The sequence below is a fragment of the Alcanivorax sp. HI0044 genome, from assembly GCF_001634945.1.
Window position 1 is genome coordinate 1 of sequence record NZ_LWEZ01001581.1, and the last position, 45,968, is coordinate 45,968.

At 56.1% G+C, this 45,968-nt stretch carries 45 protein-coding genes, 1 tRNA gene and 1 pseudogene; 27 read left to right on the forward strand and 20 right to left on the reverse strand.

Going from position 1 to position 45,968, the window contains the following annotated elements; translation table 11 throughout:
• Nucleotides 1-325: 325 nt before the first annotated feature.
• From infC to A3730_RS23840, 8 genes are all read left to right on the forward strand, one after another.
• Nucleotides 326-871 (forward strand): translation initiation factor IF-3, encoded by a 546-nt coding sequence (gene infC / locus A3730_RS23805; RefSeq protein WP_369817633.1) that lies wholly within the window; start codon nt 326-328, stop codon nt 869-871.
• Between the two features lie 38 nt (nt 872-909).
• The gene (gene rpmI, locus A3730_RS23810; RefSeq protein WP_007149690.1) at nt 910-1,104 is read left to right on the forward strand and encodes a 50S ribosomal protein L35; all 195 of its coding nucleotides are present in this window, start codon (nt 910-912) and stop codon (nt 1,102-1,104) included.
• Nucleotides 1,105-1,129: 25 nt separating this feature from the next.
• A complete protein-coding gene (gene rplT, locus A3730_RS23815) occupies nt 1,130-1,489 on the forward strand; it encodes a 50S ribosomal protein L20 (protein WP_007151143.1) in 360 nt (119 codons plus the stop codon).
• A 157-nt stretch (nt 1,490-1,646) separates the two neighbouring features.
• Nucleotides 1,647-2,666: a phenylalanine--tRNA ligase subunit alpha gene (pheS, locus tag A3730_RS23820; protein ID WP_063521063.1), complete on the forward strand. Its 1,020-nt coding sequence runs from the start codon at nt 1,647-1,649 to the stop codon at nt 2,664-2,666.
• Between the two features lie 33 nt (nt 2,667-2,699).
• Nucleotides 2,700-5,090, forward strand: coding sequence for a phenylalanine--tRNA ligase subunit beta (gene pheT, locus A3730_RS23825; RefSeq protein ID WP_063539125.1), 2,391 nt, complete (start codon nt 2,700-2,702; stop codon nt 5,088-5,090).
• A gap of 25 nt (nt 5,091-5,115) precedes the next feature.
• Complete coding sequence (gene ihfA / locus A3730_RS23830; protein ID WP_007151347.1) at nt 5,116-5,418, forward strand: integration host factor subunit alpha; 303 nt, start codon at nt 5,116-5,118, stop codon at nt 5,416-5,418.
• Entirely contained in the window at nt 5,399-5,758 is a 360-nt protein-coding gene (locus A3730_RS23835) for a MerR family transcriptional regulator (protein ID WP_007149838.1), read from the forward strand. The genes ihfA and A3730_RS23835 overlap by 20 nt, the downstream gene beginning before the upstream one ends.
• A gap of 264 nt (nt 5,759-6,022) precedes the next feature.
• Nucleotides 6,023-6,099, forward strand: a tRNA-Pro gene (locus A3730_RS23840).
• A gap of 346 nt (nt 6,100-6,445) precedes the next feature.
• Here the strand turns inward: A3730_RS23840 and A3730_RS23845 are convergent.
• Nucleotides 6,446-7,144 carry a hypothetical protein gene (locus A3730_RS23845; RefSeq protein ID WP_035249049.1) on the reverse strand — a complete coding sequence of 233 codons (699 nt, stop codon included), beginning with the start codon at nt 7,142-7,144 and terminating at the stop codon, nt 6,446-6,448.
• Nucleotides 7,145-7,257: 113 nt separating this feature from the next.
• On the opposite strand from A3730_RS23845, the gene A3730_RS23850 reads away from it, so the two are divergent.
• The 3 genes from A3730_RS23850 to A3730_RS23860 all read left to right on the forward strand — a co-directional run bounded on the left by A3730_RS23850 (nt 7,258) and on the right by A3730_RS23860 (nt 10,016).
• Nucleotides 7,258-8,682: a winged helix-turn-helix domain-containing protein gene (locus tag A3730_RS23850; RefSeq protein WP_007150858.1), complete on the forward strand. Its 1,425-nt coding sequence runs from the start codon at nt 7,258-7,260 to the stop codon at nt 8,680-8,682.
• A 376-nt stretch (nt 8,683-9,058) separates the two neighbouring features.
• On the forward strand, nt 9,059-9,769 hold the full coding sequence (locus A3730_RS33105; RefSeq protein WP_082844632.1) for an inovirus Gp2 family protein: 711 nt from the start codon (nt 9,059-9,061) through the stop codon (nt 9,767-9,769).
• Nucleotides 9,770-9,827: 58 nt separating this feature from the next.
• Nucleotides 9,828-10,016, forward strand: coding sequence for an AlpA family transcriptional regulator (locus A3730_RS23860; RefSeq protein ID WP_082844633.1), 189 nt, complete (start codon nt 9,828-9,830; stop codon nt 10,014-10,016).
• 233 nt (nt 10,017-10,249) lie between these two features.
• Here A3730_RS23860 and A3730_RS23865 read toward each other — a convergent pair whose 3' ends face one another.
• The 3 genes from A3730_RS23865 to A3730_RS23875 form a co-directional block, all read right to left on the reverse strand.
• Nucleotides 10,250-10,606, reverse strand: coding sequence for a hypothetical protein (locus A3730_RS23865; protein WP_063508260.1), 357 nt, complete (start codon nt 10,604-10,606; stop codon nt 10,250-10,252).
• 84 nt (nt 10,607-10,690) lie between these two features.
• Entirely contained in the window at nt 10,691-11,479 is a 789-nt protein-coding gene (locus tag A3730_RS23870) for a hypothetical protein (RefSeq protein ID WP_063509631.1), read from the reverse strand.
• Between the two features lie 39 nt (nt 11,480-11,518).
• Nucleotides 11,519-12,079, reverse strand: a complete 561-nt coding sequence (locus tag A3730_RS23875; RefSeq protein WP_063509630.1) for a DUF4339 domain-containing protein — start codon at nt 12,077-12,079, stop codon at nt 11,519-11,521.
• 250 nt (nt 12,080-12,329) lie between these two features.
• On the opposite strand from A3730_RS23875, the gene A3730_RS23880 reads away from it, so the two are divergent.
• Nucleotides 12,330-12,659 (forward strand): helix-turn-helix domain-containing protein, encoded by a 330-nt coding sequence (locus A3730_RS23880; RefSeq protein WP_230457725.1) that lies wholly within the window; start codon nt 12,330-12,332, stop codon nt 12,657-12,659.
• On the opposite strand, the gene A3730_RS23885 is transcribed toward A3730_RS23880, so the two are convergent.
• The 8 genes from A3730_RS23885 to A3730_RS23920 all read right to left on the reverse strand — a co-directional run bounded on the left by A3730_RS23885 (nt 12,656) and on the right by A3730_RS23920 (nt 19,753).
• Nucleotides 12,656-13,537 (reverse strand): hypothetical protein, encoded by an 882-nt coding sequence (locus tag A3730_RS23885; RefSeq protein WP_063508771.1) that lies wholly within the window; start codon nt 13,535-13,537, stop codon nt 12,656-12,658. The genes A3730_RS23880 and A3730_RS23885 overlap by 4 nt on opposite strands.
• 94 nt (nt 13,538-13,631) lie before the next feature.
• Nucleotides 13,632-14,639, reverse strand: a complete 1,008-nt coding sequence (locus A3730_RS23890) for a YqaJ viral recombinase family protein (RefSeq protein ID WP_063508770.1) — start codon at nt 14,637-14,639, stop codon at nt 13,632-13,634.
• Nucleotides 14,636-15,136: a hypothetical protein gene (locus A3730_RS23895; RefSeq protein ID WP_230457726.1), complete on the reverse strand. Its 501-nt coding sequence runs from the start codon at nt 15,134-15,136 to the stop codon at nt 14,636-14,638. Before A3730_RS23895 ends, A3730_RS23890 begins: the two co-directional genes overlap by 4 nt.
• 84 nt (nt 15,137-15,220) lie before the next feature.
• Nucleotides 15,221-16,189 (reverse strand): DUF932 domain-containing protein, encoded by a 969-nt coding sequence (locus A3730_RS23900; RefSeq protein ID WP_063508769.1) that lies wholly within the window; start codon nt 16,187-16,189, stop codon nt 15,221-15,223.
• 99 nt (nt 16,190-16,288) lie between these two features.
• Nucleotides 16,289-16,783, reverse strand: coding sequence for a RadC family protein (locus A3730_RS23905; RefSeq protein WP_062817356.1), 495 nt, complete (start codon nt 16,781-16,783; stop codon nt 16,289-16,291).
• A gap of 82 nt (nt 16,784-16,865) precedes the next feature.
• The gene (locus A3730_RS32820) at nt 16,866-17,060 is read right to left on the reverse strand and encodes a hypothetical protein (RefSeq protein ID WP_230457875.1); all 195 of its coding nucleotides are present in this window, start codon (nt 17,058-17,060) and stop codon (nt 16,866-16,868) included.
• Between the two features lie 676 nt (nt 17,061-17,736).
• Complete coding sequence (locus A3730_RS23915; RefSeq protein WP_197468715.1) at nt 17,737-19,065, reverse strand: ATP-binding protein; 1,329 nt, start codon at nt 19,063-19,065, stop codon at nt 17,737-17,739.
• A gap of 19 nt (nt 19,066-19,084) precedes the next feature.
• The gene (locus A3730_RS23920; protein ID WP_063520939.1) at nt 19,085-19,753 is read right to left on the reverse strand and encodes a response regulator transcription factor; all 669 of its coding nucleotides are present in this window, start codon (nt 19,751-19,753) and stop codon (nt 19,085-19,087) included.
• Between the two features lie 205 nt (nt 19,754-19,958).
• Between A3730_RS23920 and A3730_RS23925 the strand changes: the two genes are divergently transcribed.
• The 6 genes from A3730_RS23925 (at nt 19,959) to A3730_RS32155 (ending at nt 27,404) form a co-directional block, all read left to right on the forward strand.
• Nucleotides 19,959-20,492: a plastocyanin/azurin family copper-binding protein gene (locus A3730_RS23925; RefSeq protein ID WP_063519039.1), complete on the forward strand. Its 534-nt coding sequence runs from the start codon at nt 19,959-19,961 to the stop codon at nt 20,490-20,492.
• Nucleotides 20,493-20,580: 88 nt separating this feature from the next.
• Nucleotides 20,581-22,362 (forward strand): copper resistance system multicopper oxidase, encoded by a 1,782-nt coding sequence (locus tag A3730_RS23930; protein ID WP_063508768.1) that lies wholly within the window; start codon nt 20,581-20,583, stop codon nt 22,360-22,362.
• Entirely contained in the window at nt 22,359-23,108 is a 750-nt protein-coding gene (locus A3730_RS23935; protein ID WP_011588644.1) for a copper resistance protein B, read from the forward strand. Before A3730_RS23930 ends, A3730_RS23935 begins: the two co-directional genes overlap by 4 nt.
• A gap of 129 nt (nt 23,109-23,237) precedes the next feature.
• The gene (locus tag A3730_RS23940) at nt 23,238-24,590 is read left to right on the forward strand and encodes an APC family permease (protein WP_081737601.1); all 1,353 of its coding nucleotides are present in this window, start codon (nt 23,238-23,240) and stop codon (nt 24,588-24,590) included.
• A gap of 30 nt (nt 24,591-24,620) precedes the next feature.
• Nucleotides 24,621-26,930, forward strand: a complete 2,310-nt coding sequence (locus tag A3730_RS23945) for a heavy metal translocating P-type ATPase (protein WP_063539127.1) — start codon at nt 24,621-24,623, stop codon at nt 26,928-26,930.
• Nucleotides 26,931-26,939: 9 nt separating this feature from the next.
• A complete protein-coding gene (locus A3730_RS32155) occupies nt 26,940-27,404 on the forward strand; it encodes a hypothetical protein (RefSeq protein ID WP_062817351.1) in 465 nt (154 codons plus the stop codon).
• Nucleotides 27,405-27,560: 156 nt separating this feature from the next.
• Here A3730_RS32155 and merA read toward each other — a convergent pair whose 3' ends face one another.
• The 5 genes from merA to merT form a co-directional block, all read right to left on the reverse strand.
• Complete coding sequence (merA, locus tag A3730_RS23955) at nt 27,561-29,210, reverse strand: mercury(II) reductase (RefSeq protein ID WP_082051506.1); 1,650 nt, start codon at nt 29,208-29,210, stop codon at nt 27,561-27,563.
• Complete coding sequence (locus A3730_RS23960; protein WP_062817350.1) at nt 29,203-29,439, reverse strand: mercury resistance system transport protein MerF; 237 nt, start codon at nt 29,437-29,439, stop codon at nt 29,203-29,205. The genes merA and A3730_RS23960 overlap by 8 nt, the downstream gene beginning before the upstream one ends.
• 73 nt (nt 29,440-29,512) lie before the next feature.
• Nucleotides 29,513-29,770, reverse strand: coding sequence for a mercury resistance system transport protein MerF (gene merF / locus A3730_RS23965; protein WP_033988342.1), 258 nt, complete (start codon nt 29,768-29,770; stop codon nt 29,513-29,515).
• A gap of 2 nt (nt 29,771-29,772) precedes the next feature.
• Nucleotides 29,773-30,069, reverse strand: a complete 297-nt coding sequence (gene merP, locus A3730_RS23970; RefSeq protein ID WP_022519794.1) for a mercury resistance system periplasmic binding protein MerP — start codon at nt 30,067-30,069, stop codon at nt 29,773-29,775.
• A gap of 13 nt (nt 30,070-30,082) precedes the next feature.
• Nucleotides 30,083-30,433: a mercuric ion transporter MerT gene (gene merT / locus A3730_RS23975; protein ID WP_027965778.1), complete on the reverse strand. Its 351-nt coding sequence runs from the start codon at nt 30,431-30,433 to the stop codon at nt 30,083-30,085.
• Between the two features lie 73 nt (nt 30,434-30,506).
• On the opposite strand from merT, the gene merR reads away from it, so the two are divergent.
• From merR to A3730_RS24005, 7 genes and pseudogenes are all read left to right on the forward strand, one after another.
• Nucleotides 30,507-30,953, forward strand: a complete 447-nt coding sequence (merR, locus tag A3730_RS23980; RefSeq protein WP_006911920.1) for an Hg(II)-responsive transcriptional regulator — start codon at nt 30,507-30,509, stop codon at nt 30,951-30,953.
• Nucleotides 30,954-31,031: 78 nt separating this feature from the next.
• Nucleotides 31,032-32,333: an ISL3 family transposase gene (locus A3730_RS23985; protein WP_033988338.1), complete on the forward strand. Its 1,302-nt coding sequence runs from the start codon at nt 31,032-31,034 to the stop codon at nt 32,331-32,333.
• Nucleotides 32,334-32,462: 129 nt separating this feature from the next.
• Nucleotides 32,463-32,597 (forward strand): annotated as a pseudogene (locus A3730_RS29955) (Cd(II)/Pb(II)-responsive transcriptional regulator); the annotation flags it as partial.
• 724 nt (nt 32,598-33,321) lie between these two features.
• Nucleotides 33,322-34,617, forward strand: coding sequence for a TolC family protein (locus A3730_RS23990; RefSeq protein ID WP_063508764.1), 1,296 nt, complete (start codon nt 33,322-33,324; stop codon nt 34,615-34,617).
• Nucleotides 34,618-34,711: 94 nt separating this feature from the next.
• Complete coding sequence (locus A3730_RS23995; protein ID WP_231884035.1) at nt 34,712-36,346, forward strand: efflux RND transporter periplasmic adaptor subunit; 1,635 nt, start codon at nt 34,712-34,714, stop codon at nt 36,344-36,346.
• Nucleotides 36,343-39,471: an efflux RND transporter permease subunit gene (locus tag A3730_RS24000; RefSeq protein ID WP_062817558.1), complete on the forward strand. Its 3,129-nt coding sequence runs from the start codon at nt 36,343-36,345 to the stop codon at nt 39,469-39,471. The genes A3730_RS23995 and A3730_RS24000 overlap by 4 nt, the downstream gene beginning before the upstream one ends.
• 267 nt (nt 39,472-39,738) lie before the next feature.
• On the forward strand, nt 39,739-39,909 hold the full coding sequence (locus A3730_RS24005; protein WP_230457727.1) for a BlaI/MecI/CopY family transcriptional regulator: 171 nt from the start codon (nt 39,739-39,741) through the stop codon (nt 39,907-39,909).
• A 64-nt stretch (nt 39,910-39,973) separates the two neighbouring features.
• Here the strand turns inward: A3730_RS24005 and cadR are convergent, their stop codons facing one another.
• On the reverse strand, nt 39,974-40,381 hold the full coding sequence (gene cadR, locus A3730_RS24010; RefSeq protein ID WP_004364961.1) for a Cd(II)/Pb(II)-responsive transcriptional regulator: 408 nt from the start codon (nt 40,379-40,381) through the stop codon (nt 39,974-39,976).
• Between the two features lie 95 nt (nt 40,382-40,476).
• Between cadR and A3730_RS24015 the strand changes: the two genes are divergently transcribed.
• A complete protein-coding gene (locus tag A3730_RS24015; RefSeq protein WP_063508761.1) occupies nt 40,477-41,373 on the forward strand; it encodes a cation transporter in 897 nt (298 codons plus the stop codon).
• A 3-nt stretch (nt 41,374-41,376) separates the two neighbouring features.
• The gene (lspA, locus tag A3730_RS24020) at nt 41,377-41,886 is read left to right on the forward strand and encodes a signal peptidase II (protein ID WP_063508760.1); all 510 of its coding nucleotides are present in this window, start codon (nt 41,377-41,379) and stop codon (nt 41,884-41,886) included.
• Nucleotides 41,887-42,045: 159 nt separating this feature from the next.
• Here the strand turns inward: lspA and A3730_RS24025 are convergent, their stop codons facing one another.
• Both A3730_RS24025 and A3730_RS24030 read right to left on the reverse strand, forming a co-directional pair.
• Nucleotides 42,046-45,159, reverse strand: a complete 3,114-nt coding sequence (locus A3730_RS24025; RefSeq protein ID WP_062817555.1) for an efflux RND transporter permease subunit — start codon at nt 45,157-45,159, stop codon at nt 42,046-42,048.
• A 12-nt stretch (nt 45,160-45,171) separates the two neighbouring features.
• Nucleotides 45,172-45,968 (reverse strand): efflux RND transporter periplasmic adaptor subunit (locus tag A3730_RS24030; RefSeq protein WP_156501327.1); only part of this gene is annotated, 797 nt, incomplete at its 5' end.

Below are 45,968 nucleotides of genomic sequence, written 5' to 3' on the forward strand. Positions count from 1 at the left end.
TTCCCTCTTGGGCCGTGTGGTGCGGGAACGAACGTCCATATGGAATGCCTGACCGCCGGGTATTTGGCAGGATTGGCTGCTTGAAAAGTGCCCAGATATGCTTAAAATACGCCCCCTTGCTGGATTTTTGGCCCGACGTTATGCGGGCCTGCGTGGATAAACGTCCACAGCCAGCCAGAATTCATTCCGTTTCAGTCAGTTGCGTGCGCCGGCCAAGTGCGGCTGGGGTTGTTGTGCCCGTTGTGGTGGCATACAATGCGCGCCTGTTTACTGAGGCGGTGAGGCTACTCGCCTCGTTTTCGATCACAGATTGGAGGTTCACGACATTAAGCGTGGAGGCAAAGGCCGCGAGCAGCGCGCCAATACAAATCAGCAAATCCAGGCAACCGAAGTTCGGTTGATTGATGTGGACGGTGAGCAGGTCGGTATCGTCAGCCTGCAGGATGCCTTGGAAAAGGCCACCGCTAAACAGCTGGATCTGGTGGAAATCTCCCCTGGTGCAGAACCGCCGGTTTGCCGAATCATGGATTACGGCAAGCATCTGTTCGAGGCAAAACAGAAGGCCAAAGAGGGGCGTAAGAAACAACGCCAGACTCAGGTCAAGGAAATCAAATTCCGTCCCGGCACCGACATTGGCGACTATGAGGTGAAACTGCGTAACCTCATCCGTTTCCTCGAGGCCGGAGACAAAGCGAAAATCACCGTCCGTTTCCGCGGTCGGGAGATGGCTCACCAGGAACTGGGCCGGGAACTTCTCGCACGTATCGAGAAGGATCTGGAAGAATACGGTTCTGTTGAGCAACGTCCGAACATGGAAGGGCGCCAGATGATCATGGTGCTCGGCCCGGGCAAAAAGAAGAAACAGTCCTGATCGGCTGTTTAATTAATTCATCAACTTGAGAAGGTACCATGCCTAAAATCAAGACAAATCGTGGGGCTGCCAAGCGTTTCAAAAAAACCGCCTCCGGTTTCAAGCGCAAGCAGGCATTCAAAAACCACATTCTGACCAAAAAGTCTTCCAAGACTATTCGTAAACTGCGTCCGAAGCAGGAAGTCCACGAGAATGATGTGGCTCTTGTTAAACGCATGATGCCCTACGCATAACTTTTACGGATCTGGAGACTAAAAAATGGCACGAGTAAAACGTGGTGTGCAGGCCCGTCGTCGGCACAAGAAGATTCTCAAGCAAGCTAAAGGCTACTACGGTGCCCGCAGCCGTGTATTCCGTGTAGCGGTACAGGCCGTTACCAAAGCTGGTCAGTACGCTTACCGCGACCGTAAGGTTCGCAAGCGTCAGTTCCGTCGTCTGTGGATTGTTCGTATCAACGCCGCTGCGCGTTTGAACGGCCTGTCTTACAGCCGTCTGATCAATGGGCTGAAGAAAGCGTCCATCGACATTGACCGTAAAGTACTGGCGGACATCGCTGTCCGTGATCAGGCAACCTTTAGCGCTTTGGCCGAAAAAGCCAAAGCGAGTCTCACCGCCTGATCGACTGTTACGCAGCTGCGTAGTAGTGCATTCAACGGGGGAAGAGTTCGCGCTCTTCCCCCGTTTTTGTTGGTAAAAGAGACGCAACAAGCAACACGCTTTGTGCAACACGGGAAAGGGGTGCACGAAGCGCGTTGCGTGTAGCAGAGGAATTGAAATGGAAAATCTCAATGCCCTGGTTGACGCTGCCTTGGCAGAGGTCGAGCAGGCTGGCGACATTCGGGCGCTGGACGATGTGCGGGTGAAGTACCTGGGCAAAAAGGGTGAAATCAGTGCCTTGATGAAGGGGTTGGGCAAACTGAGCGCAGAAGAGCGCCCGCAGGCCGGCGCCGTCATCAATGAAGGCAAGCAGAAGGTTCAGGACGCTATTGCCGGGCGCAAAAGTGCCATGGAAGAGGCGGCCCTGAATGAGCAGCTGGCCAGCGAGACCGTTGATGTGACGTTGCCGGGCAGAGGCGAGTTGCCGGGCGGGTTGCACCCGGTGAACCGTATGCGTCGCCGCATTGAGGATTTCTTTTTGCGTCTGGGGTTTGATATTTCCGAAGGCCCGGAAGTGGAGGATGACTTCCACAATTTCGAGGCCTTGAATATCCCCGGCCACCACCCGGCACGGGCCATGCACGATACCTTCTATTTCGGTGATGGGCGCCTGCTGCGCACCCATACTTCACCGGTACAGGTACGGGTGATGGAACAGGGCAAACCGCCGTTCCGGATTATTGCGCCGGGCCGTGTGTATCGCTGTGATTCAGATTTGACCCACACTCCCATGTTCCACCAGGTGGAAGGCCTGTTGGTGGACAAGGGCATTACCTTCGCCGATCTGCGTGGCACCGTGGCGGAATTCCTGCGCTTCACCTTTGAAGTGGAAGACTTGCCGGTCCGTTTTCGCCCCAGCTATTTCCCGTTCACCGAGCCCAGCGCGGAAGTGGATGTGGGCTGCGTGAGTTGTGGTGGCGATGGCTGCCGGGTGTGCTCGCACACCGGCTGGATCGAAATCATGGGCTGCGGCATGGTGCACCCGAAGGTGTTGGAAGCGGGCGGCGTTGATGCGGAAGAGTACAGCGGCTTTGCCTTTGGTATGGGGATCGAGCGTATCACCATGCTCCGTTATGGCGTGAACGACTTGCGGTTGTTTTTCGAAAACGACACCCGCTTTTTGTCCCAGTTCAGCTAACGTCTCCCGCGAACAAGTTAAAGGAATCACGACATGCGTTTTAACGAAGCCTGGTTGCGGGAGTGGGTCAACCCCGCCGTGGATACCGACACCCTGGTCCAGCAATTGACCATGGCCGGCCTGGAAGTGGACGCGGTGGAACCGGCCGCACCGGATTTTAGCGGCGTGGTGGTCGGGCAGGTGGAAAGCTGCGAACCGCACCCGGATGCCGACAAACTCAGTGTCTGTCAGGTGACCAATGGCACCGACACGGTGCAGGTGGTGTGTGGTGCGGCCAATGTGCGTGTGGGCCTGAAGATGCCCTTCGCCCAGGTCGGCGCGGTGCTGCCCGGTGACTTCAAGATCAAGAAAGCCAAGCTGCGCGGCCAGGAATCCAATGGCATGCTGTGCGGCGCGTCGGAACTGGGCCTGGAAGACCTGATCGATGGTCTCATGGAGCTGCCGGAAGACGCCCCCGTGGGCACCGATTTTCGCGACTACCTGAGGCTCGACGACACCGTTATCGAAGTGGATCTGACTCCTAACCGGGCTGATTGCCTGAGCCTGCGCGGTATCGCCCGGGAAGTGGGCGTGATGAACCAGAGCCCGCTCACCGAGGCGGCCATCAGCAAGGTGGCGCCGGCCATTGATGATGCATTGACCGTAACGCTAGCGGATAACGCCGGCTGCCCCCGCTACCTGGGCCGGGTCATCAAGGGCGTGGATGTCAACGCTGCCACCCCGCTGTGGATGGTGGAGCGCCTGCGCCGTGCGGGTCTGCGCACCATCGACCCCATCGTCGATGTAACCAACTATGTGTTGGTGGAACTGGGGCAGCCGTTACATGCGTTCGATCTGGCCAAGCTCAGCGGTGGTATCACCGTGCGCAAGGCCAAAGCGGATGAGACGCTTACTACCCTGGACGACCAAGAGCTGACCCTACGGGACGATACCCTGGTAATTGCTGACGACAGCGCGGCACTGGCTCTCGCTGGGGTCATGGGCGGCAAACCGTCATCCGTGACCACGGATACCCAGGATATTTTCCTGGAATGCGCCTTCTTCGCCCCCCTGGCGATTGCCGGCAAGGCTCGCTCCTATGGGCTGCATACCGATTCCTCTCACCGCTTCGAGCGCGGTGTGGATCCGCAACTGCAGAGCGATGCCATTGAGTATGCTACAGCCCTGATCCAGCAAATTGCGGGTGGCCAGGCAGGCCCCGTCACCGAAGCGGTGGACGAAGCGCAGCTGCCCAAGCAGGCCGAGCTCACATTGCGCGCTGAGCGGATCGAAGGCTTATTGGGCATGGGTTTACCCGCCCAGCAGGTGGAAGACATTCTCAGCCGCCTGGGCATGGACATCTCTCTGAATGGCGATGGGCAAGGGTGGACCGTGCTGGCTCCCAGCTGGCGCTTCGACATGGCCATCGAGCAGGATTTGATCGAAGAGTTGGCGCGCATTTATGGCTACGAAAAGCTGCCCAGCCGGGTGCCGGCGGGTTCGCCTTCCGGCGAGACCGTGCCGGAACAGATCGTGGCCGTGCGCCGCCTGGCGGACACCTTGATGGACCGTGGCTACCAGGAAGCGATTACCTACACCTTTGTGGAGCCGGGTCTGCTGGCGAAAGTCGAGCCCCGCGTGGAGCCACTGCCGCTGCTGAATCCGATCTCTGCGGATTTGGGCGTCATGCGCACCACGCTGCTGGCTGGCCTGTTCAGCACCGCGCGCCATAACCTGAACCGGCAGGCTGATCGCCTGCGTCTGTTCGAAACGGGCCTGCGTTTTGTGCCCACCGATGCGCCAGACGTGGAAGGTGGCCTGGAGCAGACGCCGATGATCGCCGGTCTGCTGTACGGTAGTGCCCAGCCGCAGAATTGGGAAGGCAAACGCCCGGTGGATTTCTTCGACCTGAAAGGGGACGTGGAAGCATTGTTGGCGTTGTCTGATGCGCAGGCGTTCAGCTTTGAGCCCGCCGAGCACCCGGCGCTGCATCCGGGCCAGACCGCGGCACTAAAGCGTGATGGTGAGGTGGTGGGTTTTCTGGGGCGGATTCACCCGCGCCTGGCCGCCGATCTGGATCTGCCGGGTCAACTGTACGCTTTCGAACTGGCGCAAGCGCCGTTGCAGCAAGGCAGCCTGCCCAGCTTTGCGGCTGTGTCTGACCAGCCGCGGATGCGCCGCGATCTGGCCTTTGTGGTAGAAGACAGCGTCCCCGCAGGGGATCTGATCGCTGCGGTTCGCTCTGCCTGTGACGATCGTCTCACCGGGGTCAAGATTTTCGATATATATCAAGGCGATAGCATTGGTGAAAATCGTAAAAGCCTTGCTTTGGGCTTGACCTTCCAGGACCGTTCACGCACTCTTAAGGATCAAGAGGTGAATGACCTGGTGGATGCCGTAGTATCCCAGTTAAAACAACAGTTTAACGCCGCCTTAAGGGACTGAATTAAGGAAGGGCAGGGAGCTATTAATGGGAGCGCTGACCAAAGCGGATATGGCCGAGCGTTTGTTCGAGGAGTTAGGCCTGAACAAACGTGAAGCAAAAGAAATGGTGGAAATGTTTTTTGAAGAGATCCGCCATTCACTGGAAAACAATATCCCGGTGAAGCTCTCCGGCTTCGGCAATTTCGATCTCAGGGACAAGAGCGAACGACCAGGGCGCAACCCGAAAACCGGTGAGGAAATCCCCATCACCGCCCGTCGGGTTGTTACCTTTCGTCCAGGACAAAAATTAAAACAACGGGTTGAGGCCTATGCTGGAACCAAGTCATAACGACGAATTGCCGGCGATTCCAGGAAAGCGCTATTTCACCATTGGTGAAGTCAGCGACCTGTGTGACGTAAAACCGCACGTGTTGCGCTATTGGGAACAGGAATTTCCCCAGCTCAAGCCCGTGAAACGCCGTGGTAACCGTCGTTACTATCAGCGCCAGGACGTGCTGATGATCCGCCAGATTCGCAGCCTGCTGTACGATCAGGGCTTCACCATCGGCGGTGCCCGTCAACAGCTCTCCGGCGGCGCCAACGCGGAACAGGCCACCCAGTACCACCAGCTCATCAAGCAGATGATTGTGGAAATGGAAGAGGTCCTCGACGTCCTCAAAGCTTCCTGATCCAGCACCAAACGCTCCCCGCCATCTCCGATGGCGAAAAAGCCCCGGCAGCCCCGCTCCCGGGGCTTTTTCATGCCCGCCCTGACCAAATCATCATCCCGCCTTCTGTAGGAGCGCCTCTCGAGGCGCGAACCTGCTAGCGACAAACCCGACAATCCCCCCATCGCTCAAACCCTGACCAAACAGCACTTTACCGGTTCCATCCCCCCACCAAATCCGCTATGATTGCCGCCGCTTTGGTAGCTCTGCCTGCCAAGCACATCTCGGGGCGTAGCGCAGCCTGGTAGCGCACTTGCATGGGGTGCAAGGGGTCGGAGGTTCGAATCCTCCCGTCCCGACCAAATTAAGGTCGGAAAAACAAAGAGATAGGCCAGTCATGGATGACTGGCCTTTTTGGTTTTTAGGCGTCGCTTATGCTTTTCTGTGTTTCGTCACCGTTCCGTCACCGTTTCTCAATAGCTAATCCCTGTGGCTGGCCTGTCTCCTTTACTTTACGCGCCACTGACCTTTAGTTTTCCCTGATTGGTCAGGCGGTCCGTTTACAAAGGCCTGGCGCGTATTGGATGCCCGGCAAGATGGCTGAAGCTGTGCCGGATCACTCTAGAAAAGGGGTTGAGGGTACTCCATAGCTATGAGGCTGGGTGACGCTTGTAGTTGCAGCGTTGGGTGGATCACTTGGAGGTGGTGTCAGGGCGCTGAGTAGTTAGAAGTGCGAGACGCGTCAATTCGAGCATCCTCAAGGTGTCTTGCTGCCAGCTTTTTGGCTTGAGAGTCCAGGTCGTCCCTTTTGTTCGCATCGAGTTGTATGGGGTCCTGCAATCCCTGCCTTTCTAATTCCTGCCTTACAAGGTCTTTCTCTACTAGCTTTCTTATAAGTTCTTCATATTGCTTGAGAATGCCCGCATGCCTCGTATTTTCTTTCCGCAGGCGACCTAGCTCTTTGGTTTTTCTGTCCTCTACCAGTGAATTGCGCGTTTTTCTGGCGCCTTCGAGTCTTTGTTGATGCTCATTTCTCAGTTTCTCGATATGTGTTCTATCCTGGCAAATCAGAGCTGTCAGGTGGGCGCTTTGTGACACCTTTAGATATTTGGACGTACGTTTCAAAAACAGAGCTTCTTCTACGGGTAGCACAAAACTGAAAGTCCGCTTGTTTTTGTTCTTCCGGTAGCTGTAAGCATTCCATGCTCGTTTGATGCGTGCAAAAGCATCTGCCCCCAATCCGTTATTCCAAATTCTTTCCAGTGTCATCAAGGTCGGCTCGTTCTCTTCGTGGGGAGCTTTTACTGAAAGGGCTGATGGGGGGTTGTTTCGCAAATAGTGCCTGGCCCAATCTGACTTGTCCTTGTCGGAGCCAAGCCACTCTTTCGGTGGGATTGGTTTCTTCACTTTCAATGCTCCTAATGCTTGAGATTTTCATGACAAGTAAATCATACCGTATGAATTGACGTAAATATGATCATAATTGATAATGGGCAAAAATAGATATCATTTGTGCAAATATGTACCTTGGCAATGCTCTAGTATCCAGCTTTAACTGCTTGTCGTCTGAAGAGCTGCAGGCCGCTGAGCGATATTTTTTGACTGCCTTTATCTATCAATTTGGTATAGGCGAATGGGCTCAAACGTCTCTGGACCGTTTGGCGGGGAAGTTGGGAGTTAGTGAGAGATTAGCCCGTCATTCGATAGGGGTACTGGTTGACCAAGGTCTTCTTGATGCCCGGCGCGTTGAAGGTAGGACCGGAAGGCCGTCTTACGATTATCGACTTTCAAAGCTCGTTGCCGATCGGTTGAATCTCCAGGTTGGGCCAGTGAGTGTGGGACATGAGGGGCTGGTAAAGTCACTGCTCAGTATTCCCTCACCTGGAGGGTTGGAGGTCACGAGAAAGAAAGGTCGTACTTTTGGCCCTCCCAACCCTGATGCCCTGAGTGTCGGTAGCAAGCTGGTTCTTATAGTGTTGCTGACTGAGGCGGATTCCTGCGGTGTAGTCAGAAATTGTTCGACTTTTGGCTTGGCCAAGCAGGTGGGGATGTCAGTTCAAAGAGTACGCCGGCATTTGAGGAAGCTTTGGCGCTTAGGGTACATGCGAGATGTGGTTGCTGGGATTGTGAGTGATATAGGAATCGGCAAGTGCCCGAGCATCTATTTTCTCAACCTGGCTCACCCTATTTTTGAGGCTAGCTGGTGTGGTCGGGCGTTTGTCCTTCATATACAAAAAAAAGATCAGTACCACCCGGGCCGAGAGATTCCTCAGTTGATAAGGATTCTCAGTAATGGTTGTGAGGATGATTCCTACGTTGCCATTGAATATGACCGTAGAAACTATTTGTTGCCGGTGAAGTGTGAAGATGACGTTGCTAAAAGACTCAAAGATGCTGTGCTCGATGGGCTTGAAGAATATCTGCAGGCTGTTTTAGACGATTATGTAGGTCAAATATTGACCGATAGATACTTATTCATTGGCAGTCAATTTCTACCAGAACCAAGCATCAATCTGCGCTTAGAAATGGAGGCATTGCTATGTGTAAAGGAGAGAAAGGGTAGCGATGAGGCGGCCTCTAGAGCGGCGATGTTCCTATCTGGCTGGATATGGAGGGCTGCGTGCATGAAATCTGAAGTGCTAAGCAAAAAACTAGGGGTGATGCGTTTGCTTATGCCACCAGATGGTAGGATATCGATATTGCGATCAACAGAGAATGGTAAGTTGTTGATTTTAAAGGCTGTGGTTGCGCCGCCGCCAGGCAGAAATGTTACTCCGGGGATTTACCAAGGGGCTTCAATCGATTATGTAAAATCAACTAAGGAAATCAACCGTGTAGACTTGTCTACAAAAGAGCAGTATGAAATTGGCCTGCTTGTTAAGCCAAGTGTAAAGACCAAAAAGGAGGTTGTAGACACGGAAGTTGGTATTGAGGATGAGGGGTAGTTACATACCGTGGATAGCACTGATTTAAGCTGTGAATTGATGTCAGCCTTCAAGCTCAATAGTGTTATTGGTTTGTGGGCCTTCTGGGTACGATAACCCCGTTCCAGAACTCGTAATCGATTGTTTTAACTGGATAGCGCTATTTGGGCTCCCGTCTGTGGGGTAAAGGCCCTGTTGTGGGCTTTCAGTACTTGATAACCCGCTCTGAGTGTCGGTAATAGATATATATAGTCATAAAGTCACTTAGCCAGCCCACTTGTGAAGGCTGGTAAGTGCAGTTGGTTGAGTAACAGGCAGGCTGGACCAAACCAGCCTGCTCATGAGTAAATTTCAACCAGTGCGCTGGTACCTATGAAGAAACCATAGGTGCCAGACAATGAGAAAACGACATTCAAGCAACACCAACCTCAAACTCCACTATGAATCAGTCTGGGAGGGCTTGCCGGTACTGGCAAGGCCTGACCGTCCACTCGCGGTGAATTACCTCAAATCTATCCGGTCTACTTTGGACCGGGCCTTAAATGAGCATCCACGAACCTGTGTCATCCATTTCGTTGCTAGGCTGCCGTACGGTTGGTCAGGTCCCAAAGGGGGGCAGGCAAGCGGCTTCATCAACTCTCTTCGTTCGCAGATCAGGTGCGACTCGAAGCGTAAGCGCGGCCAGGGAAAACGGGTTCATGACTGCCATGTTCGTATGATCTGGTGTCGCGAGTTCGGTGGGGAAGGGCAGCCCCATTATCATATTGCCATTATGGTCAATAGGGATGCTTACTCCGCGTTGGGGCGTATCTTAGGTCAGCAAGAGCCGGACTTCCCCTGGTGGTTGGCGGAAGAACAAGCAGTTAGCAACATGGCAGAGCGTATTCAGCGAGCTTGGGGTCGCACTCTTGGTCTGACTGGGAGTCAAGGAATCGGTTTAGTCCATTTCCCTGATAGCCCGGTCCAGCTGATTTCAAAAGGATCGTCTATGTATACCGCGCAATATCATGAGGTGTTCAGGCGCATGAGCTACTTGGCAAAGGTGGATACCAAGCTTTATGACGATGGGTTTAGGAACTTTGGCTGTAGCCAGAGAGGAGGTGAGTAAGTTTTTACGTTGCTGCGCTATCGCATGAACGAATGACGAGGAGAATTTCATGCGATTCATGAGGCTAACAGAAGTGATACGAGATACCGGTCTTGGCCGTTCTTCGATCTACAAGCGTATTGCTGAGGGTGTATTCCCCAAGCCAGTACCGCTTGGTGGAAGAACGGTTGGCTGGGTATCTGATGAAATCGAGGCCTGGATTTTGGAGAGGATTGAGGAGAGGGATTGCCAGGAAGTGCCTCATTGACCGGCTATTGGGCTTTCGTGGTTCATGGATGGCTGCGAGGTTTTGTATCAGATGAAAGCAGGAGGGGGCTCCAATTTGTAATGGTAGACCCCGGTACCAATAGGACCGGGGAGGTTTAATGCCAATTGATCGAGACCTTGGAGCGTAGTAGGCGAGGAAAACGGGGACTATCCGAGAGGATGTTCTGCTCGGGTATCCACACACGACGTGACGGTGCTGTTACCAATAAGGCGCTAATCTTTCTTATACAGCACTGTCACTTTGCCGGCAGGTTTGTTCTTGCCTATCTCATAATCAGGGTTGAAAGTGGCGAGATTATGAGCGGCGATGCCAATCACTGAGGCAAAGCCAGTAACCTGGGTAAAGCCAGTCGGGATAGCGAAGCTGGCTAAGGAGGCCGCTCTGTATTCTGTGTACACGCGGCAACGTAGCCCTTTTTTTTCAATGGCTCCCTCGACTTTATTTACCACGGAGCTGATGTTCTTGACCGCGACAATTTGAAAGGAAGCTTTCTTGGCAATGAGTTCGGAGAGCTTTTCAGTAGTGATGTCTTCGGAGGTGTATTTTTCGATGTCAATATCTTTGCTCATTGAGTTGTCCTAGTTTGAGGAGATGATAAAACGGGCAGATTCGCTGCCCGTTCTAGTCAGCGACTGGGTCTTATTGAAGTATGATCAAAGCTCCGCTATTTGCTGTAGGGCATCTTCATAAGCAAATAGTGTGTCGAAGTTTTCGTTGTAAATTAGGTAGAGGGCGGACTGTATGTTCTCGTGTGGCGTTTCTTCGATGGTATCTTTGAATATGTTGGTATGATGCATGCTTCCGGAAAGCACCATGAAGCTTTCGTCCTCCATTACCACCCAGTCAATGGTTTCAAAGGCCCTGGCTCCTTTGTATTTCTCAAGAGTCTCCTGAGCCAGAGAGAGGGAGTCCTGGTTTTCTTTTTCAATCATCGAGATCTGGTTTTTTATGCTCCGGACCCCTCTTTCGTGATTTTCTATATCGGTTATTGATTGCTGTTTCACACGAGGCCAAACCGTGTAGCTGGAGCCGTTTTCTGTTTTCCTTTCAGTCCAAGAATTCCCGTTATCGATATGATTTTGGGCTTTCTTTAATAGTTGTTTTTCTCTCGCTATTTCTGATTCGAGTTCGTTTAACCTTTCCTGCAATGTGATCAGCCTGCTGTCGTTTTTTGCAGCATCGATCATTTCATTTGCTGTATCCCTGTAATTCTTTTCTATGTCCTTGAAATCACAGGTGTAACGAACGACATCTCGGCCCCGTTCGTCCTCAATGACAGACCAGTCTGTGCTCTCACAAAGCTTACGGTTATCCAGCGCCTGGCCAACCGTATATTCAGGGAGTAATTCAAGACGCCCCTCCCGGATGACGTCTATTTCAGAAGAGCACCCGGATAGGGCTGCCAGGGAAATGCATGCTAGGGCTGCTTTGAGGTTTTTCATGATGGTTCTCTTTTAAAATCTTTCCATGAGGTGATTGGCTTAAGCACCAACCACAATTAAGAGGAAACAGACGATCCAGACGATGAAGTACGCCAGGTTCTGCTTCAGGGCTTGGGTTCGTTGGTAGAGATAGACGGGCACCAGCCACACCCATCCACCAAATGTGCTGGTATCAGTGCCGGCTTTCTTGAGTCTCTTTTCATCCAGGAAAGACAGGGCGATATTGAGTATGAGAGTGATGTAAATGAAATGGCCGCTGGCAACGGCTTGCTCGGCACGGTACTCGCTGCTGTGAACCATGTAGGCCACAAAGTATTCCAGGGTGAGGCCGATCAGTGGGGCAAACGCCAGAATCCATACAACGGTGTTGTTGACTTTGGCTCCGGTTAGCGGCGGTGGGGTCGTATCATCAAGGTGTTCCCGAAGCTGGGTATCTTCGATGTTGGTCCAGTCCGCGAACCCCTTCTTCCAGACGGATGATCCGTGGCGTAGTGTGCCGTTGCTGATCAGGGTGATGAGATCGGTTTCAGAAACGCCCCCCTTCCTTTCTCCGTTGAGTTCGTAGAACCAGATCTCGTTCCCCGTGGTGCTGTTTTCCATTGTTCATTCCTTGTAGTGGCTGTCCTTCCATGGTTTTTAGCCAAGCACAGGTCGAGTGCTGTGCCTGGGAAGAGCGGTCTCCCCCAGGCGCTGTGTCCGTTGGTTTGGAAGGTGTGTCTCAGTTTGAGTGTTATGTAATTCAAGACTCGCAAAGTATTGCAATGCTGCACCTTGGGGGTCAAGTATTCCGGTACGACAGAGGTATGGCACTGCCGTAGCGTTGCTCTATCAGATTGATGGAGTGGGCGTGATGAGCTTCCCCGAGCGCCTGAAGGCGGCACGGTTGGCGTTGGGTCTGACCCAGGAGCAGTTGGGCGACGAGCTTCATGTGACCAAATCCACGATATCCGCTTGGGAAAATGGCCGTGATTCGCCCGGATTTCGTTTACTGCCGAAGTTGAAGGCGGTCCTCGGTGTATCGCTGGATCATCTGATCTGCGGTGATCAGGTTGAGGGTGCCTCAGAGCTGAAGTCCAAGTATGACGCCCAGGTACGTAATGACGCCGAAGCTCAACTGCTCAAGGGCTACCGGCGCCTGTCCGTTAAACGTCGCCAAGGCCTGCTGGCTATGATTGATTAGCCTGCCTGTTGTCCGGCCAGCTTCTGGCTGAGTCCCTGTGCCGACTGCGGTTGAGTATTGCCCGGTGGGGCCGACCCTTCCGGCACGAACTCCTCCACGACCTGTAACCCTTCCTCCTCCGAGTATTCGAACTGAGCGTTGAGCAGCCCTGCATGGGCTACCTTGTCCAGCTCTGTTTGGTTGATGCCCTGGTCTTCCCTGACCTTGGCCGTTTCCCTGGCGTGGCTGACGGCATCCTCCATGGATTGCTCAGCGCGCAGCGTCAGATCCACGTAGTAGATCGGTGCCCGGTGGCTCTGGGTAGTGCTCTTCCCGCGTAGCTTCAATTCCAGGGGTAGGGTGGCTAGGTTGCCGCCACTGATGGCATGGAAGTAGCGCAGCCGAGCAGCCAGGGTGCGGATGCTGTTGTAGCCGGTGGTCCGAAACACGAAGCAGCCCAGTCCATCCTCCTCTCCGATCCGTACATAGAGCCGCCCGTAGGGTTTGCACAGATCGTGGGCACCGAATTCGCATAGGTCGGGTGAGGGGCAGGGTAACTGCTCCAGGCCCTGGTCGGTGCGGCGTCGGCAGGTCTCCCCGTCGCCACTGCACAGGGGCCGGCCACTCTTGCGCTCGAAGAAGGTGTACTCCGCCCGCAGGTTCAGGTCCGGATCATTGAAGGGCAGGGTGACGGGAATGCTGCGTAGCTTCTTGCCTTGTACCTCCTGGCGTAGGGCCTCATCCAGTGGGTGCGGTAGCCAGCCCTCCCGGGTCTGGATCTGGGTAGTGATGGTGAATTGGTCGTCTTTCTCCGGCAGACGCTTGCCGTTCTTTTCTACTATGCGGCCAATACTGATACGGCCAATCACGGGGGGCGTAATGGCGAGTCCTTTGATCATGGGAATCTCCTGTTATAAAAAGCACAGCCGCCGGGCTGGGCCCGGCGTTTATGCTGTTAGGCGTGGGGTGTTGAGTGAGGTGATGCGAGAACGATCAGGTGTTGGGTTTGACGAGGAACCGGCGACTGCCAGCGCGATGCTTGGGGAATTGCTGCAGTAGCGCGGGCTGAGTCTTGAGCAGGGCGTCAGTGTCGAGCACTGTACTGTCCTTGCTGCGCTTCCAGCTCACCTGGCCATCCATGAAGTAAGCCCGAGCGGCGTCACCCATGCGTTGCTGGATGCGCTGCTTGAGCCGGGCTTCCCGTTCGGCCAGACGGGCTAGGCGTTCCCGGATATCCAGCATCTCACTGAAATCGCCGTTGAGTGCGGTGTCTTCAATGAGATCCAACGCTTCGCCATCGTCACGAGGGTAGAGCGCTCGCAGCGCCTGGTCGGCGGAGTCGGAGCCATCGGCCTCGGGTGGCGTATCGGTTTCCACCAAGTGCCAAAAGGCCCGTTCCAGCTCGATCAGTTGCTTGATGACGGCGTCATCCCGCTCAATGCGGTGTACCTGCAACTCCTGCCCGCAGATCAGCACCGCCACGTCCGCTGCCTGCTTGCCGGTGACGGCCAGTTGATGCTGCACCTGGCACTGGATGTACTCTGGTACGCCATCGGCCCAGAGCCTGGCGCCATTGAGGCCGGTGGTTTTGCACTCCAGGATCTGCACCTCTGGATTTCCCACTACCGAGTAATCCAGATTGGCCAGCATCCAGGGCTTGTCTGCATCCGGGTGCTGGAGCACGGCATTCACTCGCCGTACCTTGTTGCCCGTCGCCTTGGCATAGGCCTCGGCCACCTTGGGTTCAAGAAGATTGCCCCAGTACAGCGGGGTATGGATGTCGTCAGGATCGGGGGCCGGTAACAGCCCATCCCGCCCGGTCTTGATCATCCACAGCTCAAGCGGCGATTGGTACGGATTAAGTCCCACGGCCGCAGCGGCATCGCTGGCCCCGATACCTTGCTTGCGGACCTTGAGCCACTGTTCCCGGTTCATGCCCTTGGTGGACACCAGGCGCAGGGCTGGGCGGGATGAGGATTTGATGGAGCGGGGCGTGCTCATGAGTGTCCTCCTTCCAGTTGGGTCAGCCGCTCGGTAAAGCGATCATGAAGATTGATCAGCCGGTGGGTCTGGGGTGTCTGATCCGACGGGATCTCATGACTACCGCCCTGGCTGAAGAAAGTGACCACCAGCTCGGTGATCATCTGTTGGATGTCGGTGTTGGGCGGTAAATCGCCATCATTCTCGAGCAGATAGGTGCCCAGCTGTTCGCCCAGGATAGACACCACCTCGTACTCGAACACCCCAGGAAACCCTTGCGGGCCATACCAGTAGGGTTGCACCTGTTTCCAGATATCGGGGATGAAGTCACACAGGGTGCTGATCAGCTCAATGCATCCATTACCCCAGATCTCCAGAAGCCGGGTACCGCGCTCCTTGTTCAGCATCACCCCTTCATGGAGAAAGGCGCCCCAGATGGCGGCCAGATGCGGGGAGAGGGGTGGCGCAGAGAGTCTGGCTTCCGGGTTCACACGGCTATCGTGATTACGTTCTGTCATGGTCAGGCTCCAAACAATAAAAAGCCCGACCGGCACAGAGCGGGTCGGGCTTTAGTCGAGGAAAAAGAGTGAGTCGGGAATCAGTCAGGTCACCAGTTCCAGAGTCTGGCTCAGGGCCCGCTGCTTGATCTGGGCACCCTTGCCGAACCAGGCGGAATCCAGCCGGTTGTCGGTGCTGCGGGCGCGACGTTCGTGGTCCACGAACTCGGTGACTGCATTGAGCAGGCCGTAGGCCGTGTTCTTGGCTGACGGCAACTCTGCGCCGCGACCGGCCCCGTCATACAGCGCCATAGCCTTCTTCATGGCCTGTTCGTTGGGCTTCACCAGCATGTCCCCAGAGGAGTAGTTCACATCGGTGAAGACCGAACGCATGACCTTCTCGGCGGTCTTGCGGGTGATCCGTCGTTCGCTCAGCGCTTTCAAGCGATACATGAAGTCATCCCAGGCAGAGACGGAGATACCCAGCTGTTTCTTGACCGCCTGAGCATCGAAGGTGGTGTTGTGCCGGACTTTCACCGCCTGGCCGGCGCCATTGAGGGCTACCGCCAGGGTGTTGTTGCACACCACCCGGATGCTGGTGAACTGGGCAGTGGTCGCCAAGGTACCGTCACAGGCGGTGGCCAGCAGCACATAGCCGTTGGTCTGGTCATTGCCAGCCAAAGAACCTGTTTGCCCGGTGCGGGCCAGCGCCCAGAGCTTGCGGCCACCTTTAAGGACGCCAGCGGTTTCCAGTTCAAAGCCGGAGCGCTCGGTGAGGTCCCGGTAAAACTCCAGGATCTGCCGGGGCTGAACCACCTTGAAGCGGTTGCTCACTACGGACAGAGGCGCCTGATTATCTGATCGGAACAGCACCTTCTGATCCGGGAAGGATGAGATCTGTCCCAGGGATCCAGCCTCGCTGCTAATGAAGCGAACAGGAGTCTCACGGATCTCCCAGTCCATGCCGGCTTCCTGCATCCAGACATTGAGGGGCTGTTGGGCGGCGAGCTGGTTGCCCAGCCCGTGCCAGGGGGTGCGGCCTGCATAGGCCATGCTTTCGACAAGATGTGCCATGGTAAATCTCCAAGAAAAACGGTGAGCCCGAAACGGGCGGATTGGCGAATGAGAAGAGGGGGTGAGTCAGGGGTAGAGCAAAAGCAGAAGAGTGAAGGCTTAGAGCCAGCCACGCTGGGCCAGGCTGACCCACTCGGAGCGGGACACGACGAAGTGATCCAGTACCCGTACATCGATCAGGGCCAGAGCGTCCTTGAGTCGGGTGGTGATGGTGCGATCAGCCTGGGAGGGCTCACAGCACCCGGAGGGGTGGTTGTGGGCAAAGATTACGGCAGCGGCATTGCAGGCCAGCGCCTGCTGTACCACTACACGGGGATACACCGCCGCGCCATCAATGGTGCCGTTGAACAAGGGCTCGAAACTGAGCACCTTGTGTTTGTTGTTGAGGAAGATGGCCGCGAAGACCTCGTTTTTTTCCTGGGCCAGAGCCATCTGCAGGAACTGGGCAACATCGGTGGGCGCAGTGAGCGTATCTCGACCGGTGAGTTCATCCAGTAGGATGGTGGCCGCCGTACTGACAATCTCCTCGGGTTTAACACAGCCCTGCACGTGGTACAGGCCCTGCTCGTTCTTCACGAAAGTGGGAATATCCATAAAAACTCCAAAACGGCATAAAAAAGCCCGCACAAGGCGGGCTCTGGTATGTAGTGAAGGGGGGGCAAGTGCGAAATACGGGTTAATCGGTGTCGAGTCGAAAGGTGTGGCCGCAAGCCAGGCACTTCAGGTTGTCGAGAAAGGTTTGGTCGAGCTTGTCACCGAGAGCGGCACCGGCCTCTCCGCCGGCAACACCTCCGATCAGGCCGCCGATCACGGCACCGGCTATGCCGCCGAGCAGCGATCCTCCAGGGCCCGCGACATAGCCCAGCGTCATACCCACACGAGCGCCACTTGTGGCCGCCGCAACTCCACTCGCGGCACCCGCGGCTGTGCCGACAGAGCCGCATACCCTGCGCCCGGTGTGGAGCGCCGCTATCCGGATAGATTGGCAGCTGGGACATTGAATGATCATTAAACCTCCATGAAATGGGACCAGGAGGGTCATTCCTTCCTGGCTTCATGGGGGTGATATGTAGGTGAAAAAATCTGGAATCGAGACGTAGACTAGGTAACAGAAATGAAATTACTAAGTGGGAAGTCAGTTCAGGTGTGTGAATCGCCACCGGTTTGCTAGACACCTTTCAGCCATACAAAATGGTGGCCGCCGTACTGATAATCTCCTCAGGATTAACGTAGCCCTGTACGTGGTACAGGCCCAGCTCGCTCGAATATCCATAGAAACTCCAAAACGGCATGAAAAAGCCCGCACAAGGCGGGCTCTGGCATGCAGTGAAAGGGGGGGGGGGGTATAAAATTCATGATCAAAAGCATCGGTTTGCTGTTTTGGGTTGCAAGTAGAGCAAGTAGTGTTAGTGGGTGTAGATTCAGTATCCTTCAGGAAAAGCTCATTATAGAGCGGTCGAGATTGAACAGGCTGGACGAGACTCCAAATCATCATCCCAACTATTGATGAATTTGACTTGAAGCATAGAGAATGGAGGGTGAAGGTGTCAGTTGTCTGACCGGTCGCCGAATCGATCAGAACCAGGGATTACAACAACTGCAGTAAGGCCTCCTACCTTACTGGACGTGTAATGAACCAGCCCCTGATAACGCTCAACTATCGCGTGGACAATAGCCAGTCCCAGGCCATGACCGGGTTTTTGCTCGTCCAGTCTTAATCCCCGCGTGCCCAATTTTGAGCGGGCTGTCTCTAAGACGCCGGCCCCATCGTCGCTGATGATAATTTTTAACTGGCCTTGATCTTCACCCAGGGTGAGCTCCACCCAGCGGAACGACCATTTGCCTGCGTTATCCAGCAAGTTGCCAAGGATTTCGTTCAGATCATGCTCCTCGACAGGCCAGCGACGGTGTTCAGGCAGATATGTTGATAGTTCAAAAGATTTATCGGGGTAGAGGCGGCCGACCATCCACAGCAGGTCCCGGGCCTGTTTGACCGGGCAGGCACTTTGGCCGACCTGTGGGCCTGCAAACCGGCTTCGCCGCATTTCTGACTCAAGCTGAGCATCTATGTCGTCGAGGCGCGACGCCATTTCCCGTCTCAGGTTCTTATCGAGCGGGCGGCTCGTGTCTTCCAGGATCTGTCTGACAGCCGCTATGGGCGTTTTCACACTGTGGGAAAGGTTGGCAAGGGCGTCACGGGAGCGTTCCAACCGGTCATCCAGTGAATCCAGCAGTCGATTGAGTTGCCGGACGAGGGGCCGGAATTCTTCCGGGCCATTTGCGTTAATACGGGAAATATCGCCTGACTGAAGTCTTTTCAGGCTCGCCTGAAGGCCCACTACTGGCCGCAGGGCCAGACTGATGCCCACCCATATGCTCCCGATCATCAGAATGACCAGTAAAACCGAAACGACGGCGGTCCAGGTGTGGAGTTCGGCCTGACTTTGCTGCAGTGCCTCCATATCCTCAGCAACAATGACCACGAAGGAATTTCCGTCGACCGTGAAGGCACGGCGATACCCCAGCATTTCGGAAGGCGCAGCGGGCACCTCAGCATCCCGGACTCTCACGGCTCCTTCCTGTTCGGACGAGAGCAATGGCCTCAGCAGCGGTGTCCAGGTTTTCGGTGAAATGGACTGCCCGGACGGAGAGGCAATGGCGAAGGCGTGGTGGAACACTTCCTGAAAGTAGTCGCCGGTCTGGAGTGTGTCAGTTCGGCCGCCGGACTGGCGGATCTGGTGTTCCAGAAAAGCCACCTCGTCTTTCAGGCGGCTTTCTACAAAGTCCGTGGACATCCTCTCCAGCAAGGCCCCATGGATGATCCAGGCTAGCGCCATCAGGCCAATACCGGCCGGAAGCAGCAGAATCAGGAGCATCGCCCTGACTGAGTGAGGTCTAGCGGCTATCGGCATCGAACAGGTACCCCTGACCGCGTCGGGTCTTTATGGTGTCCGGACCCACCAGCTTCCTGAGCCGCCGTACATAGGCTTCGATAACATTCTCGCTGGGTGTGTCGTCGAGGCTGTATAGCTGGTCCAGAAGCTGCTCTTTCGAAAAAACCTGCCCGGGTCGACTCATCAGACAGCGGAGCAAGCGGAACTCCGTACCGGTCAGGCTATGTTCGGTCTGGTCACCGGATCTTAACGTCTGGCGATTTTCGTCCAGCTCGAATCGGCCCGCTGTCAGGATATCCATTATTCGACCTTCGCTTCGCCGGACGATGGCGTGAAGCCGGGCAATCAGTTCTTCGGTCTGGAAAGGTTTCGCGAGGTAATCATCGGCGCCGGCCTTAAGTCCATTGACCTTGTCCTTCCAGTCTCCTCTGGCGGTCAGGATCAGCACCGGGAAGCTGACCTTATGCGTCCGCCACTGCCTCAGTACGTCCAGACCGTTGCCGTCGGGCAGGCCCAGGTCAAGAATACCGGCCTGGTAGCTTTCCTGCTGCCCGAGTTGCCCGGCGTCCCGTGCTGTACGGGCGGTATCCACGCTGAAACCGGCCTTTTCCAGATGGGCGCTTAGCCCGTTCGCCAGTAGGGAATCATCTTCCACCAGAAGTAATCGCATTCCTGATTTGCCTTCTCAATTTGAGGATCAAAGCCCGTCAGTATGGTTGTCCAAGCTGAATTGTGCCTGAACGAAAAAAATAATTCCGATTTTCAGCATGGATTCAGGTTGCTGAGCGATGGTAGCAACCGTTTCTGGATATTGCTCAAGTTTTGAGTGAGACAACCCGGCCTCCAGGGCCAAATCTGTTCAAGGGAGAAGATATATGACCATATCAAAATTTCTCGTTGCTGCTGCGGCTATCTCATTGTCGGCGACCGCCTTTGCCGCTGGAACCCATGGTGGAGGCCATGGTCACGGCGCTGCGAGTGGTGAGCCCGGCAAAGCCTCAGAGGTCAGCCGAACCATAACAGTCGAAATGTACGACAACTACTATGAACCGGAATCAATCACCGTAAGCCCCGGGGAAACGGTGCGGTTCATGGTGGAGAACAAAGGGAACCTCGTTCACGAGTTCAACATCGGCACACCTGAGATGCATGAGGGGCATCAGGAGGAAATGATGATGATGGTAGAGCACGGCGTGATTCAGGGCGGGAAGCTGAATCACGACATGATGAGCATGGACATGGGCAACGGAAAAACCATGAAGCATGACGATCCAAACAGCGTGTTGCTTGAGCCCGGACAGAGCAAGGAAGTTGTCTGGAAGTTTACGGAAAAAGGCGACATTGAGTTCGCATGCAACGTGCCAGGCCACTACCAGGCCGGCATGTACGGTGACGTTAACTTTGAGTAAACCGGCGTACTGACAACCCCGCGAATGCACGGGTTGGGACTGTTTTCCAGCCCTGCTTCAACGAAGTGCAGTTTGGAGTAAGAAAAAGATGAAAACACGCCTACTGACAGGACTTTTAAGCCTGCTGATGCCAGCCATGGTTATGGCTGGTGAGTACGACCTGACGGTCGACCGGGTAAAAATTGATACTGGCGATTTCGTGAAAGAAGGCATTGGATACAATGGCGTATCTCCGGGGCCGGTGATGCGCTTCAAAGAAGGCGAAAACGTCAGGATCAACGTGACCAACAATCTGGATGAGATGACGTCCATTCACTGGCACGGTCTGATCCTTCCTTTCGATCAGGATGGAGTACCAGGTATCAGTTTCCCGGGCATCAAGCCGGGTGAAACCTTTACCTACGAATTTCCCATCCAGCAAGCGGGCACCTACTGGTTCCACAGCCACTCTGGTTTTCAGGAGCCGGATGGCGCCTACGGTTCCATCGTTATCGAACCCGAGGGGCGTGAACCGTTCCGTTACGACCGCGAATACGTCGTCCAATTGACCGACAAACACCCGCATTCCGGTGATCGCATCATGCGCAACTTGAAAATGATGACTGATTATTACAACCGCGATCAGCAGACCGTGGGCGAGTTTTTCTCGGATGTGTCCGAGAACGGTTTTATGAACACAGTTCGGGATCGCATGGCCTGGGGTGGCATGCGCATGATGAAAGCAGACGTCGAAGACGTGCATGGCTTTACGGGCCTGATCAATGGTAAAGGGCCGGACCAGAACTGGACCGGACTCTTTGAGCCGGGCGAGCGCATCCGGCTGCGTTTTATCAACTCTTCGGCGATGACCTACTTCGACATCCGGATTCCCGGTCTGGATATGACGGTTGTCCAGGCTGATGGCAACAACGTTCAGCCGGTCAGTGTGGACGAGTTCCGGATCGGTGTAGCGGAAACCTACGATGTGATCGTGCGCCCGAAAGATGAGCAGGCTTATACCATTTTTGCCGAATCCATGGGACGTTCAGGCTATGCAAGAGCGACGCTGGCCCCCGAAAAGGGTATGGAAGGGTCTGTGCCACCAATGCGTGAACCAGCGCGTCTGACCATGGCTGATATGAGCGGTATGCCCGGTATGGACCATGGCAGCATGTCTGGCATGGATCATGGGAACATGGATATGAGCAGCTCGGGAGATATGTCCGGGATGGACCACTCCAACATGGGCAGCATGGATCATTCCAATATGGAAGGTATGGATCATTCCAACATGAAAGATATGGATCATTCGGGCATGTCCGGCATGGACCATGGTTCCATGGCGATGGGGACAGAAGAAAAAAGCGATCCTTTTTACGCCAAGGGCAGTGGCCTCATGCCCAAAGCTGCCAATGGCGGAAAGTTCCTCTCTTACGCTGACCTGAAGGCTCAGGATCCGTTGTATGAAGTTCGCGAGCCGACCCGGGAAATTGAGCTTCGTTTGACCGGCAATATGGAGCGGTATACCTGGAGCATTAATGGCGTCAAGTATGAAGACGCCGATCCGATTCGTCTCAAATACGGTGAGCGGGTCCGTTTCAAGTTTGTCAACGAAACCATGATGACTCACCCCATGCACCTGCACGGTATGTGGTCCATCCTTGATGTTGGCGCAGGCCAGTGGAACCCGATCAAACACACGGTCAGTGTGCAGCCCGGCACCACCGTTTACATGGAAACCGAGGTCGACGCGCCCGGTCAGTGGGCGTTCCACTGTCACCTGTCCTATCACGCGGCCGCTGGTATGTTCCGCAAGGTCATTGTTGAAGGTGGGCCAGAGTCGACGCAGGCCAAAACAGACGTGATTGCCAAAGATGGAGGTGAGGTATGAGCTGTATTCGATCAATTGTCGCAGTCAGCTTCCTTGCCTCTATTGGTGTCTCAACGGCGGTGACAGCTCAGGAAATGATCTCCGACACCACCGCTCGTAAACAGCCGCTCACAACCTGGGGTGTTCAATTCGAGGAGTTTGAATACCGCTACAGCGACGATGACGAGGAACTGGGCGTCTGGAATGCGGATGCTTTCTATGGCACCGACGAGTTCAAAGTCCGGTTGCTCACAACCGGGGAGTACGAGATAGAGGAGCAGGCCTACGAAACACTGGAAAACCAGCTGGTCGGCCAGATCCCCATCTCCAAGTTCTTCGACGCCAAAGCGGGCGTACGTTTCGATACGCCCGAGGGGCCGGACCGTACATATGCCGTTCTCGGTGTAGCCGGGCTGGCTCCCCAATGGTTTGAGATCGATGCAAACCTGTATGTCAGTAAGGATGGCGATACGTCAGCCGAACTGGATGCAGAGTACGAGCTGCTTCTCACCAACTACTGGATTCTGGCGGCAACGCTGGATGCCACGGTTGCGTTTAGCGAGGACCGGGAAATTGGCGTTGGTAAAGGACTGGTTTCTACTGAAACCGGACTCAGGTTGAGCTATGATCTGATCGACCGTGCGTTCTCGCCTTATGTGGGCGTGGTGCATGAGCGCAAATACGGCGATAGTGCCGACTTTGCCGAAGCGGACGGCGGCAGTACAGCAGATTGGTTTGCTGTGATTGGAGCGCGCATCGCACTCTGATCAGGTACTTAGGGGCTAAAGATATTTCTTTGGCCCGTTTTTCTCGACATTGATGCAAGTGAGATCTACCCAAGCCAGCATTGGCTATTTATTGAGTATCAAACGCCGTTCAAAACAACAGGAGGTTGTATGAGCAGCACGCACGACAGAACCACGCGCTATCAGAAAGGCAGTCTTACACTTCCGGGAACTGTTATGCTGGGCACCGGTGTCATGATTGGCGCCGGTATCTTCGCCCTTACCGGGCAGATGGCGCAGATGACTGGCGTTCTTTTCCCGTTGGCGTTTCTGGCCGCGGCGGTAATCGTAAGCTTCAGTGCCTATTCCTACATCAAAATTTCCAATGCCTACCCGTCAGCCGGGGGCATAGGCATGTACCTGCACAAAGCCTATGGCAATCGGTTACCGACGGCTTTCAATGCTTTGCTGATGTATTTCTCGATGGTGATTGCCCAGAGCTTTCTTGCGCGAACCTTCGGTTCTTACACCATGCAACTGTTCGATGGCGATGAAAGTGGCCGCATGGTGCCCATTCTTGGCGTCTCACTAATTCTGGCCGCGTTTCTGATCAATCTGTTGGGCAACCGAATGATTCAGGGCGTGGCTTCCTTTATAGGTATCCTGAAGATCGGAGGCATTCTGGTTTTCGGGCTGGTGGGTATCTGGATTGCCGACAGTGTTTCTGTTGATTTCTCTAGCCCCGGTGAGGCTGGAACCTTTGGCAATTTCCTGGGGGCAACGGCCCTTGGCATTCTGGCCTTCAAAGGTTTTACCACCATCACCAACAGCGGCTCGGAAGTCATAGACCCCAAGAGAAACGTGGGGCGAGCGATTATTATTTCCATCGCAGCCTGCGTGGTGATCTACACCCTGGTCGGTTTCGCCGTTGCCAGTAACCTGTCCCTGGCGGAAATCATCAAAACGCAGGACTACTCTCTGGCGGCCGCTGCGCGTCCCGCATTGGGCGACTACGGCGTCTGGTTTACCGTCGCCATTGCGATGATGGCCACCGCCGGTGGCATTCTGGCCAGTATTTTCGCCGTCTCACGCATGTTGGCCATGCTGACTGAAATGAAGCTGGTCCCCCACAGTCATTTCGGCATGCCCGGTAGCATCCAGAAGCACACGCTGGTTTATACCGTGGTGCTTGGGCTTATCCTCACGGCCTTCTTCGACCTGTCCCGAATTGCAGCGCTGGGCATCATTTTTTACCTGATCATGGACATTGCTATCCATTGGGGCGTTCTGCGCTATTTACGGGAGGATGTGAAGGCCAATGTGTGGGTGCCCACGGTGGCAATTGTTCTGGATTTGCTCGCTCTTGGTGGCTTCGTTTGGGTCAAACTGAATACTGACCTGTTTGTTATTGGCGTGGCGGTTGTCACCATGATTGTTATCGCAGTGGCCGAGCAACTGTTCCTGAAAAAGGCCACAGAAGCCGAAGAAGCGGGACACAAAGAATCTCATGCTCATCATCACTAATCACCAGAACTCGATAGGGAGGGATCGGCCATGACGGCTGAGCACACGGTCAAAGATCCTGTTTGCGGCATGTCGGTGAATCCACACTCGGCGGAACATCGCAGCGAGCATGGCGGGAAAACCTGGTATTTCTGTTCTTCGGGGTGCAAATCGAAGTTTGACGGCGACCCGGGACACTACCTCAGTGGAGAACAGAAACAGGACGAACCCGTGGCTCCGGGCACCATGTACACCTGCCCGATGCATCCGGAAATTCGCCAGCAGGGCCCCGGAGATTGCCCTATCTGTGGTATGGCCCTGGAGCCCGAGCAGGTAAGTCTGGATGACGGGCCCTCGGCAGAGCTCAAAGACATGACCCGTCGATTTTGGATTGGCCTGGTGCTGGCCCTGCCGGTATTGGTGCTGGAAATGGGCGGACATCTCACCGGCCTTGACCAGATCGTTGCCCCACAAATGTCCAACTGGATTCAACTGGTGTTGGCGACGCCAGTAGTGGCCTGGTGTGGCTGGCCTTTCTTTGTCAGAGGCTGGAAGTCCGTCGTCAGCCGCAATCTGAACATGTTCACGCTCATTGCCATTGGTACTGGCGTGGCGCTGATCTACAGCCTGGTGGCGACACTGGCGCCCCAGATTTTCCCCGACGCCTTTCGGCAGGAAGACGGTTCTGTCGCCGTCTACTTCGAGGCGGCTGCGGTCATCGTGGTGCTGGTTCTGTTAGGCCAGGTGCTTGAACTGCGGGCCCGGGAGAAAACCTCGGGCGCGATCAAGGCGCTGCTGGATCTGGCACCGGCGACGGCCCGAAAGCTGGATGACCAGGGCGACGAGTCCGATGTGTCGCTGGATCAGGTCAAGGTGGGTGATCGCCTGCGAGTGCGCCCGGGGGACAAGGTGCCGCTGGACGGTGAGTTACTTGAAGGCAGCTCCAACGTGGATGAGTCCATGGTGACCGGTGAGCCTCTTGCAGTCAGCAAAAAGTCTGGCGACCAAGTGATTGGCGGCAGTATTAACCAACAGGGCAGCTTTATCATGCGGGCCGACAAGGTTGGCCGGGACACCATGCTTTCCCAAATCGTGCAGATGGTGGCCAGCGCCCAACGCAGCCGCGCACCGATCCAGGGGCTTGCCGATAAGGTGGCGAGCTGGTTTGTGCCCACCGTGATCCTAATTGCCATTGTTGCCTTTATAGCCTGGTCATTCCTTGGGCCGACACCGCCCATGGCGTTCGGGCTGATTGCGGCGGTCAGTGTTCTGATCATTGCCTGCCCTTGCGCACTGGGTCTGGCAACGCCGATGTCGATCATGGTAGGTGTTGGCCGCGGCGCCCAAAGTGGTGTGCTGATCCGCGATGCGGAAGCCCTTGAACGCATGGAAAAGGTAGATACGGTGGTAGTGGATAAGACCGGCACGTTGACAGAGGGGCAGCCACAAATCACCCGAATTGTTACAGCGAATGGGTACGATGACGATGCTTTGATGCGTTTTGCGGGCGGACTCGAGAAAGGCAGTGAGCATCCACTGGCCCACGCCATTCTGGACAAAGCCAAGGGCATGGAGCTGAAGCTGCCGGATGCGGAAGACTTCGATTCTCCCAACGGTAAAGGGGTAACAGGAAAAATCGACGGCAAGCGGGTGCTGCTTGGTAATCGTCTTCTCATGGAGTCGGAGAATGTCGACACCACTAAATTTGACAGCGATGCCGACGAGCATCGCAAAGATGGTGCTACCGTGATTTTTGCCGCCGTCGATGGAAAAATCGCTGGGCTGTTGGCCATCTCCGATCCCATCAAGAGAACGACCCACGCTGCTATTGTCGCGCTGCAAAAAGGCGGCATTCGAGTGGTCATGCTGACTGGCGATAACTACACCTCGGCCGAGGCGGTTGCTCGCAAATTGCATATCGATGAAGTGGAAGCGGAGGTACTGCCGGAAGATAAGGGCAAGATCGTCCAGCGTCTGAAAGATGAAGGGGGTGTTGTCGTGATGGCGGGTGATGGCGTTAACGACGCGCCTGCATTGGCAACGGCGGACGTGGGGGTGGCCATGGGCACCGGCACAGATGTGGCCATCGAAAGCGCGGGCATTACGCTGCTGCGCGGCGACTTGATGGGTATTGTAGAAGCGCGTCGTCTGTCGCTGGCGACCATGCGCAATATCCGACAGAACCTGTTCTTTGCTTTTGTGTACAACTCCGCGGGCGTTCCGATTGCGGCGGGGGTTTTGTACCCGTTCTTCGGGATACTGCTTTCACCGATCTTCGCGGCTGCTGCAATGTCGCTGTCGTCTTTCAGCGTGATTGTGAATGCATTGCGCCTGCGAGTTATCAAGCTTGGCCCTAAGTAATAATAGCTGGTGCCGTACACTATTGATCGAACCATAGAAGATGCTGATTTTGAGGCGGTTGACAAACGAGCGCGTCAGTCTCTCACGGATAACTGCTTCGGGGTGCTGATCGAAATCGACGTCAAAACCACGATGAAGGAGAAGCTGGGCACGGAAATACCTGCCTACCGGATCTTTGGGCATGCAATCCTAGGCCATCGGCGTGGAGCCTCGAGTAGGGGCTATTTTGCCATAGCTGGCGCCTTAAGCGACTTCATCCGTGATCTGTTGACCGTGATCAAGTTCCACGGGGTTTGCTCAGCCCGTTCAACTTTAATCGGGTATCCGGATTATCTGGTTGGTATGCGAGAGAGAAAGGTGGCCGACAAACTCAACCCACAACGGATTAGCTGGTTGATGGCTCGCTCAGTACGCTCACTTGCTAGAGAGCAGATACTTCACCAAACAGGCGATGCCCAGGACCAGCAGCAATAGTAGGGCAATTCCGATCACTGGCATTATCCAGCCCATCGCCCCCATCATCCCGCAATCGGGTAGTGTCGTGTTCATCGTGACAGAGCTCCCTGTGGTGTCCATGCCCAAAACCCGTGGTGCCGCCGCCCAGTGGCACCACGGTCGCGCTCATATCGTTCACCCGGCACAGCAGGACAACTGCGTCACATCCTTGGTGAAAGTCTGGGCACAGAGCTTGAGCCCTTCCACCATGGTCAGGTAGGGAAATAGCTCATTGGCGATGTCGTGTACGGTCATGCGTGCGCGTAGCGCCATCACCGCCGTCTGGATCAGCTCACCGGCTTCCCCCGCCACCGCCTGCACCCCCAGCAACCGGCCCGAGTCGCGTTCGGCCACCAGCTTGATGAAACCACCGGTGTCGAAATTCACCAGCGCACGCGGCACGTTTTCCAGGTCCAGCTCGCGGGTATCGACGCTGAAGCCTTGCTCGATGGCCTCGGCTTCCGTCAGGCCGACGGTGGCCACCTGGGGGTCGGTGAAGATCACCGCCGGCATGGCGCTCAGGTCCAGGGTGGCTTCGCCCCCGGTCATGTTGACGGCAGCCCGGCTGCCCCCGGCGGCGGCGACATAGACGAACTCCGGCTGATCGGTGCAGTCACCGGCGGCATAGAGCCCCGGCACCGTGGTGTGCAGATGCTCATCGACCAGAATCGCCCCACGTGCGGTTTCCACGCCGAGGCTCGCCAGGTTCAGGGCCTCGGTATTGGGTGTCCGTCCGGTGGCCACCAGCAGTTGATCCGCCCGCAAGGTGCCGGCGTTGGTGTCGACAATGAATTCATTGTCGGTGTAGTCCACGCGGCTCGCCTGGGTCTGCTTGAGGACCTCGATGCTCTCGCGGCGAAACGCCGCCTCCACCGCATCCCCTACCGCCGGGTCTTCCTGGGAGAGCAGGCGGCTGCGGGCCAGCACCGTGACCCGGCTGCCCAGCCGGGCGAAGGCCTGGGCCAGTTCCAGGGCCACCACCGAGGCGCCGATCACAATCAGCCGCTCGGGAAGGGTGTCCAGGGCCAGCGCACTGGTAGAGGTCAGGTAGGGGGTGTCGGCAAGACCCGGGATCGGCGGTACTGCCGGTCGGGCGCCAGTACCGATTAAGGCGCGGTCGAAGTGGACGACCTGCTCGCCGCCCTCGTTCAGCTTGACCATCAGGCTATGGGCATCGATAAACCGGGCCTCGCCGTGCAGGACCGTGATGGCCGGGTGGTCGCGCAGAATCCCCTCGTACTTGGCGTCACGCAGTTCCTCGACACGTCGCTGCTGCTGCTCGAGCAGCTTGGCCCGATCCACCACCGGCGCCTGGGCGCTCAGGCCTGCATCGAAGGGACTTTCCGTACGCAAGTGGGCAATATGGGCCGCGCGAATCATGATCTTCGAAGGCACACAGCCTGTATTGACACAGGTACCGCCGACGGTGCCGCGTTCGATCAGGGTGATCCGGGCGCCGCGCTCGGCGGCTTTCAGGGCCGCCGCCATGGCGGCGCCGCCGCTGCCGATCACCGCGATGTGCGGGGCGTCTTCATCACGGCCCTTGGACACCGATGCGCCTGCCGGGGAAGTGGGCCCACTGTTGGCCAGTCGAGCTTGGTAGCCAAGTCGGGTCACGGCAAACGTCAACGCCGAGGCCGGTGTCTCCGGATCAACGGCTACCGATGCCGTCCCCTGAGGATAGGATACCTCCACCGACTGCACGCCGGGCAGCTTCTCCAGGGCTTCCCTGACATGATCCGCACAGCGGTCACAGGTCATGCCACTCACGTTGAGTTCAATCATCACGTTTCTCCGAGTCTTCATTAGTAAAGCCGGCATCCTGCTTCCGCTTGTGGTATCGCGCGTAGAGAGGTAAGCCGATGGCCAGGGCGGCAAACAGCAGGTAATCGAGATAGCCTGCCAACGCGGCCAGGCCCGCCGTACCGAATAGCACCAGGGCGATTGGCGCGCAACACAGCACCATCAACCCGGTGCCAAGCACGACGCTTAAAAATTTCTGCGAATCTTTCACGCTTATTCCTTCACCGTGGCGGGCAAGCTCGTAAACAACTCACCCGATGACCGCGATGTGCAGCTGCTTGATGTCACTCAGGGGGCGTATTCCTTGATTTGATAGAGCCGTTGTCACAACAGGCGTCGAACTGCTTCTTACGCCAAATCGCATAAATGGTCAGGCCGATGAAGAAGGCCAGGGCCGGCAATAACACAACGTCGAGATAGCCCGTCAGCCCCGCCAGGCCCACCGTGCCAAGCAGGATCACCAGGATCGGCGTAAAGCAGCACAATGCCACCAGGACGGTGCCGATCACGCTCACGCGCAGCAGGGGCTTGGGATTCTTCATGATCACTCTCGATCCGCTTGCGAGGATGTCGGGGTTGATGGATACCCAGCGTTGATGGTGGCCTCGGTCAATGCCTCCACCGACGTTCGGGCGTCGTCAAAGGTGACCACGGCCTCGAGATCCGCGTAGCTCACGTCGACTTGCGAGACGCCGTCCACCTTGTTGAGGGCGGCCTTGACGGTGATCGGGCAGGCGGCACAGGTCATGCCCGGCACCGACAGCGTCACGGTCTGCAGGGCCGCTAAGGCGGGCGTGCTGAGCAGGGCGAGTAGCGCGATGAAGGCGAAACGAGCTTTCATGGTAGATCTCCTTTTAATAGAACAGGGGCAAGATGTAGGGGAATACCAGGGCGATTAGCACCAGCAGCGATACGAGCCAGAAGATCGCCTTGTAGCCCGTCCTGACCCGTGGCACGGCACACACCTCTCCCGGCTGGCACTTTTCCACTGGCCGAAAGACGCGACGCCAGGCGAAGAACATCGCCACCAGCGCGACGCCGATAAAGAGCGGGCGATAGGGCTCCAACGCCGCCAGATTGCTGATCCAGGCGCCGGAAACGCCCAGCGTGATCAGCACCAGCGGGCCGAGGCAACACGCCGAGGCCAGGAGGGCCGCGACTCCTCCGGCGGCCAGGGGCCCTCGCCCCGTTTTAGATGTCCGCATTGACGATTCTCCTTTCGGGATGGGGGGAGCTACGATAAGGTTACTTCCGTAGCTTGGTACGGAGTCAAGCATCATGAAGAGACATGCAGATAAAGTGGCGGACACCATGACCATTGGCGGCCTGGCCAAGGCGGCCGGCGTCAATGTCGAGACAATCCGCTATTACCAGCGACGAGGGCTATTATCGGAGCCCGAACGCCCTCCCGGAGGTATTCGACGCTATAGTGCCGCCGATATCGACAGGTTGACGTTCGTGAAAACGGCGCAGCAGCTGGGCTTTAGTCTGGATGAGATCAGTGACCTACTTCGGCTGGAAGATGGCGCCCACTGTCAAGAAGCCAGTGCTCTCGCAGAGCACAAGTTAGGGGACGTTCGCGAGAAGATCGACAGGCTTGAAAGAATTGAGAAGGTGCTGAGCGAAATGGTCGACAGATGCCATGCACAACAAGGCAATATCACTTGCCCGCTAATTGCGTCATTGCATGAAGGGCTCAGAGAAGCAGAAGACCCAAGGGAGTAACTCACCTTCAGTTCGTTGAAAACAACGCGGTCAAAGAGTCGCGATCATCTATGGACCATGTCGACAAGGAAAGTTTGCATGACTAGCTTGCCTGACAACATCCTTCACCTTCCCGAGTACCACGTCCTAGGCACCAAGATGGAAGAGCATGATCTCCACTACCAGGTCGAAGCTCCTGAGCCTCTAGCTTGCGAGGAATGCGGCGTTGAGAGTGAGTTTGTCAGGTTCGGCAAGCGCGATGTGGCCTATCGCGACCTACCCATCCACGGAAAGCGGGTCACCCTCTGGGTGGTCCGTCGCCGCTACACCTGCCGGGCGTGTGGAAGGACGTTCCGGCCAGCTCTTCCGGAAATGGTAGACGATCACCGCATGACGCGGAGGCTTTACAACCACGTCGAGAAGGAAGCCTTCAATCACCCCTACGCCTACGTGGCTGATACCACGGGCCTCGACGAGAAGACTGTCCGCGAGATATTCAAGAAGAAGGCTGAGTTCCTGGCAGCCTGGCATCGTTTCGAGACACCCCGCTGCCTGGGGATCGACGAGCTGTACCTGAACCGCCGCTACCGCTGCATCCTGACCAACCTGGAGGAGCGTACCCTACTGGACCTGCTGCCCGGTCGCCAGCAGGACGCGGTGACGAGGCGCCTCATGAGCATGACCGAGCGCCACCAGGTCGAGATCGTCAGCATGGATATGTGGAAACCCTACCGCCGTGCTGTCCAGGCGGTACTGCCGCAGGCTCGCATTGTGGTCGATAAGTTCCATGTGGTGCGGATGGCCAACGAAGCCCTGGAGAAGGTGCGTAAGGGACTCAGGAAGGATCTGAAGCCAAACCAGCGGCGGACCCTCAAGGGCGATAGGAAGATCCTGCTGAAGCGTGCCCACGACGTTTCAGATCGCGAGCGGCTTATCATGGAGACATGGACAGGGGCCTTCCCTCAGCTCCTGGCGGCCTACGAGCACAAGGAGCGGTTCTACCACATCTGGGACAGCACCACCCGGCGTGATGCCGAAAAGGCGCTGGCCCGCTGGATTGACGACATTCCACAGGGGCAGAAAGAGGTGTGGAAGGATCTCGTCAGCGCCGTCAGCGGATGGCGCGAGGAGGTGCTGGCCTACTTCGAAACCGACACCCCAATCACCAACGCCTTCACGGAGTCGATCAATCGGCTGGCCAAGGACAAGAACCGCGATGGCCGGGGCTACTCATTCGAGGTGATGCGGGCCCGGATGCTCTACACCACCAAGCACAAGAAGAAGGTGCCGCAGATCAAGGAATCCCCCTTCCTGGGCAAGGCCACCATGACCTACAGCATGGGTCTTCCCGAGCCTGAGAAAAACTACGGCGTCGATCTATCAACCTTCTGGGAGAGTTAAGGGTTCGAAGGAGCAAGGGGGCTCCATCTACCACTTAATCCGGATACCCCTTTAATCCAACTCATTGTGATTAACTCTCTAGGTGTGTAAAGCCAACAGGTTGCTTATAACAGGAAGTCTGCTGATGCGCGGTCGCAGATAACGGCTTTGCAATCGCTTGAGAAGCAACTCGTTTCCCTGAGAGCGAGGTGCAACGATGGCCGTGAAGTTGATGCTTGCGGGGTTCTTGCTGGCATCAGCGAGGGCATCTTACAACCGCAATAGATCAAAGTGTCGATTTTATAGTTCTTAACCACGCCGCCACCTGTCGACATAAGCCTCGGTACCCAGCATGCCAACAGGCGCCTGGAATGGCATCGAGAGACACTTTCACGCTTCATCAAGTAATGCTATTGAAGGCTGTGGCGTAGAGAAGAGCATGCCAGAGGGAGCAGAGCTGGTGATCAATAGTTATATAGCTCGATATTAAACGTTGACATGGGGGTTACCCCAAGGTTTATGTTGCCTACAGCACATCACTTCGGACTATGCTGACACCATATGTTTATTGCCCGGTTATTCATTAGCTGCCTATTTCTGCTTAGCATCTCCTTGCAGGGGATGGCAGCGGTGCAATTGGTGCAGCCTTGCCCCATGGAACAGACCATGATGCAGGCAGACATGGATGACCGTTGCAGCATGATGTCCGCCATGCCACAAAACGATTGTTGTCTGGATGGTCAATCCAGCACGCACAGTGGCCCGGTTTGCAAGCCTGGTCAGGAGTGCCATGCTGGGCAGCTCTCGATCATGAATACGCCACCGGCGAATTCTTTTCAGGCAGCAAATCCGGCTGCCCCTCATTTTTCTGACCCTCTCTATCTCCCCCTTGCCTTATCTACCATCTGGCGACCGCCACTAGCACTTTCTCACTGATCTTTTCGGGGTCCGGCCTGGTCTGGGCCCACTGAGGGCGCGTTGCGCGCCATGATCCGTGTTGGAGTGACACATGTATTGGATATTTCTGAGCGCCGGCCGGTATCGGCGCGCACTCGGCTGGCTAGCGCCCTCCCTGCTGCTAGCTAGTGTCCAGGCGTTTGGGGCAGAAGGCCTGACTTTTAATCAGGCGCTACAGCTCGCCTTACGTCAATCACCGGAACTGCGGGCGGAATCGGCCCGCGTCGAGGCCGCTCAGCAGGCAGAAGGGCCTGCCGATGCTTTGCCTGATCCCACCCTGATTCTTGGCCTCGACAATGTACCTGTGGATGGTGCCGATCGTTACAGCCTGTCGAGTGATTTCATGACCATGCAGCGTATTGGTGTAACCCAGCGTTTCCCCAATCGCAGCAAACGCACAGCAAGGGCAGAAGGTGCCAGACAGCAAATCGGCTTAACGGAGGCCACGAAAGAGGCGACTCGTCTGGCCGTGCTGCGTCAGACCGCTCAAGCCTGGATCGAGCTCCACACTCTGGATCGTCAACTAGTCCTGCTGGAAGAACTCATTGCTGAAAATCGTTTGTTCGACAAGGCAGTGCGTGCCCGACTTTCATCGGGTCAAGGAAAGGCTATTGATAGCGTGGCACCCAGGCAGGAAGCCGTGACATTACTGGATCGGCGAGATGCTCTTCTGGCCAGGCAACGCCAGGCTAAGGCTCGTTTAATACGCTGGCTGGGGGAAGCCGGCCGGCAATCACCGGCTGGCCAAGCACCTGATTTCGCCATCAATGCTGAACAGTTACTGAATAGCCTGCATAAGCACCCTGAACTTGAGATAGCGTCGCGTCAGGCTTCTGTCGCCCAGGCTAACGCGGACGAGGCTCGTGCCGCCAAGAAGCCGGACTGGGCTTTAACTCTGGCTTATATGAATCGTGAAGAATTCAGTGACATGGCGATGCTACAGGTCAATGTGGACCTGCCATTGTTCAGCCGGTCGCGCCAGGGGCCTCGCATTGCCTCGGCGGAAGCTGAGTGGCAAGCACTGGAATCTCGTGCAGAGGCGGTACGTCGCGAACATGAAGCGATGCTGCAGAGCGATCTGGCCGAATATGAACGCCAGGAACGCACGCTTGCCCGGCAACGGGAGCAACTGGTGCCTCTCGCAAAAGAGAAAGTGGGATTGGCTAGGGCAGCTTGGCGCGGCGGTGATGGCAGTTTGGCCGATCTTGTACGGGCACGTAGCGAATGGCTGGACGCCAAACTGAAAGAAATTGATCTCAGCGGGCAGTATGACCAGCAGGCAGCCGCCCTCCATTTTACCTACGACCACCACGGCATGGTGGGCGAGGAGCAAGATGATGAACATTAAACGCAATGCCTTGATCGGTTTGGCTGCCTCGCTGTTGTTGCTAGCCGGAATATATTTGGGCCGTTACGTCACCCCTTCGCAGAGCAGTATATCGATGGCGATGGACAGCAGTGAAACCAACAGCAAAGCGGATGAAAAGGAAGTGCTGTACTGGTATGACCCTATGTATCCCCAGCAGCACTTTGACGAGCCCGGGCCCTCACCTTTCATGGATATGGAGTTGGTGCCCCGTTATGCCAATGGTGGTGATGATGGCGATCAGCCAACGGTCCGTATTGATGCAGCCATGGTACAAAATCTGGGAATTCGCAGTGCCTCGGTGGTCGTGGCTCAGTCACAATCTCAGCTTGATGTCACGGGGTTGATTGCTTACAACGACCGCGCCCTGACACGCCTGCAAAGCCCCGCGCCTTCCTTCGTAGACAAGGTCTGGCCTCTGGCTGAGGGCGACACCATCTCCAGTGGTCAGCCGCTGATGCAATTGAGAGTTCCGGCCTGGACTGGAGCTCAGCATGAATGGCTGGCCGTGCTCGGCAGCGGCAACAACGAACTGATCGTCGCCGGGCGGGAGCGCCTGTTGTCATTGGGCATGCCTGCATCCCTGATCCGAAGTATTGAACGCCAACGTAAACCGCTGGAAACCTGGACGGTGACAGCTCCGCATGATGGCGTGATACGCAGTCTCAATGCTCGTGCTGGCATGACGCTGTCGGCCGGTGCTCCCGTGGCGGAGATTCAGTCACTCAACCCCGTGTGGGTGGAGATAGCAGTCCCGGAACGCCAATTGGGGCAAGTCAGTAGTGGTAACGCTGTTGACGTGACCGTTCAAGGAGTGAAGCCAGCACTGCGTGAGGGGCAAGTTGCCGACATTCTGCCTCTGGTGGATCAGTCCAGCCGAACTGTGCCGGTGCGAGTGACCTTGTCCAATGACGAGGGTGATCTGCGTCCGGGCATGAGCGCTCAGGTACGCATTCATGGCGAAGCCACACAGAAAGCATTGGCCGTACCAACCGCAGCCTTATTGCATACAGGAAAGCGCAGCCTGGTGATGCTTGATGAGGGGGAGGGTCGATATCGTCCGCAGGCAGTGTTGCCGGGGGGCGAGCTGGGAGACCAAACGCTGATCCTGGCAGGGCTGAAGGAAGACCAGAAGGTGGTTGTCAGTGGTCAGTTCCTGCTCGATTCCGAAGCCAGCCTGCAAGGCATTGCCGTTCAGGAGCTGGCTATGTCAGATGAGACGGAAATGATGAACGCACTGCACTATGCCGAAGGTGTTGTCGAGCAACTGAATGGCAGCAAAATAATGCTGGACCATGGCCCTTTCAAGAGCTTGTCCATGCCTGCCATGACCATGCGTTTTAACCTGGCGAATGAACAAGTAGGCAAAGGGATATCGGTAGGTGATCGCGTGCGCATTGGCATTCGTGATACAGACAAAGGGTTGATTGTGGAGCGCCTAGAAAAGCAGGTGGCGGAACAAAAAGACACCCAAGTGAATTCGTTGCATTACGCCGAGGGGGTTATCGAGGGGCTATCCGACGGCAAGGTCAAGCTTAAACACGGTCCTTTTAAGACGCTCGGTATGCCTGGCATGACCATGCGCTTTCGTCTTGCCAGCGAACAGGTGGCCAGCGATATAGCAGTGGGCGATCGTGTGCGCGTCGGCGTCAAAGATACCGATAATGGCTTGACTGTGGTGTCTCTCGACAAACAGGAGGTTGCACCATGATCGCTACCCTGATTCGCTGGTCGTTGGCTAACCGATTTTTGGTGCTGCTGGCGACGCTGTTCATGAGTGCGTGGGGAATCTGGTCTATCAACAATACCCCCGTAGATGCTTTACCGGATCTGTCCGATGTACAGGTGATTATCCGCACCAGTTACCCAGGTCAGGCACCGCAGCTGGTGGAAAAACAGGTTACCTATCCACTTGCCACCACCATGCTGGCCGTGCCAGGTGCGCGCACAGTACGTGGTTACTCGTTCTTCGGTGATAGTTATGTTTACGTGTTGTTTGAAGATGGTACCGACTTGTATTGGGCACGCTCACGGGTGTTGGAATACCTTAGTCAGGTCCAGTCTGAATTGCCGCGTACAGCACGACCATCACTTGGGCCAGACGCTACCGGTGTCGGCTGGATTTATCAGTACGCATTGATCGATCGCACCGGCCAGCATGATCTATCGCAGCTAACCTCGATACAGGACTGGTTTCTAAAATACGAGCTGCAGACTCTGCCTGACGTTGCAGAAGTGGCAACCATAGGCGGCATGGTACGTGAGTATCAGGTAGTCCCTGACCCGGTCAAACTCGCCAGCCATGGGATCAGTCATCAACAAGTACGCAAGGCGATAGAACAAGCTAACCAGGAAACCGGGGGAGCAGTGCTGACGCTGGGCGAAGCGGAGTTCATGGTGCGCTCCAGTGGCTACCTTCAGTCACTCGAGGATTTCCGAAAAATCCCACTAAAACTGGTTGATGGAGTGCCAGTACAGCTTGGAGATGTGGCGCAGATTCGCCTTGGTCCGGAGATGCGGCGTGGTATTGCCGAGCTGGACGGTGAAGGGGAAGTCGTCGGCGGGGTCGTCATTCTGCGTTCAGGCAAGAACGCCCGCGCCGTGCTATCTGCCGTGCATGAGCGACTTGAGACACTGCGGGAAAGCTTGCCGGAAGGGGTTGAGATCGTCACCACCTATGATCGAAGTGAGCTGATTGATCGAGCGGTAACAAACCTCAGTTACAAATTGATTGAAGAGTTCATTGTAGTTGCACTGGTGTGCGTATTGTTTCTTGGCCATTTGCGTTCGTCACTGGTGGCCATCATTTCCCTACCGCTGGGAATCCTTGCTGCCTTTATTGTGATGCGTTACCAGGGCATCAATGCCAATATCATGTCGCTTGGCGGCATTGCTATCGCTATCGGCGCTATGGTGGATGCAGCAGTGGTGTTAATCGAGAACGCTCACAAGAAAATTGAGATTTGGCATCGGGATAACCCAGGGCAATCTCTGACTGGTAATGCGCATTGGCGAGTCATAGAGCAAGCAGCTGTCGAAGTGGGGCCAGCGCTGTTCTTCTCGTTGCTAATTATTACCTTGTCGTTTATTCCTGTCTTTACCTTGGAAGCACAGGAAGGGCGGCTATTTGGCCCACTGGCATTTACCAAAACCTGGGCTATGGCGGCGGCAGCCGGCCTATCGGTGACATTGGTTCCACTGTTAATGGGGTACTGGATTCGGGGAAAGATACCTTCCGAGGAAAGTAATCCAATCAGTCGCTTTTTGATTAGTTGTTATCAACCCGTACTAGAGCGAGTCTTGGCGTGGCCGAAAACCACCTTGCTGGTTGCCGGTTTAGTTTTTGTTACCGCCTTTTGGCCGCTAAGTCAGCTTGGTGGTGAATTTTTGCCACCGCTGGATGAGGGCGATTTGCTGTATATGCCAAGTGCCTTACCAGGCTTGTCAGCACAAAAAGCTACCGAGCTTCTACAGCAGACCGATAGGTTGATCAAAACGGTGCCTGAGGTGGAGCAGGTGTTCGGCAAGGCGGGGCGTGCGCGGACAGCGACTGACCCTGCACCATTGACGATGTTTGAAACCACCATCCGTTTCAAACCCAAGGACCAATGGCGTGAAGGCATGACAACGGAGAAGCTTGTCGAGGAGCTGGACCGTATTGTACGCGTGCCTGGACTGGCAAATATCTGGATTCCTCCGATACGCAATCGTATCGACATGCTTGCCACTGGCATCAAGAGCCCAATTGGCATCAAAGTAGCGGGTAATGACCTAGAGATCATTGACCAGGTGAGTCGTCAAATCGAACAGGTAGCCAAACAAGTACCCGGTGTTTCCTCAGCATTGGCTGAACGGTTGACTGGTGGTCGTTATGTGGATATCGATATTCGGCGTGGCATTGCGGCTCAGTATGGCCTCAACATCGCGGATATTCAGTCGGTTGTCAGTGGTTTGATTGGTGGTGAAAACATCGGTGAGACAGTGGAAGGGCTGGAGCGTTACCCGATCAGCCTTCGATATCCTCGCGAGTGGCGCGACACGGTGCATCGCTTACGCGATTTGCCCATAGTCACTCCCGAAGGAAAACAAATTACCCTCGGAACCGTGGCGGATATCAAGATTACCGATGGGCCACCGATGTTAAAAAGTGAGAATGGCCGACTGTCTGGGTGGGTGTATATCGATGTTCGGGGGCGTGACCTAGCCTCGGTAGTGGATGATCTACGTGCCTCAGTGAATGATGGAGTCAGGCTGCCAGAGGGGGTCAGCTTGTCCTTTGCCGGTCAGTTTGAGTTCCTGGAGCGGGCCAATGCGAGACTGAAAGTGGTGGTGCCGGCGACCTTACTGATTATTTTCGTACTGTTATTCCTGACCTTTCACCGTATCGGTGAAGCCTTGCTGATTATGGCTACGTTACCGTTTGCGGTGACCGGCGGTATCTGGTTCTTGTATCTGCTGGACTACAACTTGTCGGTGGCTACTGGTGTCGGCTTCATCGCCCTGGCGGGTGTCGCTGCCGAGTTTGGCGTGATCATGTTGCTGTACCTAAAGCAGGCGTGGCAGGAGAGGCAGGAGCAGGGCCAAAAGGATGAAGCTGCCTTGATGGGTGCTATCCGTGATGGCGCGGTATTACGTGTTCGACCTAAGGCGATGACTGTAGCTGTTATTATTGCCGGTCTTCTTCCGATTTTCTGGGGGGGAGGCACAGGTAGCGAGATCATGAGCCGCATTGCTGCGCCCATGGTAGGAGGGATGGTAACAGCACCTTTGTTATCACTTTTCGTGCTGCCCGCAGCCTATCTGCTGATGCAACGACGCAACAGGAATCCGGGTTAACCAAGCTTAAAGCTTGGGTGGTTGCGATTGTGAATAAGTAAATAGAGCACATAAGGATCGCAATCTTTTGGTCTTGGCACCCTGCTTAGTGTCAGATCAGCACTGATCTGACACTAATAATCGGCGGGGGTTACAGGTGTTAAAGACAAAATTTTTCCGTGTGATGCTGGGAGGGGGGGGGGCTAGCCATACAAAAGCCGATTGACGATCGGTTTTATGTGTGTCAGTCTGATTGCCAGATTGATAATCTCTAAGTGGTCAGGATTCATGCAGCTGGGTGAACTAGAAAAGCAAGTCTTGCAATACTTCTGGAAGGGGCGCACGGCAGACGCAAAATCTGTCTATGCGCATTTCGAGAAGCAGCGCGGAGGTACCTTGAATACTATCCAGAGCACGCTGGATCGATTGTTCAAGAGGGTAAGCGGATTAAATGGTTGATCTTACCTTTGCATGAGAGTGAGACAGACCGGCATCTCATCGGATTATCTGGTTGATGCTTCACCTACTGCTGGTGCATGTTTCCTTCGCTAATTCCAGCAAGAACCCCACACGCCTCAACTTCCCGGTCATCGTTGCAACTCGCTCTCAGTGAAACGAGTTGTTTCTCAAGCGCTTGCAGAGCGGTTATCTGCGACCGCACATGAGAGATGTGATCATCGAGCAAGGCGTTGACGGCGGTACAAGGCTGATGAGGGTCGTCCTGATAGCTCTGTAGTTCGTGAATCTCAGCCAGTGACAGGCCCAGGATTCTGCAGCGACGGATGAAGGCCAGCCCCTCACCATGCTTCTCGGTATAGACACGGTAACCGTTGTCCTGCCGATCAGGCGGCGGCAACAAGCCCTGCTGTTCATAGAAGCGGATCGTCTGTGTTTCGACCCCTACCAACTGCGCCAACTGACCAATGCGCATCAGCCTCCTCCCCAACGGATTCTTTACTCTATTGACCTTATAGTAGCTTTATAGTTTTAAATGGTACCACAACATTGTTCAAGTGGAGTCGTATCATGAGCAAATCCTGTGGTGGCGCCTGTGGCGGTGATGCAACGTCCGCAGCGGATACCGATATACAGGCCTCCTCCGAGGCGCCAGGGAGATGGGTCAGTGTTTATGCCGTGCCGAAGATGGACTGTCCATCAGAAGAACGAATGATTCGCCTAGCCCTGAACGGCTTTGAGGAGATTCGGGCGCTGTCCTTCGACTTGTCGAACCGCCGGCTGAAGGTCGTGCATGACGGCGAGGTCGAGCCCGTCACCTCGAAACTGAAGACCTTGGGGCTAGGCGCCTCGCTTCAGGAAACCGTCGCTGCAAATCCGGAGACCATCAAGGCCGCCGAGTTTTCGGCAGCTTCTGCTAAGCAAGAATCCGGGACCCTGCGCTGGTTGCTCGGCATCAATGCACTTCTGTTCGTGGTGGAAATGACTGCCGGTCTGATCGCCCAGTCCACCGGCCTGATTGGAGAGTCCCTGGATAATTTTGCCGATGCGGCCGTGTACGGGCTTGCCCTTTATGCGGTTGGTCACAGCGTGAAAATGCAGCTACGTGCTGCCCATCTTGCGGGAGTCCTGCAACTGATCTTGGCTGTTGGCGTACTCATAGAGGTGGTGAGACGCTTTGTATTCGGTAGTGAGCCTGAATCGCTGGTGATGATGGCTATCGCATTCGTCGCGTTGATTGCCAATACCAGTTGTCTGCTGCTGATAGCCAAACACCGGGAGGGCGGAGCGCACATGAAGGCAAGCTGGATATTCTCGGCCAACGACGTGGTGATCAACCTGGGGGTCATTACCGCCGGCGTTCTGGTCGCGTGGACCGGCTCCAATTATCCGGATCTGGTTATCGGTAGCATCGCGGGGCTCGTCGTGCTTAACGGTGCCAGGCGCATTCTGGCGCTCAAGGGTTAAAGCATGCCCTTTATTGGCAACAATCTCTCGCCGTATGTCCTGTTTTCCATATCCGGCCTGATAGCAGCATCGGACCAAACTGTAAAATGGCTGGTTCAACAAACAATGGCTTATGGCGAGTCGATCGCGGTGACCCCGTTCTTTAACTGGGTGCACGTATGGAACACCGGTGCCGCATTCAGTCTGTTCGCAAATGCTGGGGGCTGGCAGCGCTATTTTTTTATCGGAATCGCGGTAGTGGTCTCGGTCGTGCTGATCAAGCTGATTCGTGAAAAAGGTCATAATGGAGACGCCATCGCTTACAGTCTTATCCTCGGTGGCGCCATGGGCAATCTGATTGACCGGATCTTTCGCGGCTATGTTGTAGATGCCTTCGATTTCTATTGGCGAGACTGGCACTGGCCAGCCTTCAACCTTGCCGATATTGCAATTGTCCTCGGTGCATTGCTTCTCGTTTTCGTAGGCTTACTGCGAAAAGAAAATCCCAATGCCGAGTTGGATGGATCTTCCTGAAACCTTAGCGGAAAAAAGCCTTAAAAATGCGCTCGGTTTGACCGTGCTTGCCAGTCGGTAAGGCTGCATTTCCTGGCCGGCAATCAATGCCGAACTTGTTTCTCGAAAACGACCCGCTCCCGGCCAAATGGCGGCCAAGAGCGGGCTACCCGGATGCAATTACACCTTTTCATCCTGGCGGTGCAGCAATGTGTACAGAATTGGCAGTACAAACAGCGTCAGTAGCGTCGATGAGATAATCCCGCCTATCACCACTGTGGCCAGCGGCCTTTGAACCTCAGCGCCGGTACCCGTATTGAGGGCCATGGGCACGAAGCCAAGACTGGCGACCAGTGCGGTCATCAGGACCGGACGCAAACGAATAAGAGCACCTTCCACCACGGCGGAAACCAGATCACCCTGGTTGTGCCAAAGATCCCGAATAAACGCCACCATCACCAGACCATTGAGTACCGCCACCCCCGACAGGGCTATAAAGCCCACACCGGCGGAGATCGACAGCGGCATGTCCCGCAGCCACAGTAGCAGCACGCCACCGGTCAGGGCCAGGGGGACGCCGCTGAAGATGATCAGCGCATCTTTCAGCGATCTGAATGCCATCACCAGCAGGGCAATGATGATCGCCAGGGTCACGGGCACGACAATGGCAAGGCGCTGGCTGGCGGATTCCAGTTGCTCGAAGGTACCGCCGTAATCCAGCCAGTACCCGGCGGGCAGATCCACTTCCTGTCGAACTCTTCCTTTGATCTCCTCCACAAAGCCGCCCAGATCGCGATCCCGGACATTGGCGGTGACCACCACCCGTCGCTTGCCGTTCTCCCGGCTGATCTGGTTGGGGGCCGGAGCCAACTCCAGCGCCGCCACTTCTGACAGTGGCACATAGCCGCCTCCCGGCAGGGGCACCGGCAGATCCGCCAGGCTGTCCACATCCCGGCGGATGACCTCGGGCAGGCGCACCACCAGTTGGAAGCGGCGATCCCCTTCGTAGATCAGGCCGGCGTTTTCGCCACCTACACCCGCTGCCACCAGATCCTGAAGATCATCCACGGTCAGGCCGTAGCGGGATAGCGCCATGCGTTTGGGGTGCACCGACAGCATGGGCAGCCCGGTGATTTGCTCCACCCGGGCATCGGTGGCCCCTTCCACTGACTCCACGACTTCGAGCACCACATTGGCGGCATTGAGCATCTGGTCTAGGTCGTCCCCGAATACCTTGATGCCCAGGTCCGCCCGCACACCGGAGATCAGTTCGTTGAAGCGCATCTCGATGGGTTGGGTGAACTCGTAGTTGTTCCCGGGCAATTGCCCGACCGCCGCCTGAATCTCGGCAATCAGCTCATCTCGCGGTTTGTCCGGGTTCGGCCATTGCTCGCGCGGCTTGAGAATCACGAAACTGTCCGCGATATTCGGTGGCATGGGGTCGGTGGCCACCTCCGGTGTCCCGATTCGCGAGAATACCTTGTCTACCTCGGGGAAGGCCTTGATGCGCCGCTCCAAAGGTTTCTGCATCGCAATGGATTGCTCCAGACCTGTGCCGGGAATGCGCAGGGCTTGCACAGTCATATCACCCTCGCTGAGCTGGGGGATGAATTCCGACCCCAGGGTGGTTGCTAGCCAGATACAGACCGCCAGTAGGGCGCCGGCGCCCCCCAGTACCGGCCAGCGGAATTTCAGGGCCAGCTCCAGCGCCGGGCGATAGATCCCTTTGGCCGCACTGATGGCGGCACTTTCCTTTTCGCGGATCCTGCCTGTGAGGAACACCGCAACGGCGGCGGGGACGATGGTGAGCGAAAACACCATGGCTGACACCAGGGCCATGACCACGGTGGCGGCCATGGGATGGAACATCTTGCCCTCTACCCCTGTGAGGGAGAAGATGGGGATGTAAACTACGGTAATGATCGCCACCCCGAACAGGCTCGGACGTATCACCTCGGTCGTGGCTTCATAGACGACCTGCAGCCGTTCCTTGAGCGGCAGGCGCGCACCCGTAGCCTGCTGAGACCCGGCCAGGCGCCGGATGCAGTTCTCCACGATAATCACCGCGCCATCGACAATCAGCCCGAAGTCGAGTGCCCCCAGGCTCATCAGGTTGGCGGAAACGCCGGTCCTCACCATGCCAGTGATGGTGGCGAGCATCGACAGGGGGATCACCGCCGCGGTAATAAGGGCGGCCCGCAGGTTGCCCAGCAGCAGGAACAGCACCACGATCACCAGCAGCGCACCCTCAAGCAGATTCTTCTCCACCGTGGCGATGGCCTTGTCCACCAGAGTGGTGCGGTCATAGACGGCTTCCACGCGAATGCCCTCGGGCAGGGATGGCCGGATATCCTCCAGCCGCTCGCTAACGGCCCGGGCGACACTACGGGAATTTTCTCCCATCAACATCATGGCGGTGCCGATCACCGTTTCCACGCCGTCGCGGGTGGCAGCCCCGGTGCGCAGCTCCTTGCCAATGGCCACTTCCGCGACATCCTTCACCCGGAGGGGCACGCCATCGCGGTTGGCGATCACTACTTGTTCGATGTCGCCGATGGTCTTCAGTTGGCCGGGGGAGCGCACCAGCAGCTGCTGGCCATTGCGTTCGATATAGCCAGCGCCACGGTTGGCGTTGTTGGCCCTCAGTGCCGCCACCAAGTCCTCGAGGCTGACGCCGAGCTCCAACAATTTTTTCGGGGAGGGCGTGACGTGATACTGCTTGTCGTAGCCGCCGATGGAATTGATTTCGATCACCCCGGGCACCTGGGCCAGTTGAGGTTTGATGATCCAGTCCTGCACTTCCCGCAGGGCAGTGGCATCCCAGGGCTCACCATTTTCCCGGGTGGCGCCGGGCGCCGCATCCACGGTGTACATGAAAATCTCGCCCAACCCGGTGGCGATGGGGCCCATCTCCGGCTCCAGCCCAGGCGGAAGGACGCTTTTGATGGCGCCAAGGCGCTCGTTGATCAAGTTGCGGGCGAAATAGATGTCCGTGCCTTCTTCGAACACCACGGTCACCTGGGACAGGCCGTAACGGGACAGGGATCGGGTGTAGGACAGGCTGGGCAGGCCGTACAGCGCCGTCTCCACCGGGAACGTGATGCGCTGCTCTGTCTCCAGGGGTGAATAACCGGGTGCCTCGGTGTTGATCTGCACCTGGACATTGGTGATATCAGGTACCGCGTCGATGGGCAGGCGCTGGAAACTCCAGACACCGACACCGATCAGCACCAGAATCAGCGAAAGCATGAGATAGCGCCGTTCTACAGAGAGGCGCACGATAGCGTCGATCATAGTGGCCTCCTGTTAATCGTCGTCTGACACGCTGGATTTTTCGATATCCGCCTTGATGAGATAGCTGTTCTCCACCACGTAGCGTTCGCCGGGCTTCAGGCCAGAAAGTATTTCGGTGAACTGGCCATCCGTGCGGCCCAACTCGACAGGCCGGGGCTCAAAGCTATTGCCTTCTTGCACAAACACGACCTGGGATTCGTCGAGCAACTGCAGGGCCCGATTTTCTATCACCAGCGGCACTTCGATACGCTCTACCACGATGCTCGCCGAAACCAGCCGGCCCGGTGAAAGCAGCTCCTCTGCGTTGGCAATTTCTGCCCGGGCAATGACGTAGGGCGAGCCGCTGTTCTGCGGCACGATATGACTGATCCTGGACTCGTGCTGGGCATCTCCGGTGTCAATTCGCACCAGCTGTCCTGGTGCGATTTCGCGGCGCTGCCCCGGGAAGATTTTCAATTCCACCCATAGCGGGTCGAGCTTGGCGATGGTGAACAGCGCCTGCTCCCCGGCCAGCTCGCCGACGTTGATATTGCGCTGGATAACGGTACCGGCGAAAGGCGCACGCAAGGTGTAGGGTTGGAGGCTGTCGTTGGATTCGATGCTGGCCAGTGGCTCGCCAGCCTTGACCGCGTCACCGAGACTGGCATTGATTTTCGTAACCTGACCCGGGAAGCGTGCCCTGATCAGGGCAATCCCGTCGGGATTGGGAACAAGGCGGCCATAACTGCTGATGGTGCGCTCCAGGATGCCGGCACCTGCGGCCTTGCTTCGGATACCGGCTTGCTCCGCCATCTCGGCGGAGATTTCCG

Coding starts and splice junctions, on each gene's coding strand:
- A3730_RS23930 (WP_063508768.1), top strand. CDS start 20,581: ATGAAAACACGCCTACTGACAGGACTTTTAAGCCTGCTGATGCCAGCC.
- rpmI (WP_007149690.1), top strand. CDS start 910: ATGCCTAAAATCAAGACAAATCGTGGGGCTGCCAAGCGTTTCAAAAAA.
- A3730_RS23895 (WP_230457726.1), bottom strand. CDS start 15,136: ATGACAGAACGTAATCACGATAGCCGTGTGAACCCGGAAGCCAGACTC.
- A3730_RS33105 (WP_082844632.1), top strand. CDS start 9,059: ATGAGAAAACGACATTCAAGCAACACCAACCTCAAACTCCACTATGAA.
- A3730_RS23880 (WP_230457725.1), top strand. CDS start 12,330: ATGAGCTTCCCCGAGCGCCTGAAGGCGGCACGGTTGGCGTTGGGTCTG.
- A3730_RS23890 (WP_063508770.1), bottom strand. CDS start 14,639: ATGAGCACGCCCCGCTCCATCAAATCCTCATCCCGCCCAGCCCTGCGC.
- A3730_RS23945 (WP_063539127.1), top strand. CDS start 24,621: ATGACGGCTGAGCACACGGTCAAAGATCCTGTTTGCGGCATGTCGGTG.
- A3730_RS23860 (WP_082844633.1), top strand. CDS start 9,828: ATGAGGCTAACAGAAGTGATACGAGATACCGGTCTTGGCCGTTCTTCG.
- pheT (WP_063539125.1), top strand. CDS start 2,700: ATGCGTTTTAACGAAGCCTGGTTGCGGGAGTGGGTCAACCCCGCCGTG.
- A3730_RS23885 (WP_063508771.1), bottom strand. CDS start 13,537: ATGATCAAAGGACTCGCCATTACGCCCCCCGTGATTGGCCGTATCAGT.
- merT (WP_027965778.1), bottom strand. CDS start 30,433: ATGCGGACATCTAAAACGGGGCGAGGGCCCCTGGCCGCCGGAGGAGTC.
- A3730_RS23870 (WP_063509631.1), bottom strand. CDS start 11,479: ATGAAAAACCTCAAAGCAGCCCTAGCATGCATTTCCCTGGCAGCCCTA.
- A3730_RS23835 (WP_007149838.1), top strand. CDS start 5,399: ATGCTGGAACCAAGTCATAACGACGAATTGCCGGCGATTCCAGGAAAG.
- merR (WP_006911920.1), top strand. CDS start 30,507: ATGAAGAGACATGCAGATAAAGTGGCGGACACCATGACCATTGGCGGC.
- A3730_RS24005 (WP_230457727.1), top strand. CDS start 39,739: ATGCAGCTGGGTGAACTAGAAAAGCAAGTCTTGCAATACTTCTGGAAG.
- A3730_RS23940 (WP_081737601.1), top strand. CDS start 23,238: ATGAGCAGCACGCACGACAGAACCACGCGCTATCAGAAAGGCAGTCTT.
- A3730_RS23865 (WP_063508260.1), bottom strand. CDS start 10,606: ATGAGCAAAGATATTGACATCGAAAAATACACCTCCGAAGACATCACT.
- A3730_RS23850 (WP_007150858.1), top strand. CDS start 7,258: ATGTACCTTGGCAATGCTCTAGTATCCAGCTTTAACTGCTTGTCGTCT.
- lspA (WP_063508760.1), top strand. CDS start 41,377: ATGCCCTTTATTGGCAACAATCTCTCGCCGTATGTCCTGTTTTCCATA.
- A3730_RS24025 (WP_062817555.1), bottom strand. CDS start 45,159: ATGATCGACGCTATCGTGCGCCTCTCTGTAGAACGGCGCTATCTCATG.
- A3730_RS23905 (WP_062817356.1), bottom strand. CDS start 16,783: ATGGATATTCCCACTTTCGTGAAGAACGAGCAGGGCCTGTACCACGTG.
- A3730_RS23985 (WP_033988338.1), top strand. CDS start 31,032: ATGACTAGCTTGCCTGACAACATCCTTCACCTTCCCGAGTACCACGTC.
- A3730_RS32820 (WP_230457875.1), bottom strand. CDS start 17,060: ATGACGCTGGGCTATGTCGCGGGCCCTGGAGGATCGCTGCTCGGCGGC.
- merA (WP_082051506.1), bottom strand. CDS start 29,210: ATGATTGAACTCAACGTGAGTGGCATGACCTGTGACCGCTGTGCGGAT.
- A3730_RS24000 (WP_062817558.1), top strand. CDS start 36,343: ATGATCGCTACCCTGATTCGCTGGTCGTTGGCTAACCGATTTTTGGTG.
- merP (WP_022519794.1), bottom strand. CDS start 30,069: ATGAAAGCTCGTTTCGCCTTCATCGCGCTACTCGCCCTGCTCAGCACG.
- A3730_RS23925 (WP_063519039.1), top strand. CDS start 19,959: ATGACCATATCAAAATTTCTCGTTGCTGCTGCGGCTATCTCATTGTCG.
- A3730_RS23920 (WP_063520939.1), bottom strand. CDS start 19,753: ATGCGATTACTTCTGGTGGAAGATGATTCCCTACTGGCGAACGGGCTA.
- A3730_RS23990 (WP_063508764.1), top strand. CDS start 33,322: ATGTATTGGATATTTCTGAGCGCCGGCCGGTATCGGCGCGCACTCGGC.
- A3730_RS23995 (WP_231884035.1), top strand. CDS start 34,712: ATGGCGATGGACAGCAGTGAAACCAACAGCAAAGCGGATGAAAAGGAA.
- pheS (WP_063521063.1), top strand. CDS start 1,647: ATGGAAAATCTCAATGCCCTGGTTGACGCTGCCTTGGCAGAGGTCGAG.
- A3730_RS23935 (WP_011588644.1), top strand. CDS start 22,359: ATGAGCTGTATTCGATCAATTGTCGCAGTCAGCTTCCTTGCCTCTATT.
- A3730_RS24015 (WP_063508761.1), top strand. CDS start 40,477: ATGAGCAAATCCTGTGGTGGCGCCTGTGGCGGTGATGCAACGTCCGCA.
- A3730_RS23875 (WP_063509630.1), bottom strand. CDS start 12,079: ATGGAAAACAGCACCACGGGGAACGAGATCTGGTTCTACGAACTCAAC.
- A3730_RS23900 (WP_063508769.1), bottom strand. CDS start 16,189: ATGGCACATCTTGTCGAAAGCATGGCCTATGCAGGCCGCACCCCCTGG.
- ihfA (WP_007151347.1), top strand. CDS start 5,116: ATGGGAGCGCTGACCAAAGCGGATATGGCCGAGCGTTTGTTCGAGGAG.
- A3730_RS23915 (WP_197468715.1), bottom strand. CDS start 19,065: ATGCTCCTGATTCTGCTGCTTCCGGCCGGTATTGGCCTGATGGCGCTA.
- merF (WP_033988342.1), bottom strand. CDS start 29,770: ATGAAGAATCCCAAGCCCCTGCTGCGCGTGAGCGTGATCGGCACCGTC.
- cadR (WP_004364961.1), bottom strand. CDS start 40,381: ATGCGCATTGGTCAGTTGGCGCAGTTGGTAGGGGTCGAAACACAGACG.
- rplT (WP_007151143.1), top strand. CDS start 1,130: ATGGCACGAGTAAAACGTGGTGTGCAGGCCCGTCGTCGGCACAAGAAG.